Source organism: Microcoleus sp. S36a_B3 (assembly GCF_036700745.1).
In the GTDB taxonomy this organism is placed as follows: Bacteria; Cyanobacteriota; Cyanobacteriia; order Cyanobacteriales; family Microcoleaceae; genus Microcoleus.
This window is the reverse complement of sequence record NZ_JAUBPN010000005.1, coordinates 57672-115342: the sequence shown is the minus strand read 5'-3', so window position 1 is coordinate 115342 and position 57671 is coordinate 57672. Positions and strand designations below refer to the sequence as shown.

49 protein-coding genes and 1 tRNA gene (2 of these 50 cut by a window edge) are annotated in these 57671 nt (G+C 45.8%); 17 read left to right on the top strand and 33 right to left on the bottom strand.

The window, feature by feature from the left end:
• Positions 1-60: the final stretch of an RNA recognition motif domain-containing protein gene (locus tag QUA01_RS07915; protein WP_333088961.1), read on the top strand. 504 nt of this gene lie to the left of the window's left edge; only the last 60 of its 564 coding nucleotides appear in the window; the start codon falls outside the window, past its left edge; its stop codon occupies positions 58-60.
• On the opposite strand, the gene QUA01_RS07910 is transcribed toward QUA01_RS07915, so the two are convergent.
• From QUA01_RS07910 to QUA01_RS07895, 4 genes are all read right to left on the bottom strand, one after another.
• Positions 57-203 (bottom strand): hypothetical protein, encoded by a 147-nt coding sequence (locus QUA01_RS07910; protein ID WP_333088960.1) that lies wholly within the window; start codon positions 201-203, stop codon positions 57-59. The genes QUA01_RS07915 and QUA01_RS07910 overlap by 4 nt on opposite strands.
• A 204-nt stretch (positions 204-407) precedes the next feature.
• Positions 408-1421, bottom strand: a complete 1014-nt coding sequence (locus QUA01_RS07905) for a tellurite resistance TerB family protein (RefSeq protein WP_333088959.1) — start codon at positions 1419-1421, stop codon at positions 408-410.
• Positions 1422-1723: 302 nt separating this feature from the next.
• Positions 1724-8794, bottom strand: a complete 7071-nt coding sequence (locus tag QUA01_RS07900) for a CHAT domain-containing protein (RefSeq protein WP_333088956.1) — start codon at positions 8792-8794, stop codon at positions 1724-1726.
• Between the two features lie 556 nt (positions 8795-9350).
• Positions 9351-10628 (bottom strand): RNA-guided endonuclease InsQ/TnpB family protein, encoded by a 1278-nt coding sequence (locus QUA01_RS07895; RefSeq protein WP_333088954.1) that lies wholly within the window; start codon positions 10626-10628, stop codon positions 9351-9353.
• 142 nt (positions 10629-10770) lie between these two features.
• On the opposite strand from QUA01_RS07895, the gene tnpA reads away from it, so the two are divergent.
• The gene (gene tnpA / locus QUA01_RS07890) at positions 10771-11115 is read left to right on the top strand and encodes an IS200/IS605 family transposase (RefSeq protein WP_333088952.1); all 345 of its coding nucleotides are present in this window, start codon (positions 10771-10773) and stop codon (positions 11113-11115) included.
• Between the two features lie 334 nt (positions 11116-11449).
• Here tnpA and gltD read toward each other — a convergent pair whose 3' ends face one another.
• The gene (gltD, locus tag QUA01_RS07885) at positions 11450-12934 is read right to left on the bottom strand and encodes a glutamate synthase small subunit (protein ID WP_333088951.1); all 1485 of its coding nucleotides are present in this window, start codon (positions 12932-12934) and stop codon (positions 11450-11452) included.
• Positions 12935-13041: 107 nt separating this feature from the next.
• Here gltD and QUA01_RS07880 point away from each other — a divergent pair, with 107 nt between their 5' ends.
• The 5 genes from QUA01_RS07880 (at position 13042) to QUA01_RS07860 (ending at position 18150) form a co-directional block, all read left to right on the top strand.
• A complete protein-coding gene (locus QUA01_RS07880) occupies positions 13042-13281 on the top strand; it encodes a hypothetical protein (RefSeq protein ID WP_333088950.1) in 240 nt (79 codons plus the stop codon).
• 155 nt (positions 13282-13436) lie between these two features.
• Positions 13437-14468 (top strand): sulfate/molybdate ABC transporter ATP-binding protein, encoded by a 1032-nt coding sequence (locus tag QUA01_RS07875; protein ID WP_333088948.1) that lies wholly within the window; start codon positions 13437-13439, stop codon positions 14466-14468.
• Positions 14469-14650: 182 nt separating this feature from the next.
• Positions 14651-16594: an ATP-binding protein gene (locus tag QUA01_RS07870; protein WP_333088946.1), complete on the top strand. Its 1944-nt coding sequence runs from the start codon at positions 14651-14653 to the stop codon at positions 16592-16594.
• A gap of 123 nt (positions 16595-16717) precedes the next feature.
• Positions 16718-17479 (top strand): serine O-acetyltransferase, encoded by a 762-nt coding sequence (gene cysE / locus QUA01_RS07865; RefSeq protein ID WP_333088945.1) that lies wholly within the window; start codon positions 16718-16720, stop codon positions 17477-17479.
• A gap of 86 nt (positions 17480-17565) precedes the next feature.
• Positions 17566-18150 carry a Crp/Fnr family transcriptional regulator gene (locus QUA01_RS07860; protein WP_333088942.1) on the top strand — a complete coding sequence of 195 codons (585 nt, stop codon included), beginning with the start codon at positions 17566-17568 and terminating at the stop codon, positions 18148-18150.
• Positions 18151-18228: 78 nt separating this feature from the next.
• Here QUA01_RS07860 and QUA01_RS07855 read toward each other — a convergent pair whose 3' ends face one another.
• Both QUA01_RS07855 and QUA01_RS07850 read right to left on the bottom strand, forming a co-directional pair.
• Positions 18229-18429: a hypothetical protein gene (locus tag QUA01_RS07855; protein ID WP_333088941.1), complete on the bottom strand. Its 201-nt coding sequence runs from the start codon at positions 18427-18429 to the stop codon at positions 18229-18231.
• Positions 18430-18563: 134 nt separating this feature from the next.
• A complete protein-coding gene (locus QUA01_RS07850) occupies positions 18564-18797 on the bottom strand; it encodes a hypothetical protein (protein ID WP_333088939.1) in 234 nt (77 codons plus the stop codon).
• A 110-nt stretch (positions 18798-18907) separates the two neighbouring features.
• Here QUA01_RS07850 and QUA01_RS07845 point away from each other — a divergent pair, with 110 nt between their 5' ends.
• Positions 18908-19345, top strand: a complete 438-nt coding sequence (locus QUA01_RS07845; protein ID WP_333088938.1) for an RrF2 family transcriptional regulator — start codon at positions 18908-18910, stop codon at positions 19343-19345.
• Positions 19346-19363: 18 nt separating this feature from the next.
• Complete coding sequence (gene cysK / locus QUA01_RS07840; protein ID WP_333088936.1) at positions 19364-20344, top strand: cysteine synthase A; 981 nt, start codon at positions 19364-19366, stop codon at positions 20342-20344.
• Between the two features lie 274 nt (positions 20345-20618).
• Here the strand turns inward: cysK and QUA01_RS07835 are convergent, their stop codons facing one another.
• From QUA01_RS07835 to QUA01_RS07795, 9 genes are all read right to left on the bottom strand, one after another.
• A complete protein-coding gene (locus QUA01_RS07835) occupies positions 20619-21413 on the bottom strand; it encodes a sulfite exporter TauE/SafE family protein (protein WP_333088935.1) in 795 nt (264 codons plus the stop codon).
• A 312-nt stretch (positions 21414-21725) separates the two neighbouring features.
• The gene (locus tag QUA01_RS07830; RefSeq protein ID WP_333088934.1) at positions 21726-22229 is read right to left on the bottom strand and encodes a hypothetical protein; all 504 of its coding nucleotides are present in this window, start codon (positions 22227-22229) and stop codon (positions 21726-21728) included.
• A 172-nt stretch (positions 22230-22401) separates the two neighbouring features.
• Complete coding sequence (locus tag QUA01_RS07825; RefSeq protein WP_333088932.1) at positions 22402-22638, bottom strand: hypothetical protein; 237 nt, start codon at positions 22636-22638, stop codon at positions 22402-22404.
• A gap of 19 nt (positions 22639-22657) precedes the next feature.
• Positions 22658-23104, bottom strand: coding sequence for a YidH family protein (locus QUA01_RS07820; protein ID WP_333088931.1), 447 nt, complete (start codon positions 23102-23104; stop codon positions 22658-22660).
• Between the two features lie 15 nt (positions 23105-23119).
• Positions 23120-23542 carry a YidH family protein gene (locus QUA01_RS07815; RefSeq protein ID WP_333083967.1) on the bottom strand — a complete coding sequence of 141 codons (423 nt, stop codon included), beginning with the start codon at positions 23540-23542 and terminating at the stop codon, positions 23120-23122.
• Positions 23543-23688: 146 nt separating this feature from the next.
• Positions 23689-24354 (bottom strand): hypothetical protein, encoded by a 666-nt coding sequence (locus QUA01_RS07810; RefSeq protein ID WP_333088928.1) that lies wholly within the window; start codon positions 24352-24354, stop codon positions 23689-23691.
• A 542-nt stretch (positions 24355-24896) separates the two neighbouring features.
• Positions 24897-25559, bottom strand: coding sequence for a cadmium resistance transporter (locus QUA01_RS07805; RefSeq protein ID WP_333088926.1), 663 nt, complete (start codon positions 25557-25559; stop codon positions 24897-24899).
• Positions 25560-25579: 20 nt separating this feature from the next.
• On the bottom strand, positions 25580-26284 hold the full coding sequence (locus tag QUA01_RS07800; RefSeq protein ID WP_333088925.1) for a cadmium resistance transporter: 705 nt from the start codon (positions 26282-26284) through the stop codon (positions 25580-25582).
• Positions 26285-26497: 213 nt separating this feature from the next.
• The gene (locus tag QUA01_RS07795) at positions 26498-28000 is read right to left on the bottom strand and encodes an APC family permease (RefSeq protein ID WP_333088923.1); all 1503 of its coding nucleotides are present in this window, start codon (positions 27998-28000) and stop codon (positions 26498-26500) included.
• Positions 28001-28387: 387 nt separating this feature from the next.
• Between QUA01_RS07795 and QUA01_RS07790 the strand changes: the two genes are divergently transcribed.
• Complete coding sequence (locus tag QUA01_RS07790; protein WP_333088922.1) at positions 28388-29320, top strand: LysR family transcriptional regulator; 933 nt, start codon at positions 28388-28390, stop codon at positions 29318-29320.
• A gap of 119 nt (positions 29321-29439) precedes the next feature.
• Here the strand turns inward: QUA01_RS07790 and QUA01_RS07785 are convergent, their stop codons facing one another.
• Together QUA01_RS07785 and QUA01_RS07780 are read right to left on the bottom strand one after the other, a co-directional pair.
• Positions 29440-30285, bottom strand: a complete 846-nt coding sequence (locus QUA01_RS07785) for a prohibitin family protein (RefSeq protein ID WP_333088921.1) — start codon at positions 30283-30285, stop codon at positions 29440-29442.
• Between the two features lie 53 nt (positions 30286-30338).
• On the bottom strand, positions 30339-31544 hold the full coding sequence (locus QUA01_RS07780; RefSeq protein WP_333088920.1) for an EAL domain-containing response regulator: 1206 nt from the start codon (positions 31542-31544) through the stop codon (positions 30339-30341).
• Between the two features lie 460 nt (positions 31545-32004).
• On the opposite strand from QUA01_RS07780, the gene QUA01_RS07775 reads away from it, so the two are divergent.
• A complete protein-coding gene (locus tag QUA01_RS07775) occupies positions 32005-32520 on the top strand; it encodes a heme-binding protein (RefSeq protein ID WP_333088918.1) in 516 nt (171 codons plus the stop codon).
• Here QUA01_RS07775 and QUA01_RS07770 read toward each other — a convergent pair.
• From QUA01_RS07770 to QUA01_RS07760, 3 genes are all read right to left on the bottom strand, one after another.
• A complete protein-coding gene (locus tag QUA01_RS07770; protein ID WP_194010390.1) occupies positions 32486-32923 on the bottom strand; it encodes a secondary thiamine-phosphate synthase enzyme YjbQ in 438 nt (145 codons plus the stop codon). The genes QUA01_RS07775 and QUA01_RS07770 overlap by 35 nt on opposite strands.
• A 162-nt stretch (positions 32924-33085) precedes the next feature.
• Positions 33086-34195 carry a glycosyl transferase gene (locus QUA01_RS07765; protein ID WP_333088917.1) on the bottom strand — a complete coding sequence of 370 codons (1110 nt, stop codon included), beginning with the start codon at positions 34193-34195 and terminating at the stop codon, positions 33086-33088.
• 292 nt (positions 34196-34487) lie between these two features.
• The gene (locus tag QUA01_RS07760) at positions 34488-35501 is read right to left on the bottom strand and encodes a hypothetical protein (RefSeq protein ID WP_333088915.1); all 1014 of its coding nucleotides are present in this window, start codon (positions 35499-35501) and stop codon (positions 34488-34490) included.
• A gap of 122 nt (positions 35502-35623) precedes the next feature.
• On the opposite strand from QUA01_RS07760, the gene QUA01_RS07755 reads away from it, so the two are divergent.
• Positions 35624-36190: a hypothetical protein gene (locus QUA01_RS07755; RefSeq protein WP_333088914.1), complete on the top strand. Its 567-nt coding sequence runs from the start codon at positions 35624-35626 to the stop codon at positions 36188-36190.
• 840 nt (positions 36191-37030) lie between these two features.
• Entirely contained in the window at positions 37031-39499 is a 2469-nt protein-coding gene (locus QUA01_RS07750; protein WP_333088912.1) for an ATP-dependent Clp protease ATP-binding subunit, read from the top strand.
• 375 nt (positions 39500-39874) lie between these two features.
• Here the strand turns inward: QUA01_RS07750 and QUA01_RS07745 are convergent, their stop codons facing one another.
• Both QUA01_RS07745 and QUA01_RS07740 read right to left on the bottom strand, forming a co-directional pair.
• On the bottom strand, positions 39875-40273 hold the full coding sequence (locus QUA01_RS07745) for a helix-turn-helix domain-containing protein (protein WP_333088911.1): 399 nt from the start codon (positions 40271-40273) through the stop codon (positions 39875-39877).
• A gap of 376 nt (positions 40274-40649) precedes the next feature.
• On the bottom strand, positions 40650-40835 hold the full coding sequence (locus tag QUA01_RS07740; protein WP_193975303.1) for a ribbon-helix-helix domain-containing protein: 186 nt from the start codon (positions 40833-40835) through the stop codon (positions 40650-40652).
• 191 nt (positions 40836-41026) lie between these two features.
• On the opposite strand from QUA01_RS07740, the gene QUA01_RS07735 reads away from it, so the two are divergent.
• From QUA01_RS07735 to QUA01_RS07725, 3 genes are all read left to right on the top strand, one after another.
• Entirely contained in the window at positions 41027-41362 is a 336-nt protein-coding gene (locus QUA01_RS07735) for a hypothetical protein (RefSeq protein ID WP_333088910.1), read from the top strand.
• A gap of 117 nt (positions 41363-41479) precedes the next feature.
• Positions 41480-42775 (top strand): RNA-guided endonuclease InsQ/TnpB family protein, encoded by a 1296-nt coding sequence (locus QUA01_RS07730; RefSeq protein ID WP_194066019.1) that lies wholly within the window; start codon positions 41480-41482, stop codon positions 42773-42775.
• 26 nt (positions 42776-42801) lie between these two features.
• Positions 42802-42993, top strand: a complete 192-nt coding sequence (locus tag QUA01_RS07725) for a hypothetical protein (RefSeq protein WP_194066018.1) — start codon at positions 42802-42804, stop codon at positions 42991-42993.
• A 453-nt stretch (positions 42994-43446) separates the two neighbouring features.
• On the opposite strand, the gene QUA01_RS07720 is transcribed toward QUA01_RS07725, so the two are convergent.
• The 10 genes from QUA01_RS07720 to QUA01_RS07675 form a co-directional block, all read right to left on the bottom strand.
• On the bottom strand, positions 43447-47481 hold the full coding sequence (locus QUA01_RS07720; protein WP_333088906.1) for a hypothetical protein: 4035 nt from the start codon (positions 47479-47481) through the stop codon (positions 43447-43449).
• A 287-nt stretch (positions 47482-47768) separates the two neighbouring features.
• Entirely contained in the window at positions 47769-48332 is a 564-nt protein-coding gene (locus QUA01_RS07715; protein ID WP_333088905.1) for a peroxiredoxin family protein, read from the bottom strand.
• Between the two features lie 136 nt (positions 48333-48468).
• Positions 48469-49068: a peroxiredoxin gene (locus QUA01_RS07710; RefSeq protein WP_194010381.1), complete on the bottom strand. Its 600-nt coding sequence runs from the start codon at positions 49066-49068 to the stop codon at positions 48469-48471.
• Between the two features lie 126 nt (positions 49069-49194).
• A tRNA-Met gene (locus QUA01_RS07705) sits at positions 49195-49267 on the bottom strand.
• A gap of 138 nt (positions 49268-49405) precedes the next feature.
• Entirely contained in the window at positions 49406-51823 is a 2418-nt protein-coding gene (locus tag QUA01_RS07700; protein WP_333088903.1) for a peptidoglycan DD-metalloendopeptidase family protein, read from the bottom strand.
• A gap of 590 nt (positions 51824-52413) precedes the next feature.
• Complete coding sequence (locus tag QUA01_RS07695; protein WP_194010379.1) at positions 52414-52875, bottom strand: tRNA (cytidine(34)-2'-O)-methyltransferase; 462 nt, start codon at positions 52873-52875, stop codon at positions 52414-52416.
• 247 nt (positions 52876-53122) lie between these two features.
• The gene (gene gshA / locus QUA01_RS07690; protein ID WP_333088900.1) at positions 53123-54274 is read right to left on the bottom strand and encodes a glutamate--cysteine ligase; all 1152 of its coding nucleotides are present in this window, start codon (positions 54272-54274) and stop codon (positions 53123-53125) included.
• Between the two features lie 35 nt (positions 54275-54309).
• Entirely contained in the window at positions 54310-54564 is a 255-nt protein-coding gene (locus tag QUA01_RS07685) for a hypothetical protein (RefSeq protein ID WP_333088897.1), read from the bottom strand.
• Between the two features lie 47 nt (positions 54565-54611).
• A complete protein-coding gene (locus QUA01_RS07680) occupies positions 54612-55160 on the bottom strand; it encodes a DoxX family protein (protein ID WP_194066012.1) in 549 nt (182 codons plus the stop codon).
• Between the two features lie 148 nt (positions 55161-55308).
• Complete coding sequence (locus QUA01_RS07675) at positions 55309-56211, bottom strand: SMP-30/gluconolactonase/LRE family protein (protein ID WP_194066011.1); 903 nt, start codon at positions 56209-56211, stop codon at positions 55309-55311.
• Positions 56212-56721: 510 nt separating this feature from the next.
• On the opposite strand from QUA01_RS07675, the gene QUA01_RS07670 reads away from it, so the two are divergent.
• Positions 56722-57671, top strand: the 5' portion of a protein-coding gene (locus QUA01_RS07670; protein ID WP_228049742.1) for an L-dopachrome tautomerase-related protein. It continues 199 nt past the right edge of the window; 950 of the gene's 1149 nt are visible here — the first part of the coding sequence; its start codon is at positions 56722-56724; its stop codon lies off the right edge, out of view.

Genomic DNA, 57671 nt, shown 5'->3' with positions numbered 1-57671 from the left:
TGGGCGAGCGCTCTGGAAGAACTCAAGCAGCGATTGCAGGAAGCTCAAACGACTAATTAATCGAAAATGGCGGCGAATTGCTGCTGTCTTCCGACTGGCGTTGACTGACTCTGGAAGTGCGATCGAGAACCGACTAAAAAGCCTGTTCTCGATCGCACTATTTTATTCCAACAACCTCTAATATTAATTTCGGCTGCACTCATACATGATGTTAACGGTTAACGGTTAACAGCCAGCAGCCAACAGTCAACAGTGAATTTACAATTCCGATGAAGAGAGGATTTGATATAATATCTAGCACCCCGCTAAAATAATCGTCACCGTATCATAGCGCTGTTAACTGCTTTAATATCCTGTCCCCTCAATTGACAACTATAAGATTGGATCGCAGAAGCTAAAAGTAGTGTTTATTGCTCCCCAGAGAATTGGATCGTCTGAATAAAATCAAAAATCTTATTCATAAGATCCTCAACCTCCGACTCAATAGAACCCAATTCCTCCTGCTTCTCATAAATTCGCTGACAACTCACCGTGTAGCAAAAATCGTCAACGATCAAAGCCATAAATCCCCGGTAAGCATCCATCAAAGTAAGTTGACCGTCATTTTGTGGTACGCTGACATTAGCACTCCCAGGCAAATCGGTAACTACCAAATAAGCATTTTCCTCTTCTAAATATTCACTGTAGAGTAACTGAGAATTAGCAAATTTAGCCAGAACCGTGTCATCAATAAACTTGTTAAGAAACAAAGTAAGATAAGCCCATTCCCCCGCTGATTCGATTAATTTTTTCACATCACCAGAAAGCGGGAAATAATCAATTTTCAGCAAAACACCAAAATCGTCAGAAAAAGCAACAAAGCTTTTGTCATCCTCAATTTTACCGCCTCGTTGCCTCTCAACAGGAATCGAAACCACAAAATTGCCTAGAGCAGAGAAATACAACGCCTCATCTGTCTCGATATCGTAATTTTCGAGTTTTAGTTCCGAGTATCCAGCAATTACATCCTCAATAATTTCCTTAGCTTCCTTATCGCCTACACCTAATACTTCTTGAAATTCCTTGAGAAAAGCCCGATGCTTCTGAGACACTTCGCCATCTGCGACAAACATTGCTGCGGTAATCGTAAAAGTATCCAACACCAACTCATCTGGGAGTGATTCAGAAGCCGTATTAAATAATCCTCCTAAACCGTCTTTGGCAAGAATACCCGCGAGTTTTTGAAGAGTTGCTGACATATCATCCTCCGAGTATTCAGCAAATATTTCTGAATCCCAAATTCTGCTTATCAAGATATCGGCACTCACATCAGGGTAATTTGCCTCCGCTGCGACAAGTGCTACCGCCGCGACGGATTCCTCTACAGACAAGTGTATTGAGGATTTATCTTTGGACTTGAATATTTGAGTAAAATTGCTCACAGGTTTTGCTCCATTACAGTATTTGGGAAAAAAAAGTTTATAACTCAATACGGTTCACTTAAGACAGATCCTTCCTAGCCCCCCTTAAGAAGGGGGGGACAAGAATGCCCTCAAAGTCAACCCCTACTCCCCTTCTTAAGGGGGATGCGAGGGGGATCTCCGGGGCATAAATATGTTAAGTGAACCGTATTGGTTTATAACTTATATCATGTCCGGTTGATTAGCATAAAGGTTAGCTCGTGCGGAGTAAAGTCCGCACTACTAACCAATCTTATTGTTAAAATTAGATGCGCGCCAGTTTATTACCAAGGACTGCCAATTATTGTAAATCCTGCCCAAAATTTTGGGTGAGATAAATCTGAATTTGCTATTTGTTCGACTTTAGTAAGATCGATCGCCCTTTGAGTTCCCACCAACTTACCATCTTTAAATACTACCTGTTTGCGAATCATCGCCAGTTGAGCTTGTCTCAGGGCTTCAGCTTTAATCGGAGCCGATCGCAAATTAGCATAAAACTCCGTCATCAGCGCCAAAGTCGTAACATCCTTAACCTTCCACAAACTCGCCAAAACTGATTTTACACCGCTGCCGACTGCCAGCCCCGCAAAACCCATTTCCGCTGTCGGATCGCCGATCGCAGTTTCGCACGCACTCAGCACCAATAACTGTACTTGTCGGGGATAGTACCACTTAGCCAACCGAAATTCATCCAGCGGCAAAGAGCGCTTCCAAAAATCAATTTCAGCTTCGCTGCGCCCGTATTGATTTTGCGGAAAACTCGCGTGAGTAGCCAAGTGAATAATATCAAAAGATTCTTGCTGGCGCTGTTTTATGAGATTTTCTACCGTAAAATCTTGATTGAGAAAAAAGCGGCCAGGCCACAAGGGCAATTCCGCAGGATTTTGCCCCTTACCGATTGTACCGGCGATCGCAGCTAATTCGATCGGCACTGCAGGCAAAGCAAGTTTATCGATAAATACCGAAGCACCCATTGCCAAAACTTTCGCGTTTTTCAAACTTTGATAACTCGTGCTAGTCAAGCTAACACTGGGAATTGAGCCGAGGCTGTACTTTTCTACTAAAAATTGCTGGCCGTCGTGCAAAGCAGCTAGCGGCAACTGGCGCAAACCCGCATCGAAAGAAAACACTAACGTATCGACATTTAACGCTTCTATATCTGAACTAATCGGCGCAATTAACCACTGGTAAAGTTTCTGAGCAATTGGCAAATATCTTGTATCTGCTGCATCATTTGGCTTAGCCAAAAAGTGGTGAAACTCTTTCACTGTTTTTAGCAAAGTTTCGCTGTTGACAGGAATTTTTTTGATAATCGGAGGGCCGTCGGGAACTACTAAGACTAGCCACAATGCTTCAAAACGGACTAGCGCGTAAACAATAACCGCTTGCTTTCCGGTTTCCTCTTTGATTGTTTTGAGAGTTTCTTTCAGATATTCAATAGTTACTTGTTGGTCGGTCAAATCTTCGCCATAATAATTTTCATAATCTTGTTCAAACAGTTTATCAATTAGACCAACAGCATCATTACCATTACCTTGGTCTAATGTTTGTTCGACGCTCAACCTGCTAATTTCTAAGGGAAAAAGATTAGGGATGGCTGCGGGTGCGGTTGTTGGTGCGGGTGCGGGAGTTGGGGCGGGTGTTGGTGCGGGCGCGGGAGTTGGCACGGGTGCGGGTGCGGGAGTTGGTGCTGGAGTTGGTGCGGGGGCGGGAGTTGGCGCGGGTGCTGGAGTTGGTGCGGGAGTTGGCGAAAAAGTGATTTGGGGAATGTTGGCCAACCAATCAGGCTCTATTTGAGCAACTGGCGGCTCAATAGGCGCAGGATCGGGAGTTGAGACTATCCATCCGTCCGGTTGTTCTGTAGCAGAAGAACCAAGTTCTGGCGGATTTTCTGGCGGCTTTTCCGAAGGCGGTATAAAAGTAAGATTGGGTGCTTTCTCAAGGGGCGGTGGTGTGAGCGAAAAGTTGTTCTTTGAGTCAGAAAATGCCCATTCAAAAGTGTTGCCTCCGGTTTCAGGATTTGGGGTGATGGTGGTTTTTGCTGCTAATAAATCGCCAATTAACAAGCCTAATTGCTGTTGCGGAGTTTGGCTTTGAGTGGGTGCGAGAATCGGTGCGGGAATCGGTGCGGGAACGGGTGAAACAGAAGGTGCAGGTACGGGTTGAATTTGTCCTACAGGCGGGTTGTAAGGGGCTTGAAGGGTTGCGGAGGCTGGATTTTGCCCGATCGCACTTGGAGAAGCGATCGCACTTGGAGGAGCGATCGCACTTGGAGAAGCGACGGGGGCGGTGAGTTGGGCGATCGAGGGAATTGTCGGCGTGACGGATATTCGGGCGGCTGCGCCCGGTGTGGTTGGTGTAGAAGGCTGGGTGGGAAGCCTGCGGGGCGGCAGTGTAAAGAAATTGGTGTTTAGCAATTCTTCGAGTTCGGGAAAATTCTCGAATACGGGCGCGGGTGCGGGTGTTGGTGAAGGAGTGGAAGATGGAGTTTGGTCGATCGGGCGATCGGGTATTGGGGATGCAGTCGCCGTCGGTGAGGCCGTTTCAGTTGCCGGCGACGGCGAGGGAACAGCCGTCGGTGCGGTTCTTGTAGCTAGGGTTATTGGCGACGGAACAGCCCTCGGCGCGGGTGTGGCGGCGGCTGTTGGAGATGGAGTCGCTGTCGGTGCGGGTGTGGCGGCGGCTGTTGGAGATGGAGTCGCCATCGGTGCGGGTGTGGCGGCGGGTGTGGTGGCGGCTGTTGGAGATGGAGTCGCCGTCGGTGCGGGTGTGGCGGCGGGTGTGGCGGCGGCTGTTGGAGATGGAGTCGCCGTCGGCGCGGGTGTGGCGGCGGGTGTGGCTGCGACTGTTGGAGATGGAGTCGCCGTCGGTGCGGGTGTTGGTACGGGCGTAATGGGTGAGGGAACCGAGTTAATTTGAATGCGCTCGCGATTGGATGCGAGACTGAGGTCTTGTCTGTGAGTGTAGGTATAACCGATCTCGGGCAAAATCGTTTGTTCGGGATTGCTATTTCCTCTAGTAATTGCACCAGCAGTTCCATTTTTCTCGGAATTGCCGACAATAAAAGGCGTGATTCCCGCGCCCCCGTGGTTGATAATTATGAAGCCGCCGCGATCGTCTCCTGGACTGGCGGCCGTAGAGATGCTAGCATTGATGCTGTTTCTGTCTGAGAACGAATTGGGCGATCGAAAAAACCTTTGAGTCAAAATCAAAACATCTCCGCCCCTACCGCTTTCCATACTTTCAGCGTTAATTAAACTCAGAACAATGTCGCCCGCACTGCTGCGGTTAATCGCGCTGACATTGCCAGCATTTCCATTGGCCGAAGAGTCAACTTCTCCAGCATTAATATTACCATTGGCATCGAGAAATATATTGCCGCCATTACCAGCGGCCGAAGTGTTGATATTGCCTGCAGTGATATTAGTTCCCGCATTCAAATCAATATTGCTGCCATTATTTTGGGAAGTCGAGTCAAGATTTCCTGTTTTAATTTCTCCCTGTTCGCTATACAAAGAAATCCCGGCTTCCGAGGTGATGTTTTGAGCGGTAATGTTATTAGTTGCAGTAATATCGACCTTCACCGTATTGCTGGGAATATCATCTTGAATATTGACGCTGTTGAGAGGAGTCAGGCTGCCGATCGCACCGCCAAACTGAACAACTCCCGCATTTGGCTTGACCGCGAGATTGTACGGCCCGTCAATTGTAGAATTAAAAGTAATGTCGCCCATCTCCAGAATGTTAACAGAGAGGTTCTCAGACAATGTTACCGGAGCAGCAAATGTAATATTGTTGCGGTTAGTTTCGATAATTCCGCCCGCAGTAATACTATTTGCCTGAATATCTATATTGCCGCCATTCACAGTGGTGCTGGGAGCAAAAGTGCGGGAATTAATACTAGATGTCGCCACATTTTCTTTAGCATTTATGACAACATTTCCGCCTTTGCCATTGGCCGCGGCAGTAATCAGCGGGCCAGCAGTTGTGTCAATATTACCGCCGCTTTGAATGCGAAGATTGCCGCTATTTGCATTGAAGCCACTCAATAATAGGGCGCTACCAATTCCTGCTGTACTGATGTTGGTTCCAGCTTCGAGGGAAATATTGCCGCCGTTGTTGCCGCCGATCGCATTGATGATTCCGCCAGTAGTATCGATCGCCCCGCCACTTTTAAACGTGATTGAGCCGCCGTCTTGATTGCCGATCGCCCGGATGTCGCTGGTAGTAATGTTGCCAGTGCTGGCGGTAATATTAACACTTCCACCCTGCAATTTTCCGCCAGAATTGACATTACCTATTTGAATATTACCGTTAATCGTAGATAGAGTAATGTTGCCACCATTCCCATTAGGAGAACGAGTCGATAATAAATCTAAGCTATATCCTGGTATTTCACTTGGTGTTTCTATGCCATTCTTAGCTTGGAGGTTGATATTGCCAGCATTGCCACTAATATTAGCTTCGGTATTGAGAATGCCTGTGCTAATTTTACCATTCATGCTAGTGAGGCTAATATTACCGCCGCCAGTATCACCTGGTATGTACACGCCTGAAATGCTTAGAAGATTAATATCGCCATTAGCCAAAATGGTTACATTACCGCCAGTACCCTTGCTGTCAGATCGGGCATCTATGGAGCCAGCTACTGAGTTTGCCGATCCAATAGAGATCGCACCTCCACTTGAAAGAAAAATATTACCAGGAGTATTACCAATTGTATCGATCTGACCTGGAGAAATTATAATGTCACCATTGGTAGTCTTGAGGGTAATATTCCCACCCGTTGGGCCTTGAGGGCCACCAGCGCTGATGCTATTCCCATTAAGATTAATTCCATTACCAGCCTCCATAGTTATATTACCACTAACACCATTACGAGAATCGGAATTAACACTCCCTTTTAAGCTAAGGCTCTTATCACCTATCAACGTTATTGCCCCACTATTTTGCAAGGCAGATGAACCAATGCTATTAGTAGTAATATTGCCGCCCGCACTGAGATTAATTGCGCCACCTCTGTTAGTTGAAGTGAACAAGGAACTTTGCAACTGACTTGTAATGATATCGCCCTTAGTGTTGGTAATATTAATATTTCCACCCTGCAATATACCAAAAGTATTTACGCTACCAATATTAATATTTCCATTAGTAGCAGATAAAGTAACGTTGCTGCCATTGCCGTTACTAGAAGTACCCGCGATAATTCCTGTTGTCGGTGTTGTGATGCCACTGTTAGCTTGAATTGTAATATTTCCAGCAGCGCTATCGCCCGTTGCATCGATCGTTCCGATATCAATTGAACCGCCGCTCGTAAGTGCGATCTGCCCGCCGTTTTGAATCGCCTTTACATTGAGAGCGCCAGTCGTAATAGTGCCACCTGCATTCAAAGTAATATCGCCGCCCTTCTTGACAGTGCCAGTGACCAAACTAACTCCTGTAGAAAGTGTACCTGTAAGGATGTTGCCTCCAGCAGTTAAAGATATTATACCACTACTATCATCCATTGTCTGCTCTGTATTAATACTTCCTGTTTGAATGTTGCCTGTAGCTTGCATAATTATAGGGACTGTAGTCTTTGATGTATTAGGACTATAAGCCGCAAAATTTCCTGTTTGAATGTTGCCGCCAGATTGCAAAATTACCGCTCTAGAACCGCCCCAAATCAATTCATAACCCGTAGGAGCGCTATCATAAACTCCAGCGGTACTGGTAAGTCTTATATCTCCATTAAAAATAATATTTCCCGTACCCGAAGTCGTATCTATTTTGATAGATGGACCTATATAAGTTCCAGAAATAATAATGTCACCTATAGCTTGCATAATTACAGGCCCTATGTTCATGTATGTATAGAGATAAGTATCAATACCTCTTGTTTGAATGTTGCCGCCCGATCTCAAAATTACAGCTCGCGAAGTACGCAGAATAAATTCATCCGTGCCGGGAGCACCGCTAGTAATAGTTGTGTCTGGACTCGTAATACTTATATCGCCTGTAAAAATAATATTTCCCGTCCCCGAAGTCGTATCTACCTTGAGGGATGCACCACTGTAACCCCCTGAAGTATAATCACCAGACTGCGTAAAAATCGGATCGTACAAACTGGTAAAATTAGCAGGTTTACCCGACAAATCGAGAATTGACATATTACTGCCACTGCGAAAATGAGAATCTGTAGATATGATGCCATCACTCGCCAAAGTCAAATTTCCACCGCTAATAAACGGCGTTTCCGAAAGATGATTCAGCGCCAAAATATCAATACTTCTATTACCTTGAATATAAAGATTGCCGCCCGCATTCGCCACAAACGGATTCGCCACACTGTCGCGCACCCGCACCGTATCGTCAGCCAGCAAACTCAAATCACCAGTTGTACGCAACAGACTTTCAACTAACGTCAAATTGCCATTAGCTGACAGAGTTGCATTCTGGGCAGTTACTTCTTTAGCAACAACATCTCCATTCTCTACCTGCACGCCACCAGTTAATTCTACTTGCCCTTGAGCATTCACTATCACCCCCGTGGCACTTCCCCCACCACCAGTCAACAACTGCGGCAAAGATGCAACTGGTAACACCCAACTTTGCGGCAAACTACCAGCCACAGATTGCGGTTGAATCTCCAAACTCAATAAATTTCCCGGCTGACTAATTCTAACTAAACTTTGACCCGGAACCGCCGCCACCATAATATTTCCTCCAGGTGCAGCAAGTTGTCCCGCACTCAAAACCGTGCCGCCCAACAAACTAATATTTTGTCCCTGATTCACCGCCAAATTACCAAGATTAATAATTCCTCCCGGCTGTAGATTTGTAAAAGCAAAAGTATTCGGATTTTCGACTAAATTTGTATAATTATTCGTACCAACCGCACTAAACCAATTATTGCCGAAACCGATTCCTGTCGCCGTAGTCGCCGTGAAAGAACCGGGAATATTCAAACTAGAATTTGCACCAAAAACAATCCCCGCCGGATTCATTAAAAATAAATTAACATTGCCGCCCGTAACTTGAATTATGCCGTTAATCAGCGAAGCATCACCGCCGACAACTCGCCCTAAAATATTGCGGATATTGGGATTTGAGATAAAATTGGCAGTTTGTCCTTGAGTTAAACCAAATTGCTGGAAACTGTGAAACAAATTAGTGCCATCGCCGGATTGTTGGCCACCTTGGATGTTGAATTGATTGCCATTCGGTGTGATTTGAGTATTTGTGCCGTCAGCAGCGGGAGTAATTTGGGCCGTGGCTGTTTGGGATGGGGTGAAAAGTCCGATTTCCCCAGTTACTAAGCTGGTAAAAGAGAGGAATGTTAAGATAAATATATTTTTTGTATTGGCTACTTTCATGATTTTTATTATTAAATTAGATTGCGATAATAAATTTCTCAATAATACATAATATCACAATCTTGTAGGGGTTCCCCTTGCCCAAATATTTGAGACCCAACGACGAATCGTATAAACCCGCCCCACCACAAGATTAATTCAAATATACCAATCCCGTAGATACTGTTGACTGTTGACTGTTAACTGTTAACTGTTAACAGTTAACATCATGTATGAGTGCAAGCGGAATTGGTACGATCTGTGCTTGTTGTTTGAGGTACTCCAAATGTTATTGAGTAAGTCCAGCCACAGTCGCTGTGGCTGTTTCTCAACGGTTTTGTTCTGCTGTCGTCATTTTTTGTAAGGAATCGAGTCGCTGCAATAGGGCTTGTAATATCGTTTCCCATAGCATCGGAATTATATATTTTAATCATAGTGCGAGCATCCCCGAAGAGCGAAGTCGATCGCTCTTCGGGGACGCTCGCACTATAATTTCTAGCGAAACTTGTACCAAGCTTTGACACTCAAGCGAGCTGAAGTCACTGAGATTCTGCTGACAGAATAACTTTAGTTATTACTAAAGTCTGATTCTCGCTACGGTAGCCAAACACCGTCTACACAGTCGGTCAAGTTTTACACCTAACTTACTGGCTACTTTTCTTAAAATATTGGCAGCGCCGTTTAGATCCGCATTAATTACAGTTCCATCAGCAGAGCGATACAGTCCACGTTTAATTCGTTTTCCAGATGCTTTCCACTCAGGCGGTTTTTCACCGTACTTGGGTAGGGAGTCTCCATCAAGAAAACTACTTTTGGACGTATATGCTTCTTCTGTTTCGGTGAACTTAATGCCGTGCGAGTTGCACAGTTGGCTCAAACGATCTTTTAACTTTCCTAGTGGCATTTGAACAAACTTTTGATTGTTCAGTTTACCCATATCAACATTGGATTTAAACCCTTGATTCCATCCAACTACTAGATTGCCAATGCCGTATTTCAAACAATGTTCAACAATCAGCTTCGCAGCTTTGTTGACACCATCGCGCATCTGGTGATTGCGCTTACGAGTTACGCGGTCTAACCAACTATCCCAATGATCCGTAGGTTTTCCCTCCTTTCTGGTTGCTACTTTTTTGTTCCAGAGTTGATTTATCGCCTTCATAGCGCGAGCGTCAATCAAGAATGAATTTCCCAGCGTGTCAACACAAGCCGCTAAATTGTCGGCAGTCCCCAAATCAATTGATAATGCTTGACTACGATCTAAATCATGCTGTTGACATTCTACTTCGTAAGACATTTCTAAGTAGAAAGCACCATTTTTAGGGAGAATAGTGAACTCTTTAACCTTTGAACAATCAATGTTTGACGGCATAGGTAGAAGAAATTCAGAAATCCCAAACCAGCGACGCACTGTCAAACCCAAAGAAAATCGTAATTGATTGCCGACAAGTGCTGGCTTTAACCCTCCAGAATTTGGGTAAGCTACTTTGAATAACTTAGACCCTGTTAAGTAGCTCGGTGGCTTAGGTTTAAAGTGCAAATTACCTTGAAGGTATAAGCTTCTCAATTCTTTGAAGCTTTTAAATGCCTCCGTCACCGACATCAAAGTTTGCTGCATGGGTGTTAAAGGCAGCGACTTGGCAACCATCGACCTAGAAATTGACGGTTCAAAAGACAAGTCAAATTTTCCTGCCAGTAGTTTCCCTGTTTTAAAGAAAGTCTGGCGAGCAAAATAGACGGCGCTATTGTAGAGCTTTCCCGACTGGCGGCAGAGATACTGCAACACGGCTTCAACTTCTTTATTGGGAGACAGTAATATTTGCTGTACTCCCATTGTTTTTCTAACTTTAGCCACCTCTTTTTCTTGAAAATTAATTGATTTATTTAGTTTGGGAGACTATAGTAGACAAGTCAATCCATAACAACAAAACTTTATGTTACCACTTCCAGAGTATCAAACCCACAACCACGTCAAGTTCTTGCTTAACTAACATTTTGTGTTTATCCCCAAACGCCAAAAGAAAGTTTTAGTCGGTAGTGTAGCAACTAGGCTTCGAGAAATATTCTTGACACTTGCAATTGAGAAAAATTGGGATATTCTAGCTTTGGAAGTGGCCCCAGATCACGTGCACCTATTTGTAGCGGTTAAGCCGATGGACACCCCGGCTTTAGTAATCAAGGCATTCAAAGGACGTTCTAGTCATCACTTGAGGGCTGAATTCCCAGAATTAAAAAAGCTGCCGTCTTTATGGACGAGCAGCTATTTTGTTAGTACCGCAGGCAATATTAGCAGTGAAGTTGTTAAGAAATATATCGAAGATCCACATCATTCTGCTAATTAAGAAAGACACTCTTGACTGAAGTCCCCCGTGTCGCTTTCCTCTCAGGGCTAAAGCCGCTGAGTTTCCCGCATCCCGTTTGAATTTTTATGAAACTTTTCTGGTTTCTTTAGATTTGCGTTGCTAGCGATGCGATCGCCTGTTTCTTTTAAGATACAAGGGGTGGGTTCACCACAATCTCTGACACCCAACCACAAACTATCTAAACCCGCCCTTCCCCACCCAAATATTACATCAGGATTTAGGTTATTTCGTGGTATCGGGGCGGGTTTACAGAATTTTGGGTTTGTTGCCTCAAAATGTTGATGAACCCGCCCCTATCGGCCCGATCGATCCACTAAGGTAAATCCGTCTCACCCATCAAATAAAGGTCGCACTCGCGGGCCACGCCGCGCCCTTCATTAATCGCCCAAACAATCAAACTTTGTCCCCGGCGACAGTCACCAGCCGCGAAAACTCCCGGAATGCTGGTGGTATATTTTTCGTGCTCCGCCTTCACATTGCTGCGCGCGTCGCGTTCCAATCCCAAGTCATCCAGCAAGGGCTGTTCCGGGCCCAGGAAGCCCATCGCCAGCAACACAAGCTGCGCCGGCAACACTTTCTCGGTGCCCGCGATTTGCTTCGGAATGAACTGTCCTTTCTCGTTTTTCGCCCACTCCACCTCAACGGTGTGCACGGCTTTGACGTTGCCGTTTTCGTCGCCCTCAAACCTTGTCGCCGTGGTGAGATAGCCGCGGGGGTCATCCCCGAATTTGGCTGCGGCTTCTTCTTGGCCGTAATCCAAGCGGTAGACTTTCGGCCATTCGGGCCAGGGATTGTTGGCGGCCCGTTCCGAGGGCGGTTTGGGCAGGATTTCTAGCTGTACCAAGCTTTTGCAGCCGTGGCGGATGGAGGTGCCCACGCAGTCGGTGCCTGTGTCGCCACCGCCGATAATCACGATATCTTTGCCTTCGGCGGAGATGAAGTTGCCGTTGGTGCTCTTGTCTAAAACTGCTTTGGTGTTCGCTGTCAAAAAGTCCATCGCGAAATGGATGCCTTTTAATTCCCGCCCTTCGATTCCTAAGTCGCGGGGTTTTGTCGCGCCGGTACAGAGGACAACTGAGTCGTATTCTTTTAGCAGTTGTTCGGCTGGTAAGTCTTTCCCAACTTCGGTGTTGCAAACGAATGTCACGCCTTCGTCTTCGAGGACTTTGAGGCGGCGCATCACGACTTGTTCTTTGTCTAGCTTCATGTTGGGGATGCCGTACATTAGCAGACCTCCCGGTCGATCGGCTCTTTCGTATACAGTTACCAAATGACCTGCTTTGTTCAGTTGCGCCGCAGCCGACAAACCGGCGGGCCCGGAACCGATGACGGCGATTTTTTTGCCGGTACGTTTGGCGGGCACTTCAGCGGTAATCCAGCCTTCATCCCAGCCTTTATCGATAATTGCGACTTCGATGTTTTTAATCGTCACCGGCGGGTTGTTGATGCCGAGCACGCAAGCGCCTTCGCAGGGGGCGGGACAGACTCTGCCGGTGAATTCGGGGAAGTTGTTGGTTTTGTGGAGTCTGTCAAGGGCTTCTTTCCAGAGTCCGCGATATACTAGGTCGTTCCATTCGGGGATGAGGTTGTTGATCGGGCAGCCGCTGGCCATGCCGCTAATCAGGGAACCCGTGTGGCAAAATGGAATGCCGCAGTCCATGCAGCGCGCGCCTTGGCTGCGGAGTTTGTCTTCCTCCATCGGTAGGTGAAATTCGTCCCAGTTGTGGACTCTCTCGACTGGTGAGAGTTCGGAGGGCAATTCGCGGAGGAATTCGATAAAGCCTGTTGGTTTTCCCATAGTGGTGTTTTGGTTAGAACTTATTCTTGGTAGTTTCTCAAAGGTGAAGCATTGTAGGCTTCTGAATTAACTATTATCATCTCAATTGCGGGCGATCGCAGCTCAGATTGAGCAATTCCTACCTGAAATTTTCAATATCGCCGGGAGTCGGGGAATTGTCGGCAGCCGTCAAATTATCGATCGACAGCAAAGAAACCCGGTTTTTGAGCGGGATTAAAGATTTTAAAGGTTTTGATCCAGTATTTTCGTCCATCAATCCCGGTTTTTGCGTATTTTCAGTATTGCTGATTCTCGGGCGATCGTCCCACCTCTCGAAACCCTCGCGGGTTAACTCTTCCGACTCTTAGCCTCAACTTTCAAGCGCCGTCCCCATCAGGAGGGCTGGAAATACAATACAAAAAGTTACAGACCTTGCAAAATATTATTTTCAGGATATACTACTGTAAATCTGTCGAGTAAGTGGGGTTGGGCTTGTCAACTCCTAAAATAAGTAAATAAACTCATGAGCATTAAAGTTCAGAACGTATCGAAGCACTTCGGCTCCTTTCACGCCATTGACAACGTGAATTTGGAAATTAAAAGTGGCTCTTTAGTCGCGCTGTTGGGGCCTTCTGGTTCCGGGAAATCGACTCTGCTGAGGATGATTGCGGGACTCGAACCGCCGGATACTGGTTCTATTCACCTGATCGGCGAGGATGCTACCCAGCAGTCGGTGCAGGAACGGCATATCGGTTTTGTGTTTCAGCACTACGCTTTGTTCAAACACATGACTATTAAGAAAAATATTGCTTTTGCGATGGAAATTCGCAAAGTTGCTAAAAACTCAATTAGCAGGCGGGTTGATGAACTTTTGGATTTAGTGCAGTTGACAGGTTTGGGCGATCGCTATCCTTCGCAACTTTCCGGCGGCCAGCGGCAGCGCGTGGCTTTGGCGAGAGCTTTAGCAGTTCAACCAAAAGTGCTGCTGTTAGACGAACCTTTTGGAGCATTAGATGCTAAAGTCCGCAAAGAATTGCGATCGTGGCTGCACAACCTTCACAAAGAAGTTAACATCACCACAGTTTTTGTCACCCACGACCAAGAAGAAGCTATGGAAGTAGCCGATGAAATTGTGGTCATGAACAAAGGTAAAGTCGAACAAGTTGGCACTCCTGCTGAAATTTACGACAAACCCGCAACAGCTTTTGTGATGAGTTTTATTGGGCCTGTAAATGTGCTGCCAAATACTGCGGGTTTGTTCGCCAGCAACGGCACAACGGCTCACAATAATGGAGCTGCCCATTCTGATTTAGTGTTTTTGCGCCCCCACGATGTGGAAATTCAAACTAATCCACAGTCTGGTTTTGCCTTAGCAAAAGTCAGCCGCATCATTCATTTAGGACGGGAAATTCAAACCGAATTAGTATTAGAATCAGATCAGATAGTAACAGCTTACGTAAGTCGCGAGCGCTTCGATTATCTACAGCTAAAGCGAGAGCAACAGGTTTATGTCAAGCCCAAACACGCGATGACTTTCCCTGCTTATTCAATTTAAATCAGCGACTGCATCCTACTCAACATACTATCGGGGAGCTTCTACAAAACACTGCTGCGACATATCATTACCAGGCTGGTGCTTGGTAATGCTGTCTCGTGGCTCCAAATCGGAGGAGCTTGCTCCTGAAATTAATTCCCAGGCTGTGACTGGGAACGATTGAAAAAAAGTCAGCGAAGAATATGAATGTTAACAAATTGTTGAATTTAGCAACTAGCACTTTAGTTAGTTATCGCCACTACATCCAGGCAGGATTAACACTTTGTGCAGGATTTGGAATGTCTGCGATCGCCTCTTCAGTCGCGTACAATTGGGAATACAAATTCATGCAAGCAGGACTGCAAGAGCAACTGGATAAAATAGCTACAGACATTCAGAGAGATGTTAGCGGGAATTTAGAAATAATTCGGGCTGCGGGAGCATTTTACAGCGTCTTTGACGGCGTTAAAAACCGAGAAATTAATACATTTGTTGGTGGTGCCCTGTACCGCCATCCGAGCCTCAAGGCGATCGCTTGGCTGCCCCGTGTTTCTGACTCGCCACAATTCCTGACTGATAAAATAGATTTAGGTTTAAATTTGAATTCCAATCGGCTAGCCTTAGAAACAGCCACAAAAAGACAAGAAATTATCGCGACTGACCGCCAAAAATGGTCTTCACCAAATCAACCGAGCGTCCTCGTATTTATGCCAATTTTTGGTCAAGTTTCTGCGGGTGATGCCGCAGCAATGCAGCCCAATTTTTCGGCGGGGGAACCAGAAAAATTGAAAGGTTTTACTCTCGGAGTTTTGCTGGTTGATGCTATAGTTAAATCGGCTTTACAGGAAACTAAACTCAACTTTATTAACGTATATCTTCAAGATGCTATGGCTCCTGAAGCAGAAAAGTTTCTCGCTTTTTACGAAGCGAAGACTAAAAGGATCGTCACCGACGAAAACATTAAAAATAACCTCGAAATCGGGAAAATAGCTTACTGCCCGGACGGCAGCAGTTGCACCCGCATTCTCAATATTGAAAATCGTAGGTGGTTGCTGCAACTGCGGCTAACGCCAGAGTACATTAATCCTCTCAGATTTTGGCGTTCTTTGACTGTTTTAATTTTGGGAACCATCTTAACTTTGGTGGCGACACTTTATCTAATGAGCTTGTGGAATTATACCGCTCGAATTGAAAAAGTAGCAGCAGAACGCACGGCTAAATCTCAACAGCTAGAGCAAACGTTGCAAGAGTTGCAGCAAACTCAAACTCAACTGATTCAGCAGGAAAAAATGTCTGGTTTGGGTTTATTAGTTGCTGGTGTCGCCCACGAAGTTAACAATCCTATTAGTTTTATTTACGGCAATATCCATCACGCCAGCGCATATAGTAGGGATTTGTTGGAGTTGGTAAAACTATACCAAAAACACTATTTATACCCTCCCTCGGAAATTTCAGAGTATTTAGAAAATATTGACTTTGACTTTCTCAGCAAAGATTTGCCGCAACTGCTGTCCTCAATGAAAATAGGAGCCGATCGCATTGTTCAAATTGTCCAATCTTTGCGGAATTTCTCTCGTTTAGACGAAAGCGAGATGAAGCCTGTCAACATCCATGAAGGTATTGACAGCACTCTGCTAATTCTGCAAAGCCGGCTAAAAGCTACAGCCGATCGCCCGTCGATCGAGATTGTTAAAAACTACAGCAATTTACCTTTAGTAGAGTGCTATGCCGGACAATTAAATCAGGTGTTTATGAATATTCTGGCTAATGCGATCGACGCCCTGGAGAGTTACAACCTCGATCGCGGGCCCAAAGCAGCGAAAGCCAATCCGATCGCGATCGCCATAACCACAGAATATTCAAGTCCCGACAAAATAATTGTGCGGATATCTGACAACGGCCCCGGTATGGCCGAAAATGTCAAAAAACGGCTGTTCGACCCCTTCTTTACGACGAAACCGGTCGGAAAAGGGACAGGATTGGGACTGTCAATCAGCTATAAAATTGTCGTAGAAAAGCACAAGGGTACGCTGCGCTGCGATTCGACACCGGGATTGGGCACGGAATTCTCGATCGAGATTCCGCTGCGGCAAGAAGTCAGACAAGCAGTACCGTTTGTTTCACGGAAAATATCGGAGGCAGCTTAGAAAAGGCTGGGGGAAATTTTTTTTCCCATTAACTACTGTAATTAGGTCGGATTACAGTATTATGTGTAATAATGCCACAATCCAGACTGCTTTAGGCAGCTTAAACCGTCGGCACTGCCGATAATGTATAACCAAAACACGGTGAGACTAAATATGTTCACTGACTTGCAAATTATCTACGAACGTGACCCAGCGGCCCGCAACTGGCTGGAAGTATTATTTTGCTATCCCGGACTGCAAGCACTTTTTTTGCACCGGATAGCAAACTGGCTTTATTCCGCTGGGCTGCCGTTTGTACCGCGCTTGATTTCCCAACTGAGTCGGTTTTTAACAGGTATTGAGATCCACCCAGGAGCGAAAATTGGTAGGGGCGTGTTTATCGACCACGGCATGGGGGTGGTAATTGGCGAAACTGCGATCGTTGGAGATTATGCTGTCATTTATCAAGGAGCGACCATTGGTGGCACGGGTAAAGAAATAGGAAAACGGCATCCAACCCTGGGAGAAAATGTAGTGGTAGGGGCCGGTGCTAAAGTTTTAGGAAATATTCAAATTGGCAATAATGTTCGGATTGGTGCGGGTTCGGTGGTGCTGCGGGATGTCCCTAGCGATTGCACAGTTGTAGGAATTCCCGGTCGCATAATTTCTCGGAAAAAGCAGGTGGAAGATGCTCAAAACTCTCAAGACATACCGGATTTGGAAGCTCAAGCGATTCGAGCTTTGTTCGATAGAATTAAGGATTTAGAAGAGCAGGTTGATTTTTTGAAATCTCAATTATCTCCGCTGAGACCAACTCAATCAGAGCAAAAAGAGGCAGAAAAACATGAATTATTCATGTATTCTAATTTATTCATTACAGATTTTTTAGACGGTGCAGGAATCTAGGAAAGCTTGAATTTCTATAGATTTATGCGACCAACACTATCCTGCAGCATTGTACGAACTAACTTGAATTCCTTCAGTAACTGGCTATGACTATTGCTTCTTTTTCCACTAAAACTTTTGATGAAACGAGCCGCCATATATTTCCTCGCCGCTCGCACTTGCCCAACAGAAGCAATGCTCTGTGGCGAATTGAAAGTGGAGTAGTGCGAACTGTAACGTGGCTTGAAGATGGCACAATTATCACCTTGGGATTGTGGGGGCCTGGTGATACGATCGGCAAACCGATATCAAAATGCGATCCTTTTCAAATTGAATGCCTCACTAAAGTCGAGGCAGTTCTATTATCTGTCGAGCGCTGGCTAAATAGAGATATTTTGCTCACTCACATTCAGCAGGCTGAAGACTTTATGGTAATGCGAGGTTACAAAAGAGTTGATTTTATGCTCTATCAACTATTAATTTGGCTGGCTAAGAGGTTTGGTTCTGAGGTAGAGCAAGGACATCTGATCGATATGATTTTAACGCATCAGGACATTGCAGAAATCATCGGTACAAGTCGCGTAACGGTCACTCGCACCCTCGGTCATTTTGAGGAGCAAGGCTTGATCGATCGTCTGCCGCTCCACCGGATTATTCTGCAACCTTCAGATGTGTGGCACTACGAAATATAAAAGGTTATTAGCTGACAATGGGATATTCGAGCAAATTCAGAGTTTTCTAGACCACAGATCATTTGTATCAAATGTGCGTTAATTAAATTTAATCATCGACTCGTCAAACAGTTCAAAAGCAAGTGCGTATCGTCGCCATTGCTTTTTTGTTTCTCCTGATTTCTTTCTTCTCGCTGCCAAAAGATGCAATATCTCGCCCCTGTTGATTGCCGCCAAGTAACTCAGTTTGAACTCATATCTTGCACCATTCTCAAGAACAGGCTTTCCGGCCTGTTCCACAATCAAATTTACTCTTTGTGAAACAGGCCGGAAAGCCTGTTCATAAAAAGCTTATTGAGAATGGTACAACATCTCAGTTTGAATAAACTTAACGATGACACAGCATATATCCGCCTACCTACTTAGCAATTACTTTAAGGCGGTATTGCCTCTAAAATACTCGCTCCCTCCAACATTTGAGACTTTCGGGATCTAGCCGCTTCGGGGTGTTCCCAAGACGGTGCAAAGGGTGGAACCAAGAAGGAGCAAGCTTTCCACCCACCCTGTACCCCCACGCCGAGCATCAGGCAGTTTCCGCCCCTGTGTCCGTGCTGCTCGTAATACCGACAGTGCCGACAGCTTAAATTCCCTACATTTACGTTACTCACGGGATTTCTCCAACCGTTTTTGTAATAAAAATATACTAACACCTGTATGTCTACCGGAATTATGTACTATTATATAATGTACAATTTAAACTCGATCGCCAGTGGGGAATGTGGAACTATCTTCTAGAGTACAATATGCCCTGTTAGCGCTCTTGGAACTGGCGAGTCACTACCCGAAGGATTCGCCCCTAACAGTAAACGAAATTACTGTTTCTCAAGAGATACCGGAACGCTATCTAGACCAAATTCTTGCTGTGCTGCGGCGTGCAAGTATTGTCCAGAGTTTGCGGGGTGCTAAAGGCGGTTATTTGCTGGCGAAAGATCCTTGGGAAATTACTTTGCTAGAGGTGTTTTCGACACTCGAAGGATCGGGCAGTGGCCCGGCCCAAAAAGTTTCGGAATCTGTAACAATAGAAAAAACTGCGGTGCTAGAAATCTGGCAGGAAGCTCAACAGGCATCTTGGACTGTTTTGGGGAAATACACATTACAAGATTTGTGCGAACAGCGCGATGTTCGCAAACAAGCACATCCCATGTACTACATTTAAAGGGAGAGAAATTAAGCCATGAGAATAGCTAAGGATGTTACAGGAATAATTGGCAGAACTCCATTAGTTCAGCTCAATAAAATTCCCCAAGCCGAAGGAGTAGTTGCTCAAATTGTGGTCAAATTGGAAGGGATGAATCCGGCTGCTTCGGTGAAAGATCGGATTGCGGCGAGCATGATTCATGCGGCAGAAGATGCGGGGTTAATTCAACCGGGGAAAACTATTTTAGTAGAACCGACTTCAGGAAATACTGGAATTGCTTTGGCAATGATTGCGGCGGCGAAAGGCTACAGTCTGATTTTAACGATGCCGGATACGATGAGTTTAGAGCGCCGATCGATGTTAAAAGCTTACGGAGCTCAGTTGGAATTAACTCCGGGACATGAAGGGATGTTAAGCGCGATCGCCCGTGCGGAAGAAATTGTAGAAGAAACCCCCAATGCTTTCATGCTGCAACAGTTTCGCAACCCCGCTAATCCAAAAATTCACCGTGAAACAACGGCTGAGGAAATTTGGGAAGATACAGAGGGTAAAGTAGATTTTTTAGTTGCTGGAGTTGGCACCGGCGGTACGATTACTGGAGTTGCTGAAGTAATTAAACCGCGAAAGTCCAGTTTTAGGGTAATTGCAGTTGAACCAGCCACCAGCCCCGTCCTTTCTGGAGGCAAATCTGGTGCTCACAAAATTCAAGGGATTGGCGCAGGATTCATCCCAGAAGTGTTGAAACCAGAGTTAATTGATGAGGTAATCGCAGTTAGCGATGCAGATGCGATCGCCTACAGTCGCCGACTTGCCAGAGAAGAAGGATTGTTGTCAGGAATTTCTGCAGGCGCCGCTTTGTGTGCCGCAATTCAAGTCGGCAAGCGTCCCGAAAATGCGGGAAAACTGATAGTTTTTGTGCAGCCTTCTTATGGCGAACGCTACCTCAGTACAGCCTTGTTCAAAGATTTAGAATTGCCAACGATCCGCGAACTCGAATCATTAGTCAGCAATTATTAAATTGTAGGTAGGGCCTTGGTGACAACTTAACGTCAAACCGACCGTCTCTCTTGTTGTATCGAAGTCGAGATCCCCCCTCACCCCCCTTAATAAGGGGGGGACAAGATTCTTCTCAAAGTCGCCCTTCTTAAGGGAGGACAAGATTCTTCTCAAAGTCAACCCCTACTCCCCTTCTTAAGGGGGATTTAGGGGGATCTCGACTCGGCTATAAACAAAATATACAAAGGTTTTTAGGGGATTTTTGACAGCAATACTCCTGGCATTACCCTACTTTTCAGACTTGATACAATTTCCAACTAGCCATCGCCAACATTCCGTAAATTACAAACTTTAGTGGGCGTTGAGGCATAATTTGGCAGAATTTAGCACCTACCAAAACTCCCGGCACCGAACCCAACCAAATCGGCAAAACTAAACTCCAGTCTACCGTTCCGAGGCTGAGGTGTCCCACAGATGTAAACATCAACAAAATTGCCGCCTGGGAAATATCTGTACCCACCAATTTAGAAGTATCCAGGCGGAAAAAAGCAATCAGCAACAGTGCAAACATAGCACCGGAAGACACGCTAGTGATTCCCACTATGCAGCCTAAAATTGCTGCAGCACTCACAGTACAAATACGGCCATAATTAGTATTTAAGTCCCATTCACGGGGCGAAGGCAATTTAAAATTAGGGAAAAATGTTTTGACCACTAATTGGGTCAGCGATAAAGCGACAATGAGGGCGAGCCCTACTCCAAGACAGCGCAGCAATATGCTGTCTAAGTTCTGACTGCCGCTGGATTTGATGCAGTGTAAAATCCACACGCCAGTCAGCGAACCGGGCACGCTGCCCAAAGCCAGCCACTTCACTATTTGCAAGTCGAGGGTTTTTTGCTGCCAGTGTTTGAAGCCACCAACAATTTTCATCAGTGTAGCAGCTACGACATCCGAACTAATAGCAATTGATGCCGGAACCTGGAAGACGAAAATTAACATTGGGGTGATGAGCGAGGCTCCGCCGACTCCGGTCAAACCAACCAGAATGCCCACAAAAAAGCTGAGAAAGGATAGTAATAAGTAGTTCACTGTTATGCCCAAAAACTGTGTATTTAAGCGCTGCCAACCAACCAACCAACAAATAGATAACTGGCGCGGCTCCGGCAACACAGCTACACAGGCAAAATCTTACTCGCATCCCAATCTTTCTAACCAGGAATTTTGCTATTCAACGCTTGAGACTTACCGCGCGTTCAGCTACAAAACTTTTGGTAAAAGTAAGTAAATGCCAATAAACAAAACTACATAACTTGTAGTGTAAAAGCTCCCTAATTTTCTGATATCTACCTGTGTAACTGATTAAAAACCCTCGATTTATTTATGGGGTTTATATTCGACTTTCTACCTGGAAGTGACGAGCGTCACAGGTAAAGCAGAGCTGAGGTTAACCGACTGTTGGCTGGAAAAGAAATCGGGAGTATCGAGAACATTAAAATGAATCAATGCCACAATGACAACTGTGAAGGCAGTTGATGATATTAAACCCGTCAATAACTCTTTTTTGAGGTTTTTTTCCTTGGGTTTGTCTGTAACAATATCTAAAGTTCCTAGCTGCATCAACAGAATTCCCGCAATATTAGAAAGCCAGTAGCCGATAATTGTGCAAGGAAACAGTAAATCTGGGGAAAGCCAACTAAAGATATACCCAAAGGCGTAGGCAATTGGCAGATTGAAAAATATGTCGTTCCACCAACATAGCGGTGATAGCAAATATCCAATTGCCAGAAGCAACCCGCCTCGGATTTTTTTAAACCAGACTTCCTTAAAGCTTTTAGCTTGTGGCAACTGTTGGGTGAGTTGTTCTGCAAGCTGGTACTCTTTGCTGACTTTTTTAGCGTTTTCCACGTTAATAACTCATAACTCTATCGACTTACCGTAGTTTAGCATCTCAACAGAGCTATGTCTAGTAAGTCAATCGAGTTACCGTATTTTTTTGGTGATCGGCTGAAGATACTTTGTTTCCGGTAGAAAAATATCTATCCGGGAGAGGTTGTTGAGAATGCTGCCTGGTGTCGGTTTAGGCTGCGATCGAGAAATTGAAAGCTTCAGGCAAATGCTTGACAGTTTGCCAAAGATATGCAATATCGATACCCCAGTAAAATTGCAGGTAAACGAGCAAAAGCCCGATCGCAACTGTCACGCCTAGCAATTTAGGGACTATTTTCGCGACAGTCTCCAGCACTACGAATGCGGGCCAGATAGCAGCACCTAAGATGAGAATGGAAGCACTCGTGGCAACTATATCGCTATTCATGATTAACTCCTGTTGACAATCAATCGGGTATTACAAAACTACTTGGGCTCAGGGCGGTTGCCAAAATTGAATAAATTACTCCTATTCCCAATAAGCCCACAGCAAAACTGAAAAATAAAACCATGGCGTCTGGGGGATTGTAGGTATCGTGGTCAATTTGGTGGCGAACGGTGAAGTAGTGCTTAGTTGAGATTAAGACTGTCCCCCAACCTATTAGAGAGAAGATTAAACCCAACTTCCACCCCATCGCTTGGCGGTAATGTGCGGGCATTTGCACGACGCGAAGTCGGATGATGACGACGCCAAAACCCATGAGGGCGATCGCGGCCCGCATCCATGCTAAGAAGGTGCGCTCATTTGCCGATCGATCGATCGCCCGCGACAGATTGGGCTGCTTTGGTTTCTCATCATCTACTTGCATCGGTTGGAACGATAATTGCACGCGATCGAACTCTTTAATATTCATCTTAAACGGTCACCATTATTCAGGTGCCATCAAACCTTCTAAGCTAGAAGGAACGGTGAACATATAATAAATTACCCCAGCGCCTAAAATGGCGATCGCCAGACTGAAAAGAATTACCCAGCGATCGGTAGGTTCATAAGTATCGTAATCGATATCGTGGCGGACGCCGAAGTAGTGCTTAGTTGAGAATAACACCGTCAGCAAACCCACTGCTGAAAAAAGCAAACCCAACTTCCAACCATTGCCGGGAGTTGGCAGCAGAGGGGCATGGAAGGTGCGAAGGCGGACGATAACAACGCCAAAACCCATCAGCGATATTGCTGTCCGCATCCATGCTAAATAAGTGCGCTCGTTTGCCAAGTGATCCCGCACCCGCGACGGATTTGGTCGCCTAATCTTTTCTGTATTTACTTTCGTGGATTTCCAATTTAATAGCATAGATTAGCCTTTTAATATTAACTCCAAATATCAAGGTAAATTGATAGATTTCTGCTGGGACGATTATCCGCCGGGGATAGCTCCCCGGCGGGTTGTTGCGTTGGAACAAACTTTACACAGCCGATCGCATTACAAGTTCACCAAAACTAATCATTTTCCTCAGTTGGTGCGTTGGGAACTTGTGCATCTATGTAAGCCTGAGTCACATCAGGAACAAACCAATTCGCATCCCCAGGCTGGAAAACTTTAGCAGTAGGAACGTTGAATTCTACAGCGCCCGTATCGGGATTAGCTATCGCTACAACTTGAGTTCCGTCAACTATCTTAACAGCTAGACCGCCAGTCAATTCTTCTGAAGGTTTATCGACAGACCTTAAATCGGTTGCTTTGAGATCGCTGGGCAGATAAATTCCATCGCAATCCCATTTATGTTCAGTTGTTTGGCCGTCAGCTAGAAAATAAAGGGCATTCTCGTAAGTAGAAGAAGCGGCTTTTTTGCCTTTCGGGCCGTAGACAGCCAGGGTTTTTCCTGTCTCGTTGCGGCACTGACCCCAAGCTTTTCCCGTTTCTAAAGTGTATTTTTGAAACTCCAATTGAGAGATTTTTTGCTGAAGTTGCTCAGGGGTATAAGTCTGGGCGAGATTGGGTGCGTCTTTCGCTTTCCTGAGAGTGTTCAAAGCTTGAGTCACCTCTATGTAATCGGGATTGCTCGCATATTTCGGCGTTTTTGGAGCGTCGGCCCACGAGGGGGGAACAAATACTAAATTGGCGGCCATTACCAACAGCACTAAAACAAATTTGAAGATTTTCACAATTTTTGTCCTTTTCTAGATTGTCAGGTTTTTTCCAACTTTCTGTTTGCTTGCTATCTTAGGACTTAGGCCAAAACGATATCTCTTTAACTGGTTTGTCGGAAAAACCAAATTGTGCAGAAGCGAAAAATCGGTTTTTTCAGCATTCTACCTATTGTCAGAGTCGCTCTGCGTAGAGTAGGGGCGAAGTGTTCGGGCGATATTTTATGGATTAATCCTCAAGTTTTTAGCTTGGTTGGATTCACCACTACTACAGAATTTATTGAGACAAAAGGTATATTGTTGCCTAAGTCGGGCAATTAGCTAGCTCAAAAGATGGTTTCAGCTTTCGTGAATACTTGAGGCTAAATTAGTTTGAAGCTGCTTTTAGCTTGGTCACTCACTTCATTATTAACTTAGCATATTTGTTGATAAAATTCAAGCGATATAGCGCAAACTTTAAGCAAACAATTGTTAAGGGAAAAGTGATGAGTTAGGAGTTATGATTTATGGCAAATTATCTATCTATAGAGGGAGGAAAGTAGCAGAAAATTGGCGAATACTTAGTTAGATTGAAATGCCGGGAGCAGGCGATACGTACCGCTTTCAATCAGAATAAATATTCCCAAGCCAATTAATACAAAAGGGACAACAGCCTGGCTATACCGAGTCAAAATACGGGCGATCGCCCTTTGGCGAGTTAACCGGTAAGCGACATAAGACCAAACACCTACCATCACCGAGAAAACCGCCAAAATCACCACCAAGCTCGGCAAATCGCTGCTAGCAAACAGCGGCAAATAAATACCGATGTTGTCACCCCCGTTGGCCACTGTTACCGCAGCCACATTCAAAGTTTGGGGATTGAAAAGATTGGCGAGTTTTGACAGAACAGATGAGTTAGATTGACGGTTAAATTCGCCCGATACGGCTTGTACGTCATTTTCCTCATTTTCTCTCTTGACTAAGTGACTGATGCCGATCGCGATCGGAACCAAACCCAGCAAGCCAATCCAAGCTTTCGGCACAATTAAACCGCCAAAAAAACCGGGCAAACTAGCAGTTATTAGTGCTGCAAATCCGAGGTACTTACCCACAAAGATATGCCGGGGGCGGAAAGTATCATTTACCTGGGCGAAGAACAGCATCGAAATCACCATGTCGTCGATATTGGTTGCGGCAAAAGATGTAATCCCGGCAATAATCGCTGCTGCAATCCAATTCATGTGCTGTCCCTGCAATTTTTCTAAACTTCAGTTTCCCTGGCGTTACCTCTGCTGATAGTTATCAAACAGAAAGCGCAACCAACTAAAGATATTATACTTAAAGTTGGGCTTGCCAGAGTGCCGCTTTTAACCAGAATCGCCATTCCCAATCCGATCAAAACAAAAGGTACTAATTGATTGCCGTAGCGAGTCAAAGTATCTGCGATCGCCCGCATCTGAATTAACCGATAAGCAGCGTAGCACCAAATGCCCACCATCCCGAAGAATACAGTGAGAACCACCGCCAAACTTTCTAAAGTATTGCTAGCAAAAAGTGGCACATATATCCCGATATTGTCGCCCCCATTGGCCACCGTCACCGCTGCTACGCTGTAAGTTTGAGGAGACAGAAAATTGCTAAAAAAAGAGTTCTCAGATTTCTCTAATTCTCCCTCAACTTCCGAATCGTCAGTTTCTGAATTCAGCAAGCGGCTAAGCCCGATCGCAATTGGCAGCAAACCCAGCATTCCGATCCAATCTGGCGGAAAGATTAAGCGGCCAAAAAAGCCGGGAAGGCTAGCCAAAACCAGTGCAGTAAAGCCCAGAAACTGACCGAAGACGATATGCCTGCGCCGAAATACTGCATTCACCTGCGAGAAAAATAGCAGCAAAATCAGAATATCGTCAAGGTTGGTAGCCGTAAAAGCTGTCATCCCCGTAGAAATTGCTGTTAGTAATTCATTCATTTCTGTGTATCCTCAGATTTTTTATTTCGTTGTACTTGCTGGGTTCGTATCTTCGGAACGGGCAAGATGCCCGTTGCACAAAAATTAAATTTTATTGTGGGCTGTTGATCGGAGCAACGCCTTTGAAATGCTTATTGACAATGCTGCAATATCTCAGTAAAAGCCCCGTTGCTTAAAAACTCTTTCTCCGAACAGCGAACTGGTAACTGTTAATCAAAAACGATCGCTGTCAAAGGGAACGGCTTTCAATCGAACACCGCCGTAAATTGGATTTTCTTCCTCGAATTTGGCGTGAATTGCGTCAATACCCTGCTGCATCGATCCCGTCAGTTCAGGGGAACGCAGCCGCTGCCAGAAAAACCATCCGCAAGTAACCACCAAGTACATCAAGAACAAGTAAGGAAACGCATCGTAAGGAGCTTCGGGAGGTGGGAACATAGTGCTGCCGGGAATGCCCACGCTGCCCGCAATCGGAATCATCATAAATGCGATCGCCACAGCCGAAAATGCTACATCCCGCAGGCGCAATTTACCAATTTTGTGTAGGTAAACCGGGGCTGCGATCGAAATTAAGACGTACACGGTTAAAAATCCGTAGCTGCAAATTGCCCCCAAATAACCCATACAATCGAACAGTTTGATGTCAAACATAGACATCACAGCAGGTACCAAAAATGTCAGAAATGTACACATCGTTACTGCAACGTGGGGAGTTCTATTAGATGAATGCGCTACACCTAATGAAGAGTGAAACAAACCGTGGCGCGCCATCATAAAAAACACTCTCGCCGCTGGATTGATGCTGCCAAGTACGCAAGCAAAAAAGCTAAATAAAGCGCCGAAAGCAACTAACTGTCCCAGCCAACCCATCCCGACTTGTTGCGCTAGAAAAGTCAGAGGTTCTTCACTATTAGTAATAGAAACTCCAGTACCGCTAAAACCCAAAACCTCAATATAAGTCATCAGAACGAAGAATAAGCCTGCCATGACAGCACTGCCCATCACAGCCCTGGGGATATTTTTTAAGGGTTTTTTCGCTTCGTCGCCCAGAGATGTAGCACTTTCAAAACCAGAGAAACCAAACATTACTAAGACAAGCCCCGTCGCTATGTTGCCGGGAGTTACGCCTTCCAAAGTTAATTGGGACATATCTAAGGCAAAACCTTTGTGCGCCCAGATGATAATTCCTAAGATAAAAATCGCCGCCACTGATGCCCCCTCTAGCCACAGCATCGCCATAGCTGAAAGCTGGATATCTTTGTAACCTGCATACCAAGCAACGCCAGCCCCGATCGCTAACAGCGTAATCGGTGACGGATGGATGCCTAAATGACCGATGAAACTACCCGTAAAGTTGGCAAAACCACACAAAACGGACATCGCAGTAAATAGATAAGCTAGTACCAAACTCCAGCCGCAAATTACGCCGGCAGTCGGGCCAAGTCCTTTAACAATATAAGAATAAAGAGAACCGGCAGAAGCCGATCGACTCGCAAATTGGTTGATATTGATGCTGACAAATACTAGGCCCATCAAGCCGATGAGAAAGCTCAGCCAAGCCCCGTTACCCGAAAGAGCGACAATTAACCCTATATTAGATGCTGGTATCGTTGTAGGTGCAATGACGGCAAAGGATTGAGCTAAAACCTCCCCGAAGGAGAGGCAGTCCGGCTTTAAGCCGTGGGGACTGTGATTTTTTTGCGTTTTCTTGGTCATTTATCTTCTCTATTTTTGTCGATCGACTTTTGGCGATCGGCTTAAAATTGTCGGTGCTGCTTCAGCATTGGGCCCTGCGTTAGAAGCTTGAACATAACTGTAATCCCCTTCTGGGGTAGAATCAAATGTTGTTTTTTATCGAATTAATAAATACAAGTGATGCAGTGCCGCCACAAAAGAACTGTTGGAATAGCAGATGTATCTGTCGCCAAAATCTCAAACCCTTGACGTTAAAAGGAAACTTTAAATAACGGCTGGCAACCGTGCTTTTTTGGTAATTCCAACCTGTACAATAGAGTCGAAAACTTCAGGTCAAAGCTTAGCCGCAAGAGATTTTAATCTCAAAAAATAACTGTATTTAGTAAAAGGGTACTCAGCATGGCCGGAATGACACTTGACCAACTGCGAGTTTTTCTAGCTGTCGCGGAACACCTGCACTTCAGCCGCGCAGCGGAGGAACTTTACATTACCCAACCCGCTGTCAGCGCGACCATCCAAAGCTTAGAGGCGCAATACGGAGTAAAACTATTTCACCGCATCGGCCGCCGCATCGAAATCACAGATGCTGGGAAGTTGCTGCAAGTTGAAACTCAGAAAATTCTCGACCAAGTTGCTTTGACTGAGAGAGGTTTGCGGGAGTTGAACGACTTGCAGCGAGGCGATTTAAACTTGGGTTGCAGTCTGACCATTGGCAATTATTGGTTGCCTGATAAACTTAGCAAGTTCAAACAAAAACATCCTGGTATTTGCGTGAATTGTACTCTGGCAAATGCCGAAGAAATTTGTGCGGGTACGGCGACGGGAACATTTGATTTGGGTTTAGTGACGGGAGACATCAAAGCTTCGCTTAAGAACACTCTGGAGGAAGAAGTTGTAGGCAGCGAACGCTTGCTGATTGTAGTTGGCAAATCTCACCCTTGGTTTGAACAAACAGATGTGAGTTTAGCGGAAATTGCGAAAACGGATTGGGTGATGCGAGAATCTGGTTCGGGAGTTCAGCAAATGTTGGAACAAGCTTTGCAAAGTTGGGAAATTAATCCCCATGAATTGAATGTAACTTTAGTTTTGAACAGTAGTGAAATGGTAAAAGCTGTGGTGGAAAGTGGCACAGGTGCAGCGGCTATTCCTGAATTGATGGTAAAAAAAGAATTGCAGCTATCTACACTGCGATCGATTAAAATTATAGATAGCAAACCAAGTTCTAATGTATCTTTGGAAATAATTAAACCTGTTTTAAAACTGAAGCACCGACAGCGTTTTCAAACTAGAATTACTAAAGCTTTTGAAGAGATATTAAGTCAAGGTGCTGGTAATTGCTAATTCAGGACTTAGGCACGAATACTCAAGAAACCTATTTTTTAACCGACATCAAAAGCTAAACTCCCTGTATTTTCGTAAAGAAACCCGGTTTTTGGCTACCCCTGCGTCCACGATTATAATTATCTCTCAACCAACTTCCTCAAGTCCAATAAATTTTTACCCCCATCACCAACAATCAGCGGCAATTTCCCATCCCATTTTTCTATAGCCTGCCTTTCCAAAAGTTCCGGAGTCAAATTGTCCCGCAGCAACCTTTGCACTTCGGCTTCTCCCTTGGCTAAATTCACCTTAGCGTCCGCCTGTTTTGCTGCCTTCAGCGCTAAAAACTCCCCTTTTTTTGCCTCCTGTTCGGCAATTTGTTTCGCCTCCACTGCCTCGCTAAACCGCTCAGAAAAGTGAACGTGTACTAAAGAAATATCGTCAACGGCAATGTGATACGTAACCAGCCTCAAGGTCAAAGAATCATCAACTGTGGCTTTAACTTCTCCCCGTTTAGTAATTATTTCTTCAGCCGTATATTTTGCCATAACTGCTTTTAATACTTCTTCAACAGCAGGCTCTATAATGCGAGCTACGACTTCTTTCTCGTCACCTATTTGTTGAAAAATAGCATTTGCTTCTTCTGGGAGAATATGCCAGTTGAGCGCTACATCCGTGAAAACATCTTGCAAATCTTTTGAGGAAGCTTCAGCGGAACTTTCCTGTTTTTGCACCCTAACGCTCAACTTTTTTACAGTATAAACTGTGGGTACTATTACGTGAATTCCTTCTCCGAGTACCTGTTCTTGCACTTTACCAAACTGCATCAGCACGCCCCGTTCTCCGGCGTTGACAATGACAAAGAATTTGGACAAAATAGATAAAAATACTATCAATAGAGCTAGCTTAACAGCTAGGTAAACATCCTTATTTTTTTTAGTGCTTGATTTGAGTAAGTCAACGTTACTGGTAGATTCTAAAACCATATTTCACCCCGATCGCACTTGATTATAGGACAAATATTGACTTCAGCTATATTCTATTTGCCTTCCGCCAGCAACTGTTCAAAATCCGCTGCCGGCACAGGAGGACTGAATAAATATCCTTGCATGGCATCGCACTCGTAGCGCCACAGAAAATCTTTTTCGGCTTCAGTTTCAACTCCTTCGGCAATTACCTCAAGACAGAGACTGTGCGCCATTTCAATAATAGCTTTGACAATCGCTGCATTTGTGCAACCGTCGGTTATATTGCTGATAAAACAGCGATCGATCTTTAAAACATCAAAGGGGTATTGTGTCAGATAGCTTAAAGAAGAATAGCCTGTGCCGAAATCGTCAATAGAGATAGAAACTCCCAAATCTTTCAATTGTTGCAAAGTCGCGATCGCACCTTCGGCATCCTCCACCATCAAACTTTCGGTCAGCTCTAATTCCAAACTGCTCGGTGCTAAACCAATTTCTGCTAAAATTTCGGCAACTCTGCTGCTGAGTTCTGGTTGGTGAAATTGGGCGGGCGACAGATTCACCGCTACCTGCTGCAAGGAAAAACCAGCATTTTGCCAAACCTGTATTTGTCTGCAAGCTGTCTGCAAAACCCACTCGCCCAACTGTACGATGAAGCCAGTTGCTTCGGCATCAGGAATAAATTCAGCGGGCGAAATCAGCCCTTTTTCGGGATGCAGCCAGCGCACTAAAGCTTCAGCGCTCACGATTTTTCCAGTCTGAACATTGACCTGCGGCTGATAGTAAACTTGGAATTCTTCTCGTTCCAAGGCTGCACGCAAACTTGTTTCTATCTCCTCTAATTTGTCGGCGGCATCTGGGAGTAATGTGCTGCTTGGCGATCGCAAATTATGCTGCTGTTCGGCAAAAGCTGCTTGTTTTTTCAAGCGGCTGGATATCGCACCCACAAGCTCAGCTTTAGTAAAAGGTTTTGTGAGGTAATCATCTGCTCCCAATTCCATACCTTGCCGCATTTCAGAGCGCTCGGCTTTACCTGTGAGGAAAACAAAAGGTACTGTAGCAGTAACAGGGTGCGATCGCAAGGCCATCAGCACCCCGTACCCGTCTAGTTCCGGCATCATCACATCGCAAAGAATCACGTCGGGAAGACTTGACACCGCCGCATTTAAACCCAGCGCTCCATTTTCTGCACCCGTCACGTCGAAACCTTCGGCTTTGAGGAGTTTGAGAATATTCTCTCGAATTACTCGATCGTCCTCAATCACTAGAATCTTTTTCATATGTCATTCCCTGAAAGCGATATAATTGAACGGCGTTGCTGAGCGCGATAACCGTGGCAATAACTGAAAATGCACAGCTCGATCGGCACAGCCGAATCTTTTCCGACATAAATAGCAGACACCCCTGAAAAACGCTAATTTTTTAAGGACAACTAGATTGATGTTTCTCTGCTTACTTAGCGCCGTCCGTATTATTACGAGGTTAAGCAAGAAATATCTCAACTAATTCTAGGCGATCGACAGTTAGCATCGCTCTAAATAACTGCTAAACTGGTTGTGCTGCAGGAGCGATCGGCTGCAAACAATCTCAGCCTATTTATAGCAGTGGCCCAAACAAACGCAACTGCAAGCAACTAGAAAACCCTTGCAGAGTAAGTATTGCCTCATTATTTAGTGTAAAATCTAGAATCTCAAACTTGTACGATCGCAAAGCCGAAGTATCTAAAATCTCAAATCTAAAATGACATTACCTAGTGGATTCCCTGAGCCGGCACAGATTGGCGTCATAGAAGTTAAGCAATATCCTCAGTACCGCGCTGTCACCTACACCCACGCAGGCGATTTGCGACAAGCTACAGGAATCGCATTCAATCCCTTATTTGAACACATCAGCAACAATCAAATTGCGATGACAACGCCAGTAGAAGCGCGCTACACGGAAACTTCCGAGCAAATCGATAAAGTTCCGGTTGCAGAAGTTTCCTTCCTCTACCCGGCATCAAATATCGCCCCCAGCAGCGTTAACTCTGCTGTGGAAGTCACGGATACTTCACCGATGACAGTTGTCAGCATCGGCGCGCGCGGGGCCTACACTTGGGAAAGTTACGAAAATAACCTCCAGAAACTCAAAGATTGGCTTCAAGAACATCCCGAATACGAAATAGTCGGGCCGCCGCGCCGCTTTTTTTACAACTCGCCGATGACACCAGAAGCCACTAAAATCAGCGAGGTGCAAATTCCGATCCAACGCCGCTGACGTGAACGACTAATTCGCGAAAGTGGCCGCGCTGGCGGTGTTCCCAGAGATAAATTCCCTGCCAAGTTCCTAACAATAATCTACCGCGCGCGATCGGGATTTGTTCAGAAGTATGAGTCAGCGCAGTGCGAATGTGCGCCGGCATATCGTCTGGGCCTTCCGCATCGTGAATGTAACTCGCGCCCTCCGGTACAAGTTTAGCCAAAAAGTTAGCCAAATCCTTAAGTACATCCGGGTCAGCATTTTCTTGAATCACCAAGCTAGCAGAAGTATGGCGCAAAAACAAGCTACAAAGTCCTGTTTCAATACCCGAATTCGCCACCGCATCTTCTATCTTAGGAGTGATGTTGCACAGAGACTTCCCTGTAGTTTGAATTCTGAGTATTTGTTGGTGATGAAGCATTCGATTTTAGATTTTAGATTTTAGATTTTAGACCAAATTAGACTTGCATTGCATTCAATCGCTTTCCGCTCAGGAAAATATCTGCGTTAATCTGCGTTAATCAGCGGTGGAATCAATCAAAGATTTATCCATTGGGATTTGAGATCGTAAATCAGCATCATCCTAATCCCGATCTTTAAAATAGTCTACAACAGCTTGGGCGATCGCCTCAGTACCATTTTTATCCAACTTATCGGACAAACGCGGCGGATGCAGTGGCTGTCGCAAAAACTCCCAATCCCCCTCAAAAAACTCCGCCGCCGTCACCACTTGATGTTCCGCATAATTTTTCAGCCACTCCAACAACACCTGAGCTTCCGCAAAACCTTCTCTCATAATAGAAACAACAGGTATTTCCAAGCGCAAAGCTTCCGAAAAAGTGCTGTATCCCGGTTTAGAAACCAAGCGCCCGCAGACAGGCATCAGATCCACCGGACGCGGTAAAATCGGGAAAGATTGTGCAAATTCTTGATTTTTGACTTTAATCAAATTCGGCAAATCGGGAGCCACCCCATCAAAAGTAATAAATTGCCAATCGCTAAATAGCTGTAAATTTTGATAAGGAATTGCTTCTAAACCCAAGCCGCCGAAAGTCAGCAATACAGTTTTTTCCAGCGGTGATTTAATGCCGAATACTTCCCGAATTTCATCGTTACTGTAGCGAGGATTGCCGCCCGTCAAGCCGACATCTTGAATATTTGGGAAAGCTGGCATCGGTTCGTGCAAAGGCAGGCGAAAAAGCCGATCGCACTTTCCGAAACATTCACCAATCCAATCTGCCATTTCTACAAACTCCCCGCCCCAATCTCGATAGATAAAATCCCAGCCAAAATTGCTCATCATCCAGCAAGGAACCCCAGCAGATGCTGCCATTCGCGCAGCCAAAGGAGGAATATCTGCCAACACCAAACCCACCCGATTTTGCTTGATAAAATTAACTTCGCCCGCAATTATAGAATTTTGGTTTTTCCGAATTTCCCGCAACTTTTCCAGCGTCGCCTCTTTGTCCATATGCAAACTATCAGCTTGCACGACTCCCACATCAAAAGCGCGGGGACGGAGGATAAAGTCGCCAGTAATGTAACATTCTAGTAGCCACCGAGGTGCGGTTGTGGTGATAATTAGTAAAATATCTGGATTTAATTCTTGAATTTTTGCAGCTACCGAGGAAACTCGGACAGCGTGACCAAATCCGTGATTGGTGATTGCAATATATAATGTTGGTCGAGACATTGATAATAGGGAATAGGGAATAGGGAATGGGGCATCGCGCATCGGGAAGTGCGGTAGAGACTCGAAGGCAACAAGGCCAAGCTTCAAGCGACGCACAACGAACAATGATACAGTTAATTACTAATGACTAAGCTATTCTGCATTTAAATTGTATATTCCGGGCGGTGCTGCGGAGCAATAACCCAGAAGAATTTTATTATTTCTTTAGATCCAATTTAAATGCTAAGTAGCTGATGTTACCGATTGATATGATGTCCGATAGTTGTAGAGGCACTGAATATGTAAAAACTCATCAATCGGACGGGCCATCAGACCAAACAGGCAATTGATTAATCTTATCCAGCGTAATATCTACATACTTTTCACCGTTACTTGCCCGATCTTCCCCAAAATATCCCTCATCGCCGTCGTGCTTTTGAGGGCCGCTGACAGCTTCTGCGTAGCGTCCTTGTAAACGAGCTTGATTGAACGGGGAAGTCGCGAACCAGTACCAGCGAGTCGGAAAAACTATGCCGCCAATATCCTCAATTGAATCGCGAGTGCCGCGCAAATGGAAAACGCGATCGGCTTCTGCAAAACCATTTTCTCCCGAAAACACGCCCCCAACTGAAATAACAGTAACTTCTGCTTTCAGCCATTCTTTAAGATAGGGAGTAGCACCCAAAGCAACTTGTGCGCCGCCGCTAGTGCCAATTAAAATAACTTGCAAAGGTTTTTGAGGATTAGCTGAAATCGGAGATTTAGCATTCATTCGCTCGATAATTGCATGAGCAATTCCCTGATTGTATGCAAAACCGTAGCGATAATCAAGAGAAATTGCAAACCTCCAAAGATTGCGAATTTTGATGAATATATCCGCCCCAATCGGCCCACTTTTTGCCTGTGCTGCAAACCGCCAAAAAGGAGCTAGCCAGCGCTGTCCGCCTAAACTTTTGTTAGAAGCTGAATAAGGAAAAATATCCCCCACGGCTACGCACTGCGGGTGACTTTCAACTAAATGTTTGAGAAAAAATGCTTCTCCCGGTGTTAGTTCGTCCCCCGAAAAATCGCCAACTCCCGGTAAAAAGATGATATAACAATTGCTCGGTGAAGACTTGCGCGCTTCCGGGCTGCTGTCGTTCGGGGGCAATATCTCCGGCGAATTTTTCTTGAAACCCAAAGTTTCGGCACTTTGACCCAGCCACCATATAACAGTTCCCACTGGCGAAAGAATGCCCCAAACTAGCAGGATTAGAGCTGCGATGAGCAACAAATTTAAACTTCCTCCGCGCAGCCACGCAAATATCTGCAAAATCAATCTTAGCATTTAAGAAAATCTGGTAGAATGCCTGTTAATTACCTAATTATGTAGAAATATTTTGGTGATTTTGCTGTATTAGAGCTTATTTTGTCCTAGTTGTCAACTATCTTGAGGAGCAGGAGTTAAAGGTGAGGGGAGAAGATTCAATTGCAGGTTTGCGAAGAACGCTTTGGAACGCACTTTCTTTGAACAGCAACTTTTACGAAAAAACTCCCTACACTGCCAGAACGAAGCGGATAGCTTTAACGATTGTAATTTTAGCAGCGGTGTCCCGCGTTTTTGGCAGTGCCGTCATTTTGTTAATCAATCGAACTGAGCTATCCGTGTTATTGTTAGCACTTTGGATAGATGCTTTGGCACTGGTGGGGGGTTATTATTTTTGGACTTTCACTATCTTTAAAATCGGGCAGTGGCTGAAACCCGGTCATGTAAGTTATGGGGAGTTGTTGGTTCCGATCGGATTTGCTTACGCCCCGCAAGTGCTAAATTTTTTAACGTTAATTCCCTTGCTGGGAGAAGGGATAGAGCGGATATTAGCTGTGTGGAGCTTGCTATCTGTAATTGTGGCGGTTCGCCAAGGTTTGGATATTAAAACTCGCTGGGCGGTGTTAATCGGTTTTGCGGGTTGGCCGCTGATTCAAATTGCGATCGGGTTTGTAAAAGTTATTAAACAGTTGCTTCCACAATGGCTTTAAAATGGGGAAATTATCATTGGTTAAAGGCAAAAATTACAAGAAAGTTTCACGGTTGTAAGTTTCGATCGCAGATTTTGCAACTAGGCGATTAATGGCAATTTCAAAATGCAGCTAATTTTACAAGAAAGGCAGAGAGCAGGAGGCAGAAGGCAGGAGGTGAAAAATATTAATTAAAACTTTAGTTGTGAGTTTAAAGCTCAGTAAAATAAATAATTATACTGAGAATGCTGGCAGCGAGGTGTACAATGTCCTTGTTTCAATCTCCCTCTTTTAAGGGTGAGTTCATAAAAGCCTCCTGCCTTCTGAAAATGGCGATCGCCCATAAGCCCCTTAACCTGTTGATTCCTGCACGCACTAAGCCCAAAGAAACCGGGCTTTTCACCAAATCTACAGGCTGCAACGAAGGATTTTAGTTGAAAAAAATGGTTGTTGACCGCCAGCGGGCAAGTCAAACTGTTAAAATAAAATTGCTTTGGGGTGCAATACTTTTGCTAAAAATACGTAATTTGAAACAAAAGCATTCTCAGATCGCCCGAAGCAACATTGTCGATAGCTCGCTTTAAGAGAATGCTTGACAGGGGAACGGCAACACAGTAGATTAGGAGATGAGTGATATGGTGATTGATAAGATTAATTTGCCTTGGCACAGTTCGATCGCAGAACCAGACGGCAAACACACCCCAACTATTCGGCTCTCCCCACTGTCCGCCTCCTCTTAGTAGCGATACATTGAATAAAAGGAAATACACAAAAATTTACATATATAATTTGTGTAGTGTTCCAAATCGCTCCTCACCAGCAGCGATACAACCCTCGCCAAGACAGTAGGATAGAAAAAATATGTTTGAACGCTTTACAGAACAAGCCATTAAAGCAATCATGCTAGCCCAAGAGGAAGCGCGGCGCCTCGGCCACAATTTTGTAGGCACCGAGCAAATTCTCTTAGGACTCGTCGGCGAAGGCACTGGCATCGCTGCAAAAGTATTACTGGATATGGGCCTCAACTTGAAAGAGGCGCGCAATGAAATTGAAAATATCATCGGTAGAGGTTCCGGGTTCCTCCCGCCGGAAATTCCGTTTACCCCCCGCGTCAAGCGCATTTTTGAGACGGCGCTGAACGAAGCGCGACAGTTAGGACACAATTACATCGGCACAGAGCACATCCTGCTGGGGCTGATCCAAGACGATGAAGGGGTGGCGGCGAAGGTGCTGCAAAACCTGGGAATCGATCGCCAGAGAGTTCGCACGCAGGTAATTCGTGCAGTGGGAGAAGTCGCGGCGGTATCTGGAGGCCGGGGGGATAGCGGCGATCGCAAAATCCCGACTTTAGAAGAATTCGGCACAAACTTAACCAAGCTAGCAGCCAGCGGCAAACTCGATCCCGTGGTGGGCCGCGAAAATGAAATCGAGCGCGTGATCCAAGTGTTGGGCCGCCGCACGAAAAACAATCCAGTGCTCGTAGGCGAACCGGGAGTAGGCAAAACAGCCCTCGCCGAAGGCCTCGCCCAGCGCATTGTCAACAGAAACGTCCCGGAAATTTTAGAAGACAAACAAGTAATCAGCCTCGATATGGGTTCGCTGATTGCTGGGACAAAATTCCGAGGCGAATTTGAAGAACGGCTGACGAAAATCATGGCCGAAATTCGCGCAGCAGGCAATATCATTCTGGTAATTGATGAAATTCATACCTTAGTTGGTGCAGGCGCGATTCAAGGTAGCATGGACGCTTCCAATATGCTCAAACCAGCCCTGGCGCGAGGCGAATTGCAGTGTGTGGGCGCGACAACCTTGGATGAATACCGCAAGCATATCGAGCGCGACGCAGCCCTAGAACGCCGCTTCCAACCGATTAAAATCGGCGAACCAAGCGTGGCTGAAACAATAGAAATATTGTACGGTTTGCGATCGGCCTACGAACAGCACCACAGACTGACAATTTCCGATGCAGCCTTAGAAGCAGCGGCTACACTGTCTGACAGGTACATTAACGATCGATTTTTGCCAGACAAGGCGATCGACTTAATTGACGAAGCAGGTTCCCGCGTCCACGTCTTGAACTCGCAAACCCCGCCCGAAGTTAAAGAACTCAAAAAACAACTTCCGGCTGTTAGCAAAGAAAAAGATGCTGCGGTGCGCGAACAAGACTTCGATAAAGCTGGCAAATTGCGCGATCGCGAATTAGAAATCGAAGCCGAAATCGCTGAAGCTACAATCAACAAAAGCCAGATCAGAATCTCTCCCATCGTCACTGAAGAAGACATCGCCCACATCGTGGCAAATTGGACGGGAGTACCAGTTAGCAAGCTGACAGAATCGGAATCGGAATTGCTGCTGCACATGGAAGACACATTGCACCAGCGCTTAATCGGTCAAGAAGAAGCTGTCAGCGCAGTTTCTCGCGCCATCCGCCGCGCGCGGGTCGGCTTGAAAAATCCCAATCGCCCGATCGCCAGCTTCATCTTTTCCGGCCCAACAGGCGTCGGCAAAACGGAACTGACAAAAGCCTTGGCTTCCTATTTCTTCGGTTCCGAAGAAGCGATGATTCGGTTAGATATGTCCGAATTCATGGAACGCCACACCGTCTCCAAACTCATCGGTTCGCCTCCGGGTTACGTCGGCTACGATGAAGGCGGTCAACTAACAGAAGCAGTCCGTCGCCGTCCTTACACGGTCATCTTATTCGACGAAATCGAAAAAGCTCACCCGGATGTCTTCAACATGATGCTCCAAATCTTGGAAGACGGCCGCTTGACCGATGCGAAAGGTCGGACAGTAGACTTTAAGAATACGCTGCTGGTGATGACATCAAACATCGGTTCGAGGGTGATTGAAAAAGGCGGCGGCGGCCTCGGTTTCGAGTTTACTGAAAGCGCAGCAGACTCTCAATACAACCGCGTGCGGAGTTTGGTAAACGAAGAACTGAAACAGTTTTTCCGTCCTGAATTTATCAACCGTCTGGATGAAATTATTGTCTTCCGCCAGTTGAATAAGGAAGAAATCAAGCAGATTGCTGACATCTTGTTGCAGGAAATTTTCAGTCGCTTAACGGAACAGGGTATCACTTTGTCGGTGACAGAAGCGTTCAAGGAACTGTTAGTTAAAGAAGGCTACAATCCCAGCTACGGTGCTCGACCTTTGCGGCGCGCAATCATGCGGTTGTTGGAAGATGTACTGGCTGAGGAAATGCTGTCTGGGAAACTGAAAGAAGGCCAAAGTGCGATCGTAGATGTGGATGAAAACGGTCAGGTGAAGGTATTGCCGAGTGGCGAATCTGAACCGAGATTGCCGGAATTTGCTTTAAGCCATTAAGTGCGATGACACGCGGATAAATAACGTCTGATTAAAAACCCGGTTTCTTGGAGAAACCGGGTTTTTAATTAAAAAATACCAGTTAAAAAAAAGAATGCAGCAACAGTAACTGTAGGGTGCGGATACATCAACAATCCTCAAAAAAAGCGACAATCTGATAGCGACGAACCTTATTTTTGTCAATATGTCAACAAACAAATCCAACATTTTATTGCCAATAAAAAAGCTTGCTAAAAAAAATGGCTGGCTTCTTGATTCATTGAACCTACCAGGTGCGTCGCTATTAAATTAGCCGTCTTTATTAAAGATTGTGGATAGCGACACACCCTACGGAAGACTGCTGTATGAGTGTTGAAAATTGGCATTTACATCATATTAAATGAACAAACTAGGCGACACTTTAAAATAATCGCCGAGTGCCTTAGCTTGTGCTTTGCTAATTGCCCGCTTGCCATTAACAACCTCAGAAACTACGCCACTCGATCCAATGATGTCCACTAAGTCAGCTTGACGGGTGCCGCTGGCTTCCATGATGTGTTGCAAAATCTCGTGAGGTTCGGATTTGTCGATCGGATAATTTTGAGCCTCGTAAACTTCAATGAGCGTTACCAATAACTTGTGTAAAGTTTTTTCTTCGGGAGTACGGTTTTTGGCGAACGTCAGCCCCTCTGCGACTGCTAGGAGGCGATCGTATTCTTGCTCGGTTTCGATCGCCCGTGGAGCGACTTCTGCCAGCAAATTGCTATAATTAGCTCGATCGAAAGTAAGGGTCATTTTTCCATTTGTCCTTGTCGTATAAAGATGTCATAGATTCCTGCTGCTAAATAAGTGGTTAAACGTTTAGTCATCGGAGATTTAGTTTTGTTTAAGCCGATCGCAGTTGATTGCGGGCTATGGGAGCATCCACTTTACTGCTGCCCCTGCTTCTCATCAGACAAAGACTGCTGTTTTAGCAGTTTCTCCTCATGGTCTACAAGAGCTTTCTCTAACAGGAATGCTGCCAAATTGCTAGTCGATCAACCTTCTTGTTTAGTCCATTCCTCAAGGCGAGTGTAAATTCCGTCTGCTAAATATTTTGATCGGCGTTTCGTCATCAGAGATTGAATTTCTGTCTAATTGCAAGTTTCCCGCCAATGATTTCGCACAAACTTTATTGTGAGTCCTGCTTTTCATTAGAGGGTGGCGGCTGTTTTTGGATCTTTTCTTGGTGCTCTCTCACAGCTTTCTCCAAAAGGAATGCTGCTAAGCCGCTGATTGAACGGCGTTCCTCGTTTGCCCAATCTTGAAGTTGGTCATAAATTCCATCTGCGATGGAGGTTGATAGGCGTTTCGTCATCAGAGGTTGATTTTTTCTTATCTAAGCCGATCGTCAGTGTGATATATTTACAGCGTTTTGTCGATTTTGCTACATATATGCTGTAAATATGCTGCATATTGCGCTATACTCGGAAAAGTCAAAAGCCAGCGCGCGCCCTAGGAAAGTTCGTCGCTGGCTTGTGGCTCTAAAAATCAAAGAGAGCTATTACCATGATAAAACCTTCCAGCGACGGAAGCGAATTTTCTCGCGGCTACCAACAAGCTTTAGACGACTTCGGCATCACACAACTCCTATCCTGCATCCGCAGCTACTCTGACGCCGATTTCGACGCGCAGCGGGTGCTGTTGCAGGAAAAAGAGGTCAAAAGCTTAGCTAGCCATCTAATCGAACAGTTGGCGGCCAACCTCACGGGTAGTTTCATCGCCAGCTACCTCGACATTCTACGAAAAGCAGGTGCCCAGATAATTGCCGCACATTCTCCAAATCGGCAAGTAACTGCACAGCCAGAAGATAATCTGCAACTCACGAAAACGCCTGATTTATAAATAAACCCCTGAAAACCCTGTGACTTTAGTCCAGGGATGAAAGGTAGGAATAGACTTTAGTATACCAGTCAGACAAATGCGATACATGGTAAAATTAATCAATGGAGGTGAAACAAAATGTACGCAGTGCAAAAAGATGTTTGGCATTTAACGGAATTTGAAAAGCCTATTGTTGAGCAACTACTAAAATGGTCAAATAACCTGTTTAATGTTGGGACTTACGAAGGTAGGCAAAGATTCTTTAAAGACAAAAGTACGGTTAAATATCCTGACTTGTACAAAATTGCCAAAAATAACGAAAATTACGGGCTTCTCTACTCACAAGTCGCGCAACAATCTCTTAAATCTGTAGCTGAATCTTTTAGCTCTTTCCGAGCATTGTCCAAGTTAGCTTATAAAGGAAAACTCAGCCAAAAGCCGAGATTACCAAAATATAGAACCAAAGGAGGAATGTACCCAATTTCTTACCCCGGTCAAGCTTTAAAGGTGGTTGGGAATAAAATTAGACTGCCTTTAGGAAACAAAGGTAAAGAGCATTTTGGCACCGATGCACTTTTGGTTCCTTTACCCGAACGTATTAAAAGCTCTACCATTAAAGAGCTGAGACTAATTCCTAGAAATGGTCAAGTCTGGGTCGAGTACGTCCACGAATCTCTTGGCGAACAAGCCCTTAGTTGCGATTTAGAAGCGACTGGCATCCTGGGAATCGATCATGGCATCAATAACTGGCTGACCTGTGTCTCTAGTAATGGCCAGCCTTTTATTATTGATGGCCGTAAACTAAAATCTTGGAACCAATGGTTTAACAAACAGAAAGCAAAAGTTCAATCAGAACACGCCAAACATAAGCTACCTCAAGGTTTCTCATCACAACGATTACAGCAATTATCCGAAACTCGCGCCCGAAGAATGAGAGATGCTGTTAATAAAGCAGTGAGAATTATTGTTGATTATTGCCAGGATAATCTAATTAATGTCATAGTTTTTGGTTGGAATAAGGGACAAAAACAAGAAGTAAACATGGGCGGAGTGACCAACCAAAACTTTGTCCAAATACCGACCGCCAAAGTCAAAGAAAGGTTGCAACAAGAATGCGATTTAAAAGGGTGGAAATTTGTCGAACAAGATGAATCTTACACTTCAAAATCTAGCTTCCTAGACCGAGACATAATGCCCGTGAAAGTCGGTGAAAAACCCGACAATTGGCAGCCCTCGGGTAAGCGAATTAAACGAGGTTTGTACCGTTCTGCTCAGGGACTAATCTTAAATGCAGATGTTAATGGGGCAGCAAACATCATCAGAAAATCAAAGGTAGCCATAGACTCATTAATTGAGCGAGTGGGTAGTGGGTTATTGACTAACCCTTTAAGAATTAAACTTTGGGCGGATTCATCCCCCAAAGTTTGTCCTTAAGAATCCCCGTGTCTTTAGACCGGGGAGTGTCAATAAAGCCGGATTATGCCAAACCTTGGGTGATTGTGCGGGTTTTGCCTGATGCTCGAAATCACGCTGTTGCGCGTTTCTGCAATCGCCAAGATGCAGATGACCATTTAAGGGCTTTGTGCAAGTTTGTGCGATCGGGAATCTTTGAGATTGTGTTCGATCGACCTGGCGATCCAGAGTTAGATTAAACAATTAATAGCTCTGCTTTACGGTGGGTTTCTGCCCACCTTTGCCTATAATTGTTTGCTGATTCTTGTTAATTTAGACTCTCAAGTCGCGGCGCAAAAAAAGGTGTTTTTACCTATTGATTTTAGTTGATTTTTAAGGTATATTTTAGATAATAGAAGTGGTGGCTTAAATTTGAAAATTGCTACCACTCCGATTATTATATAATACCTTTTTAAGCCGGGAATGTCAAGCCTTTGACCCCAAAAAAAAGGGCGTTTTTTTTTACATTTATCGGAGAAATTATAGTTTTGGTAAACCCGCTCTTCCGGGGCAACAGGATTTGATTAGACGAGCAAGTGCATAAATCTTTGATTGATAGAGCAACCGCAGATGCCCTGCTGATCGACGCAGATTAACGCAGATACTTTGAAGAAGAGCGAGGGAATGAAACGAAGAGGTGTCTTGCGGAAAATTCAATCCCAAGATTGGAACTGTACAACCCAATGCTGCACAAAAGCAGAAATGCGATCGCGCCGAGTTTCAAAAGTAGCAGCAATCCAGATAAATACAATCCCAAAAGCCAAACCGATCGCCCATTTAATCAGTGGATAATCGAAAATCAGCACTACTAACTGATAGAAAACATTGATTAAGAAAATTCCTGTCCCCACAAACAAAAACGCCCGCACTCTCAGCGCCAAACCAGCCACAATCGCTAGCAAACTAAAAGCCCCCGCTACTAAACCGTGGCTTTGCTGAGTAAAAAGAGGTATCCCGCAAATCAGCGCCGTGGCGAGGATTCGCAGAGTGTGGCGCAGGGTTTTTTGGGCTGGTAGTTGCAAAGCGCGATTCCCTACGGGATAGCTACGCTTCACGAACTGAACAACATAAAGGAAAGAAAGCCCCAAAGGAGTAAAGTAGTATTCAGGCAGAGTCAATCCCATTTGTGCAAACCACTGCAACAATAGCCAGTCAATTATGGCCACACTCACGTAGGTAAAACGGACTTCCTGCTTTTCCCAAGCTAGGAAAATATAAAACGCGGCAGCTATCAACCAGCTAATCGGATAAAACTTAGCCGGAGATTCCAAAATAGCTACTGCGGGAATCAGCGAAGCAATTATCCGCCAAGGTTTTTTTGACCAACCCCAGTTATCCCAAGGTAAAATATAAATGAAATAGGCAAATAAAGAAGCAAAAGCAACTTTCCACGGCCCCAGCGGCCCGGAAATGTACTTGACTAAAGGCGTATTTATCCAATAAAGCCGGACTCCAAAGGCTTCTAGCCAGCCCAAGTAAATCCAAATTTCTGCCCACAGGCGATCGAGATTATTTTGCCCTTGCAAGAAAGCGTACTGCACTAATAAAGCACCGGTGACTAATCCTAAATTTATCCCGGATTTAATATCGTTGGTAGAAGCCAAAATTAGGATTACGCTGCTCAAAACCCAGTGCAGGTGAGCAAATATTTTCAACCCCGCATTAGTTAAATGCAAATAGTTGCTAAGCCAAGGAGACAAAATGCGATATATATAGGTTAAAGTTGTACCGAGGGTTGCCAGCACAATTAAACCGTCACCAAAAGAGCCTCCCGGTGTTTGCAATAGTTGATAAATCACTGATTCGCCAGCAGAAACTGAGACACCAATTAATCCTAAATAAACCAGAGGTTTGAATTGTTGCTCACGCCTACCAATGCCGATCGCAATTAAAGACGCACCAAACACAGTTAAACCAGTCCAATTGGCAAAAGTTTGCGATCGCAAAATCAAACCCAACAACCCGTAAACCAAAGGTATAACGTGAATGCTGGGTAAAATTGTGCGATTGTCGGAATTGCGCCGCCGCCACCAATCGCCCATCAATTGTGCAAACAACCCGATCGCAATATTCGCTACAGCCAAATTAATCGCAGTGCGATCGACAAAACTCAAACCGACTGCTGTCAGCAACTCCAAACTCCAAGCCAAAGCATAAATTGCCAGAGGCGAAAGTTGGTGCAAACTTCGGAAAACAATCGCAGCCATGATTACCAAAGTAGCAGCCAATACTTCAGCAGAGGCGGAGAAATTGAAGGTAGGGCGTGCGTAGAGTTCAAAAGAATAAAAAGTAATAGTTGTCAACAGCAAGCTGGCGAGTAAGACAGCCCAACCATCTAAAGCTCGATCGTAAATTTGAGCTAATCGAGAAGGCTGAGGGAAACGGCTGGAAACACGAACAATCGTGCTGCGAAACAACCAGAGACACAAAAGTGCGATCGCCCCAGCAATTCCCCAAGCCCAACCAGATACAAAACCTAATCGATCGATTACCGCAGCTACAAAACCCAAGTTAAATCCGACACAAATTGCAGCCGCCGGTACCTCTACCAAATAGAAAGTATTGACTAACATCAACGCAGCAGCCAAACCCAAAGCGATTAACTGATATCCGGGGAAACTCAAAATCAGAAATTGTCCTAAAATTAGAGCGATCGCGCTGAATGTACTGGCGACTTGTTTGTGAGGAAAATCAGTATATTTAGCAACAGCAGTCAAAGCCAAAGGTGCGGCCAGCCAAATCAAACCCCCCGGAGACTGCAAATTACTGTAGAGCAAGATAAAGCTGAATCCCGCCAATCCTAAACCCAGATTCCAAGAACTTTGGAACCATGCAGGATGCCAGCGGAAAAAGGCAGAATTTTCTCTGATATTTGCTGCTTTCATCCAGACCAAAAATCCCCATTCAGCCGCCATAAACAGCAATAAAATTCCTGCCCAAATATGGGGTGTTTGGTTGGGAAAAAATAAGTCAATTGTCGAAGCGATCGCGCCTAAACCCAGAATGTGAGTCAGGTAAACTAAAAATGCCGGATTTCGCTGGCGATCGACTGCAGAATCTGGGATTGAGAATCGCCGGGAATTATCGGGGATGACGTATTTCCAAGTAATCCAAACTAAAGTTAAAGTAGAAACCAATAAATTGAGCGATCGCCAAAAAGGATTGACGGAACTAATAACAGTTAAAACACTGCCTAAACCAAGAGCAAGATTTTCACCAAAACTGGCAAGTTGAAACTTGCGCGATCGGTAGAGCCACTGCGCCGCAGTTGCGGTTAAAATTAAATAAGGCAAGAGCAAAACACCCCACAAAACCCAAGGAGTTTGCCCAGAGTGGGTAAGCTGAGTTAAAAATGTAGAAAATTGTGTTTTAATCCCTAAAGGAACAACTCGCCAAAACAGCCAAATCGTTTGAATTCCTACCGCTTCAAGCATTAGCAAATCAAACTTTTGCCAAAATCGCACTAAGCGGCTATAAAAAAACCAAATAGCCAATCCGCTAACTGCGATCGCCTGTAGGGGAATTTCGCGAAAACAAACCAGCCAGCCCAAACCCAATAAAGCCCCTCCGGCTAATTGCCAGTTAAAAAAACTGCCGGGATTTGGGTTGTCGGATATCTTGTTTGTAATAGTCCGAGATGCGAGAGGGTGCTGCCAATCCAACCATGCTAAAAGCACGCCGCAAATCCCCAAAGCTAAACCCATTTGAGCGATATCTACGCCCTTGACAAATATCGCCCGACCCAGTAAAATTCCTAAAGAATAGGCTACTAAAGCAGCTTTTTTGTAAGTCAGAAAATCTGGGCTGGAAGTAAAAGCAGCGGCGATGGTTTCAGCGTTTTCCCCGCGTCGGACAGATTGTAAGCGTTGTTGTTGAACTTGATAAACACCAGCAGCAGTAGTTCCGACGGTACCCAAATAAACTGCAGCTAGGGAAAAGCCTACAAATCCCCAACCCCAGTGCAAATAACTCAATCCCAAATGATTTAGGGCGATCGAGCAAGTGACGTTTTTACCCGACAAGCTTTCATACTGAGATTTAATAATCCCGCGTGTTATCCAAGTTAAAATAAGTGCAGCGGCGATTGCTACGGCCCAATTCCAGGGATATTGCCACAATCCAAAAGTGTCCATCGCCCAAAAATTAATCGGCACCAGTAACAGTGTTACTTTTTGCAAAGTTTGAGCAGTCAAGTGCAAATTAGCCTGTTTTTTAGCCCAACTGCTAATCGCCCAAAATGTTAAAGTATAAGCTAACAAAACTCCATATTGTCCGGCAGCCGGAAATCTTTCCCACTGACTAGCAGCTAAGACTCCAGAGGAGACAACTACCATGAACACTCCTAAAAATAACAGCCACACGACGCTAATTTCGGCTATGAACGAGTGCAAAATTTGAGCAACCAAATTAGGGGTGCGAGCCGTTTCTGCGCGCTCTACAACGTTTTTAGCGGTGCTGGGCAATGCTTTTTGTGTTGAGAGAGCGGGTATTTTTGATTGAGTAATTGGGGCGATCGTCTTTGAGGGTTCGGGCAGGGGACAAACTAAATATTGTCGGCACAATTGCTCAACCTCAGCGGGCTCGATCAAGCCCAGCCGCAGCCACGCATCTAAACCTGTCAACAACTCAGGGTGCGAGGCTAAGACGCTGAATTCAATTTTACTCGATCGACCTTTTGGAGACGACATCGGCTTAAACTGGTGCTAGCTACATTCCAGCTATAGTCTAGATTAATGCCGATCGAACATCGGAGTATTCCGCCCTGAGAATTGGCACAACGAGTTATATCGTGTCCCTGTTCGTAGTGCGAGTCGTCCGCACTACGAACGCTTTTTGTTATGGTTGTAGGCCGGACATGATAGATTTATCGCCAAACATAAAAATAACCGCGTACACCTGCGTGTATCTGCGGTTAAAAACTTCCATAGTTCGCGGAAGCAGGGGTATTTAGAAAGCGGGTTTTTCAACCAAAGTATTAGGATAGGGTATTGCCGTCTTCTTGCTTGTCGAAATATTTCAGCAAAGTTTCCACACTAGCATTGTGGTCGATGAAAGAAAACAAATGTTTAAATAGCAGTTTTCCATCTCGATCCAAAACAAACTGAGCGGGCAAAGGAGCGCCCAAAGCTTGACCGGTTTGATAAGTGCGAAACACTTTTACGCCTGGATCGGAAAGCAGGGGCATTTTCAAGCCTAAATCTTTAACCACAATTTGGCTTTGGCGATCGTCCGTGCTAGTTACCATCAATAATTCTATATTGCGATCGGCAAATTTTTCCCAGCTTTCATTCAAAGCCTTAATATGAGGAAAACAGAAAGGGCAATATTGCTTTTCAGTAAAAATCCGCGTAAAAGCCAGAACTACTGGTCTATCGCCGCGGTAATTCGACAGTCGCACCAATTTACCATTATTAATATCCGGCAGTTCAAAATCAGGAGTCATCTGTCCCAGCTTCAGAACATTAGTGGCGGGAACAGGCAATAAATTTTGGAAAAACCGCTGATTTAACAAGCCGCTAAAATCTGTAGAAGTCAGCATATTTCCTAATTAGGGGATTGGTAATTGGTAATTGGTAATTGGTAATTGGTAATACCAGATATTTTAAGCCCGGATAGTTGGGAGTTTTGAATTAAAAACTTTTTAATTCAAAACTCGCTTACTCAAAACTATGAAGTTAGACCGCAGCAAAGAATACTTTGGACTTAACCGGGTCGGGAGTCATAGTCTTGTCACCGGGCTGCCAGCCTGCGGGACAAACTTCATCGGGGTGAGACTGGACGTGTTGAATAGCTTGCAGCGTGCGGAGGGTTTCGTCTACGTTGCGGCCGAAGGCAAGATTGTTGATAGTAGAGTGTTGGATGATGCCTTCTTTGTCGATAATGAACAGACCTCTGAGGGCAATACCGGCTTCAGGGTCTAGGACGTTGTAGTCGGAACTAATTGTTTTTTTGAGGTCAGCAACTAAGGGATAGTTGATGTCGCCGATACCGCCTGATTTGCGGTCTGTTTGTATCCAAGCGAGGTGAGAGAATTCGCTGTCAACGGATACGCCGAGGATTTCGGTATCGATTTTCTTGAAGTCCTCATGGCGATCGCTAAATGCTGTAATCTCAGTCGGGCACACAAAGGTGAAGTCCAAGGGATAGAAGAACAGGACTACATACTTTTTGCCTTTATAGTCTGACAGTTTAACTGTCTTGAATTCCTGATCCACTACGGCTGTTGCTGCGAAATCCGGTGCAGCTTGACCAACCCGGAGGCATTCACTTGTCATAGATTTTGTTTCCTTTTTTACGAACTGTTACAAATATATCATAGTCATAACGACTACAAGTATCTTGTCAAAAAATCAAAAAAACGCGCTCTCAAAATTGAGAGCGCGGTTTTTTAAATGAAATGATGGCTCAGGCGGGATTTGAACCTGCGACCTTGGGCTTATGAGTCCCCTGCGCTAACCACTGCGCCACTGAGCCAAATTCACTTCACGATTTACTATCGTAGCATGGTATGGCGAGCTATGGCTGCTTGCCATCCAACATTATTTCTAATAACTCCTAGTCAAAGTCATGAGTTTTGATAATGAGTCAAAACCCATAACTTCCGACCAGTTGTTACCTAGAAGCGCTAGAGCTATCGTCAGGCAGAAAAGCCATTGGATTGACTGCACCCTGTCCGGCGGGATGGACTTCAAAGTGCAAGTGCGGCCCCGTACTGAAGCCGGTGCTGCCCATTTCTGAAATCTGTTCGCCTTGAGCGACTGTCTGACCCTTTTGCACCAAAATTCGGCTGTTGTGGGCGTAGACGGTCTCTGAGCCGTCTGCATGGGTAATTTCCACCAGATAGCCGTAGCCGCCGTCGTTCCACTGTGCATAGGTCACCACCCCGTTGTCGGCGGCCATAATTGGCGTACCGATCGGCCCTGCAATATCAATTCCCTTGTGCATCCGTCCCCAACGCCAGCCGTAGCCAGAAGTGAGAACGCCCTTAGCCGGCCAAATAAACCCGTTGGCAGACCGTTGTTTGCCGTTAGGCAGATAAGTATCAGGGCCCGAAAGCGGAGGCAGTTCTGGAGAAACCATGCGTCCCATAGACGGGTTGCTCAGGGGGTCGTAACCCTGGGAACCCAAAGGAGCCGTTGCTACCACAGGCCGATCCAGAGTCGAGTTCGGCGTCAGGTCGATCGGTTGGAGTTCGGCGGCGCGAGCCGGGTCAAAACGCTCTTGCTGCTGCTTCTGAACCTGCTCTGACCAATCTCTCGAAGGCGGTCTGCTGATTTCGTTCTGCACAGCCCCAGGGTACTCGGGAGTGTAGAGGTCAGGATTTACACTTGGGAGTTCCTGAGACGGGTTGGTCGAGGCGAAAGTCGTCTCCTGCTCAGTTGGAGCTAGGGAGACTGCATTTGGGCCGATCGAATTGCGTTCGGCGCGATATTCCTCTCGCAGCCTGCCAACTTCAGCCCTCAAGCGTTCGGCATAAGGGTTGAGAGCCTGACCTGCGGGACGGGCCTCGGAATTCGACTCAGGTAAAGCGCTACCGTCCGCTGCATTTAAACCCTGGGTGCTAGCATTTGGCAGAAAGCTGACCGGCTGGGGGTATTCTCCCGTAGCGATGGCGGTAGCAGTTGCACTTGCTGGCTGAGGCAGGGCACTGGTGTCAACGGCACCTGTAAAAGTTGGTTCGCCTTGAAGCTCCAGTTTACCGGGGTCGCTAATAGTTTGAGAAACTTGAGTTAGCGAAATGCTGTTGATTTTGGGAACCATCGGCGCTGAAATATTGTTCAGGCCTTCCAAGTTCCCTAGGGGAGAGACAACAGGCGCTGTAGGAGCGGATGCTGTAACTATCGAGTCAGTTCTTTCCGGGGTAGAGGAACTCTGGTTCAAAGATGCGGGAACCGAAGCTGCTGACCACAGAGATCTAGAGTAGGAGGCAGAATCAGAGGCTGCCGCCTGCACCGCGGGATTATTTGACCCAACTTGGGGAATTTTTAGCTGTTGATTTACATTCAGCAAGTTGGGGTTGCCGAGCTTGTTGGCTGCGATCAGCTCTTTGGGCAATACGCCGTAACCTTTGGCGATCGCATCTAGGGTATCTCCCGGACGGACGCTGTACAGTACCGTTTCTGGCGCGGCGGTACTGCCTGCGGGGGGGACTACCACAGCCGAAGGCAAACCGGGTGTTACCAGAGACTGTTCAATGGACTCGAATGCTCGATCGCCAGAGCCTGCTTGACCGACACCGCCATTGAGAATTACTGGTGTAGTATTGAGGTCTGGAATTGCTGTCTGAGTAGGAGAGTCTGGGGATGCCAGAGTCGTTACAGCAGATGTAGATGAATTTGCTCTTACCGAGGACTCCGACAGGGGCCGACCTGATGCTGTGGTGCGGTTTTCCTGTTTTTTCAGACTGTCTATCGCCCAGTCTGCGTTAGGGTCTTCGATCGAGCTTTGTGCCGATATCGTCTCCTGGTCTGGCGCGGAGTTTGGCTGCCATGACGAAGTTGTACTATCCAACGACTCGGAGCCAGTCAGATTTAACTTTTGTTCGGGATCGACCGCGGCAGTATTGCCGGCGTTCTGTTGTAGAGCCGCTGCCATCGCAGTCGGGATTCTGAGTTCTTGGCCAACTTCGAGTACGGTATCGATTTTGATACCGTTGGCAGTTGCTAGTGCCTGCGGTGCAACTTCATAGTCCCGAGACAACTCCCAGAGGGTTTGTCCCTGTTGAACCTTAACCCCTGCCTGTTCGGCCCGGGAACCGTCAACTTGTGCCGAGGTAGCGGGTGCATTTGCCGAAACTGGCTGTACTTCTGCGGTAGATTTTGCTGCCGTTGCGAGTTCAGACGCGCGAGCGCTGTCTCCATTTCTCGGCAGCAGGATGCCTGAAGCACCTACAGATATTGCCAGCCCGATCGTGGCGAGAGAGCGAACTCTGCCAGTGCTGAGCGTTGTCTGCTTGGACGGTTCTGATGAACCGTCTCCGTCGATTTCACTAGCCTGAACAGGCTTAATTTGGGGATATGTTCGTTTCAAAAAAACGACCTCCTACTGAGAAGCGCTAACTGTCCTTGGAAACACTCAAGGGTATTCCATGACGCTGAATTTAAATCAACCACCAAAAATATTTTGATTGTTGACAGCTATCATGCTTAGGCAAGATTACCTTGCTTTTTAAATTTAGACAAGCTCGAACCGTAATTAATTTTCAAATTCTCGGTCAAACCTGCTGAATTTACACCCACAAGCCTTACGCGGCAATAGCTGGAACGAACAAATAAAATTTGCGTTCCGGCACGGCCTAAGATTCTCACCTATTATCCGACTTTATGCTAATTTCCGGACAACCTACAACCGTATATTTACTAGATATCAATAGCAGCAAGGCACAATACGGCGATCCCTGGTATCCTAAGTCCCTGAAATCCTCTGTTTTTCTGGCTTAATCATCTAGGGAGCAATTTTGTATTGCTGATAACAATATGTTTTGGGATGAATAAAATATATTAATCAAAGCTATCTAGAATTTCACCGCTTTGATACAAATTTCTTATATTTAAATCAAGGTTTAGCAGCCCCTAGCAGCGATTAAATATCTATATGTGTATGTAGGTGTCGATCGAGATTTATCCGAGTTCGCCCAACTGTCGTTTAGCCTCAAATAAACCCACAGCGGCGCTAACAGAGAGGTTCAAACTCCTAACTCCAGGCTGGCTCATGGGAATAAAAACTGTGGCATCGCAGGCATCTAAGACGAATTGGGGAATGCCGACAGTTTCCGAGCCAAACATCAGCCAATCGTCTGGCTGAAATTGGAATTCGGCATAATTGCATCGCCCGCCAGTGCTGAATCCGATCGATCGCCCCCCTCGCTGTTGGCGACAAGCCAGAAAAGCCGGCAAATCTTCGTGACATTGGAGGTTAACGTAGGGCCAGTAATCTAAGCCAGCGCGTTTCAGGTAGCGATCGGTAATTTCAAAGCCCAGCGGGCCGACTAAATGCAGTTCCGTGCCTGTAGCAGCACAAGTGCGGGCAATATTGCCAGTATTCGGGGGGATTTGCGGGTGAATCAAGACAAGTTGGGGCATGAAGCTAATTAAAAACGCAAAAGACAGCTCTGGGGAGAAGTATAAATATACCTAAAAAGTAGATAGCAGTTATAGCTTTTATTTATAACCTCTGTAAAGTGCGATTGATTAAATATTCTGATTTGTTTTTTGGGGCTGTGCTTGGCAAATTTTTCATTCTCCCAAAATTCGGGCTATGGGAATTGTGGGCTGAGTACGGACAGCCAGGGGCTAGTGAGAAGCCCCCGCGATGGGAATGGCAGATAGTTTAGGCAACTAACTGGGCGCACAAATTGTCTTCGAGCTCCCATTCTTGGTGAGCCATGCCATCAATCCCTTGGAGAATAATACTGCGGGTGTCCAAACCGTCCTCGTGCAGCTTCAACCATTGCTGGGCGGTGTTACCTTCCCGGAGAATCTTTTTGAGAGGCGAGAGAAAGCAACTAAAGCCGCGTTTCTTGGCAAGAGGGAACACCTCCTGGTAAATTTCCTCAATCCAATCTCGTGCCAAAATCTTTCTGCCATCTTGCCAGTGGATGAGTTCGGCATCCAAACTTTGCCTGGATGCAGAAATTTCGTTGGCATCTGTGAGAGCAACTAAGTCTTGGTTGCGGGTAGCCGCCGGCAAGGTGCTCAGTTGTAAAGGATCTAAACTGGGGTCTTCCATCAATTGCCAAATGCGAGCTTCTAGCAAGGCAGTGATGGCCAATAAAGCCAGAGGATTGACTTCGAGGTCGCAAATTCTGAGTTCGAGGCGGTTGAGACAGTAGGGGCGCCGATCGCCATTTGGGCGCACAGCAGACCACAAATGGCGGACATTTTGCATGGTGCCGAGTTCTAACTGTTCTTCAGTCCACTGGATGTAATGCTTGTGACTTTCAAACAGGGGGACGACGGCGGGAGTTTTGGGAAACAAACCCCAGCGAGTGGAATGGTAGCCCGTGACTTCGCCGTCGAGAAACGGAGAAGAGGCGCTCAAGGCAAGGTAAAGCGGTGCTTCGACGCGGGCGAGGCGGATGGCGCGCATCAGCAGTTCTGGTTGGGAGATGCCGATGTTGATGTGAATGCTGGCGGTAACGACTTTGGTGCCGTAGGTTTGCTCAATGTAGGTATGGTAGGGGTTGTTGGGATCGGAGCGGTAAAATCGATCGCTCCCGCCGAGAGATAGGGTACTTCCAGGCAGCAAGGTATAGTCGCCCAATTGTTTGAGATACTCGCGCAGCCGGACTCTGGGCTTAACTAGGGCGCACAGCAGGCGATCGTAGCTGCACAGCGGGGCAGTCGTGTACTCCACATTGCGGCTATCAGGCTCCCGGACAAATCCCTCTAAATTGGCGACTATGCGATCGGAAAGACCGACAACCTCACCTTGGGGCGTGCCGGTATACATTTCTACTTCAAAGCCTTTTGATAGCAGCACGTTTGTTCCTCAGATAATAAGTTGAGTGCTAGTTTCTAGTATCCCAAAAATTGAGCTGTTCGTACTATCTGCCACGAGGCAGAGTTGTAATTTTTGGTTGCTGGTAGTGAAACCGGGTGTGCAGGCGCGAACTTGGTTTGAGCGTTTGCAGATGCAAATGCGGGCACCGCCAACAGTTTCCGGGGCGGTTGTAGAGTCACAAAGGCTGTTTGTTCGATCGCGGGCGTGTTTGATTCGGCCTTGGTGGCGATCGTACTTGCGGTGAAGGGCACCCCTCCCAATTTTTGCAACAGACATCTCCGGTAATGCTTGCCGATCGAGTTCGCTTGCAGGTTCTTTACCCTCCAAAAATCAGAGCATCCAGCGAATAGGCACCAGGCCCTAAAACTGCGATCGCCACCAGCATCAAACAGTACATAAAAGCTTTCTCCCAGCTTGGCGGTTCGCCCTTGCCATTTGGCCCTTCATACTGCCCTTGGGGAATTAAATAGGGATCGCTAGCAACAAAAGGCAACCCTTTGGATAAATCTAAATAAATTGCGAATAGCATAGAACCAAGAATCGGCAGACTTGCTAATAGTGTCAGAAATCCCAGAATCAGACAAACTCCGCCAGCCAACATGGAAGCTGCTGAGAGAAAGCACAGAAACAGCGGCATTTTCATAGCATCAGACCACTCTCGAAGATGTGTTATTTTTGGGTAGCCGTGCAGCATAAATAGCCCGCCGACACCAACTCTCAGCAATAAAAGTGCCCAGCCGAGAATGCCGGTCGGATAGACGGGATTGAGTGAACTGAGCAGTTTGAAACTTAGTTCTGGTAGATGAGTTGAAACTTGAGCGAACAGCAGCGCGATCGCCACACCCAGAGCAAATTTGTAAATCATTTGGTCATTTCCAATCGATTGAGATATTCTAAATTGGACATCATTAAACATCTATTAGACTTCTGTTCCAAAAGCTTGTAAAAAATAGGCAGGATGCCTGTTCCACAAGAATTACGGGAGAGGTCTATTGCAGGTGGCGAGAACAGCTTTATTGACACCCGCGAGTGTTGAGATCGATCGCATATAAAGATGTGCCAGCAGCGATCCAGAGGCGATCGCGTTTTTTTCCCCCAAAAGTCAGGTTAGCGCAAGTCTCCGGTACCGGAATTTTCCCCAAACGAGTACCGTCGGGGGCGTACACCTGCACGCTATCTTTGGAAGTTGTAAAAATATTGCCGTGTTCGTCGGTTCGCAACCCGTCGGGTTCACCGGGTTCGATGACTGCGAACACCCGGCCGTTGTCTGCAGCGCGATCGGCTACAACATCATAGGCGCGGAGGTGGTGATAGCCTTGGGGCATATTGAAAGCAGAACTATCCGACACGTAGAGGATGCTTTCGTCGGGGCTGAAGGCGAGGCCGTTGGGGCGCAACATATCCGTCACCACCGCATCGATCGCACCCGTCGCCGGATCGAAGCGGTACACAAAACATCCAGGCTGTTCCTGTTGTCCGCCGTATCCCTGGTCGGGCTGCGTCAGGCCGTAGGGGGGGTCAGTGAACCAGATCGTGCCGTCACTCTTGACTACCAAGTCATTGGGGCTGTTGAGGCGCGATCCTCGGTAGCGATCGACCAACACCCGCCATTCGCCGCTGTGTTCGCGCCGGACGATCGCGCGCAAACCCGACGAACACGAGACAAGGCGACCTTCGCGATCGCGGTAATTACCGCTTTGATAGTCGGAGGGGTCGCGCAAAACGCTCATTCCCTGGCGGGGACTCCAGCGCAGCAAGCGATTGCCGTGAGCATCGCTCCACACCACGCTATCATCTTCATGGAAATAAACCGGGCCTTCGCTCCAGACGGCACCGCTGACAACTTTCTGGAGTGAAGCATCAGGGCGCAAAAGCGATTTCAGGCGATCGTCATAAATATTGATGACTTCAGACATTGATATTTTATATTATTTTTAACGTTATTCTTATCCTTAAACAACGAGCGCTCAAATACTAATCAGTCTTTTGATATAAATTTAATCTCATCCATTCGATAGATATAAAAAAATCATCAACAATGTAAAGTTGAACCCATGAAAAACTCTAAAAGAACTGCTTTGTCAATTAACTAGAGGAATTGCGAACTGGTACTTCAAAATCCCGTTTTTCAACCAAAATACTTGCTGAAAACCTATAATTCGGTAAAAAAAATAGATTTTTTGGTGGGTCATGCAAATTTTTTCAACAGTTGACAGTAAACAATTGACAGTTGACAGTTACCTCGGACTCAAGCGCAAAGTGATTGTCAGCGAAGGAAATGGATTTTTCCTTGCACCCTACAGGGGGAGGCTTTACACCCATTTTTTATGGTAAATAGCAATAGCATGGCAGAAATTTTTTAGATACAATCAACGTCCAATTTTCTACTTTTTAAAATTCTTCAAACTCTCAATAGGATTAGTGCAATGGCGAACTTAGCCGCAACCAAATCTATGGCCGCTGTGCCTTCACTGCCAGCCGACAAATCTGCTGGCAATTTAGAGTTAATCACGCTATTCGAGGATGCCATGCCGATCGGGGTTGCGGTATCCAAGCAAGGGCGAATTTTCATCAGCTATCCCCGACTGGTTGACGATGTAGAATTCACCGTTGCGGAACTCAAACAGCCACTAGAAAAAAACGGCAATCCTGTTCCCTACCCCAATGCAGAAATCCACAAGTTAGATTTAGCTTCGCCCTCAGAAAAGTTGCTGTGCGTTCAAGGGATGACCATCGACGCGCGCGATCGCCTTTGGCTGTTAGATCATGCAAAAATTAAGCAAAATTTAGTTCCCTCCGGCGGCCCGAAACTGGTGGGAATTGACCTGAATGGCGATCGTATTGTCAAGAAAATTCTGTTTCCCGAATCCGTCGCCTCTGCCAATTCTACCTTGAATGACGTGCGCGTCGATTTGCGCTGGGGAGAGGATGGGATTGCATTTATTACCGACTCCTCGGAAGAAGGGCCTAACGGCATTGTTGTCGTAGATTTAGCCACCGGAAACAGTTGGAGAAAACTCAATGACCATCCTTCAACTAAACCAATTCCCGGCTTTTTGCCCATAGTCGAAGGTCAACCGATGATGGTGCGGCATCCCAACAAACCGGCCAAGCACATTCACACCGGCAGCGATGGCATTGCCCTCAGCGGTGACGGTCAAAGACTGTTCTATTGTCCCCTAGCAAGCCGACACCTTTACAGCGTCAGTATTGAAGCATTAGTTAATCAAAATTTACCTGATGAAAATGTTGCCGCCACAGTCATCGATCACGGTGAAAAAGGCGCTTCTGGCGGCATGGTTTCCGACGACAAAAATCACCTTTACGTGACAAACTACGAAAACAATTCAATTTTGCGCCACCTCCCTGATGGTAC

Excerpts from the sequence above, each read along its gene's own strand:
- QUA01_RS07765 (WP_333088917.1), bottom strand. The coding sequence starts at position 34,195 with ATGTCTCGACCAACATTATATATTGCAATCACCAATCACGGATTTGGT.
- QUA01_RS07730 (WP_194066019.1), top strand. The coding sequence starts at position 41,480 with ATGTACGCAGTGCAAAAAGATGTTTGGCATTTAACGGAATTTGAAAAG.
- QUA01_RS07820 (WP_333088931.1), bottom strand. The coding sequence starts at position 23,104 with ATGAATATTAAAGAGTTCGATCGCGTGCAATTATCGTTCCAACCGATG.
- cysK (WP_333088936.1), top strand. The coding sequence starts at position 19,364 with ATGAGAATAGCTAAGGATGTTACAGGAATAATTGGCAGAACTCCATTA.
- QUA01_RS07770 (WP_194010390.1), bottom strand. The coding sequence starts at position 32,923 with ATGCTTCATCACCAACAAATACTCAGAATTCAAACTACAGGGAAGTCT.
- QUA01_RS07750 (WP_333088912.1), top strand. The coding sequence starts at position 37,031 with ATGTTTGAACGCTTTACAGAACAAGCCATTAAAGCAATCATGCTAGCC.
- QUA01_RS07675 (WP_194066011.1), bottom strand. The coding sequence starts at position 56,211 with ATGTCTGAAGTCATCAATATTTATGACGATCGCCTGAAATCGCTTTTG.
- QUA01_RS07825 (WP_333088932.1), bottom strand. The coding sequence starts at position 22,638 with ATGAATAGCGATATAGTTGCCACGAGTGCTTCCATTCTCATCTTAGGT.
- QUA01_RS07900 (WP_333088956.1), bottom strand. The coding sequence starts at position 8,794 with ATGAAAGTAGCCAATACAAAAAATATATTTATCTTAACATTCCTCTCT.
- QUA01_RS07775 (WP_333088918.1), top strand. The coding sequence starts at position 32,005 with ATGACATTACCTAGTGGATTCCCTGAGCCGGCACAGATTGGCGTCATA.
- cysE (WP_333088945.1), top strand. The coding sequence starts at position 16,718 with ATGTATAACCAAAACACGGTGAGACTAAATATGTTCACTGACTTGCAA.
- QUA01_RS07870 (WP_333088946.1), top strand. The coding sequence starts at position 14,651 with ATGAATGTTAACAAATTGTTGAATTTAGCAACTAGCACTTTAGTTAGT.
- QUA01_RS07910 (WP_333088960.1), bottom strand. The coding sequence starts at position 203 with ATGAGTGCAGCCGAAATTAATATTAGAGGTTGTTGGAATAAAATAGTG.
- QUA01_RS07780 (WP_333088920.1), bottom strand. The coding sequence starts at position 31,544 with ATGAAAAAGATTCTAGTGATTGAGGACGATCGAGTAATTCGAGAGAAT.
- QUA01_RS07790 (WP_333088922.1), top strand. The coding sequence starts at position 28,388 with ATGACACTTGACCAACTGCGAGTTTTTCTAGCTGTCGCGGAACACCTG.
- QUA01_RS07785 (WP_333088921.1), bottom strand. The coding sequence starts at position 30,285 with ATGGTTTTAGAATCTACCAGTAACGTTGACTTACTCAAATCAAGCACT.
- QUA01_RS07715 (WP_333088905.1), bottom strand. The coding sequence starts at position 48,332 with ATGCTGACTTCTACAGATTTTAGCGGCTTGTTAAATCAGCGGTTTTTC.
- QUA01_RS07745 (WP_333088911.1), bottom strand. The coding sequence starts at position 40,273 with ATGACCCTTACTTTCGATCGAGCTAATTATAGCAATTTGCTGGCAGAA.
- QUA01_RS07720 (WP_333088906.1), bottom strand. The coding sequence starts at position 47,481 with ATGTCGTCTCCAAAAGGTCGATCGAGTAAAATTGAATTCAGCGTCTTA.
- QUA01_RS07805 (WP_333088926.1), bottom strand. The coding sequence starts at position 25,559 with ATGAATTGGATTGCAGCAGCGATTATTGCCGGGATTACATCTTTTGCC.
- QUA01_RS07695 (WP_194010379.1), bottom strand. The coding sequence starts at position 52,875 with ATGCCCCAACTTGTCTTGATTCACCCGCAAATCCCCCCGAATACTGGC.
- QUA01_RS07680 (WP_194066012.1), bottom strand. The coding sequence starts at position 55,160 with ATGATTTACAAATTTGCTCTGGGTGTGGCGATCGCGCTGCTGTTCGCT.
- QUA01_RS07760 (WP_333088915.1), bottom strand. The coding sequence starts at position 35,501 with ATGCTAAGATTGATTTTGCAGATATTTGCGTGGCTGCGCGGAGGAAGT.
- QUA01_RS07740 (WP_193975303.1), bottom strand. The coding sequence starts at position 40,835 with ATGACGAAACGCCTATCAACCTCCATCGCAGATGGAATTTATGACCAA.
- gltD (WP_333088951.1), bottom strand. The coding sequence starts at position 12,934 with ATGGGAAAACCAACAGGCTTTATCGAATTCCTCCGCGAATTGCCCTCC.
- QUA01_RS07875 (WP_333088948.1), top strand. The coding sequence starts at position 13,437 with ATGAGCATTAAAGTTCAGAACGTATCGAAGCACTTCGGCTCCTTTCAC.
- QUA01_RS07795 (WP_333088923.1), bottom strand. The coding sequence starts at position 28,000 with ATGACCAAGAAAACGCAAAAAAATCACAGTCCCCACGGCTTAAAGCCG.
- QUA01_RS07735 (WP_333088910.1), top strand. The coding sequence starts at position 41,027 with ATGATAAAACCTTCCAGCGACGGAAGCGAATTTTCTCGCGGCTACCAA.
- QUA01_RS07860 (WP_333088942.1), top strand. The coding sequence starts at position 17,566 with ATGACTATTGCTTCTTTTTCCACTAAAACTTTTGATGAAACGAGCCGC.
- QUA01_RS07800 (WP_333088925.1), bottom strand. The coding sequence starts at position 26,284 with ATGAATGAATTACTAACAGCAATTTCTACGGGGATGACAGCTTTTACG.
- QUA01_RS07815 (WP_333083967.1), bottom strand. The coding sequence starts at position 23,542 with ATGCTATTAAATTGGAAATCCACGAAAGTAAATACAGAAAAGATTAGG.
- QUA01_RS07710 (WP_194010381.1), bottom strand. The coding sequence starts at position 49,068 with ATGACAAGTGAATGCCTCCGGGTTGGTCAAGCTGCACCGGATTTCGCA.